Genomic DNA, 41,146 nt, shown 5'->3' with positions numbered 1-41,146 from the left:
CAGCCCGGTCGGCAGGACCAGCCCGGTCGGCAGGACCAGCCCGGTCGGCAGGACCAGCCCGGTCGGCAGGACCAGCCCGGTCGGCAGGACCGACCCGGTCGGCAGGACCGGCCCGGTGGGTAGGACCGGTGCGAAGCGGGTAGTGGCCGGGAGCGATGCCCGCGCGGCTGGACGCCTACCGTCGCAAGCGCGACCTCGACGCGACGCCCGAGCCGGACGCCGCGCAGACCCCCGCGGACGGGTCCGGGAACGCGACCGGCGGCCGCTTCGTCGTGCACGAGCACCACGCCCGCCGCCTCCACTGGGACCTGCGGCTGGAGCACGACGGGGTGCTCGCGTCGTGGGCGATCCCCAACGGGATCCCCGAGGACCCGTCCCACAACCGCAAGGCGATCCACGTCGAGGACCACCCGCTCGCCTACCTCGACTTCACCGGGACGATCCCCGCGGGCAGCTACGGCGCGGGCGAGATCCTGGTCTGGGACCACGGCACCTACACCCACGAGAAGTGGCGCGACGACGAGCTGATCGTCGTCTTCGCCGGCGAGCGGCTGAACGGCCGCTACGCGTTGTTCCAGACCGGCGACGACGACCGCGACTGGATGATCCACCGGATGGATCCGCCGCTCGACCCGGACGCCGAGGACCCGCCGGAACGGATCCCGCCGATGCTGGCGACGCCGGGACGACTGCCCCGCAACGAGGACCGCTGGGGCTTCGAGGTCAAGTGGGACGGGGTCCGGGCGATCGCCCGCTCGCAGCCCGGGCGCCTGCAGCTCCGCTCCCGCAGCGACCGCGACATCACCCACGACTACCCCGAGCTGCGGGGGCTGAACACCGCGCTCGGCTCGCACTCGGCGATCCTCGACGGCGAGATCATCGCCTTCGACGGGGCGGGACGGCCGAGCTTCCAGGCGCTCCAGCCACGGATCCACGCCCGCCGCTCGAGCGCCCGCCGGCTCGCCGCGGAGACCCCGGTCACCTACATGCTCTTCGACCTGCTCTGGCTCGACGGGCACGCCCTGGTCGAGCTCCCGTACGAGCAGCGGCGCGAGCGGCTCGAGGCGCTGGAACTCGACGGCGACCACTGGCAGACGCCACCGTTCCACCGCGGCGAGGGCCGGGCGATGCTCCACGCGACGGCCGACCAGCAGCTGGAGGGCGTCGTCGCCAAGCGGCTCGACGCGCCCTACCGGCCGGGGCAGCGGTCGAGCGACTGGGTCAAGGTCAAGCACGAGCAGCGGCAGGAGTTCGTCGTCGGCGGCTACACCCCGGGCAACGGCGCGCGGGCGAGCAGCTTCGGGGCGCTCCAGCTCGGGGTCCACGACGACCAGGGCCGGCTCATCCACGTCGGCGGGGTCGGCAGCGGGTTCCGCGACGACGACCTCGAGCGGCTGAGCAGGGCGCTCGGCGGACGGGAGCGCCAGACGTCGCCGTTCGCGCTCGGCGACCCCCCGCGCAGCACCGTCTTCGTGAGCCCGGAGCTGGTGGTCGAGGTCAGCTTCGGCCAGTGGACGAGCGACGACCAGCTCCGCCACGCCGTCTTCCGCGGCCTCCGCGACGACCGCGAACCGACGACCATCGTGCGTGAGGTCCCGCGCGGCGCGGACGCTGACGAGCTGGTGATCCCCACGCGAGGCGACCACCAGCTCGACGTCGACGGCCGGACGCTCCGCCTGACCAACCTCGACAAGCTCCTCTACCCCGCCGCCGGCACGACCAAGGCGGCGGTGATCGACTACTACGCCCGGATCGCCCCGCTGCTCCTGCCCCACCTCCGCGATCGGCCGGTCACGTTGAAGCGCTACCCGGACGGCGTCGACGGCAAGGCGTTCTACGAGAAGCACGCCAACCGCCACCGGCCCGCGTGGGTGGCGACCGTGGAGATCCCCAGCCGCACCGACGACGGCGAGCCGATCGACTACGTCCTGATCCAGGACCTGCCGACCCTGCTGTGGGCGGCCAACCTCGCGGCGCTGGAGCTGCACCCGTCGCTGTCGCGGGCCGACCCGCCCCCGCTCGGTCCCCCGACCGCGCTGGTCTTCGACCTCGACCCCGGCGCCCCCGCGACGATCGTGGAGTGCTGCCGGGTCGCGCTCGAGATCCGCGCGCTGCTCGGAGACCTCGACCTCCGCGCCTTCCCCAAGACCTCGGGCTCGAAGGGGCTCCAGCTCTACGTCCCACTCGCCACCGAGGTCGGCTACGAGCGCAGCGGCGCGTTCGCGCACGCGGTCGCCTCGCTGCTGGAGCAGCGCTTCCCGGAGCGGGTCGTCTCGCGGATGGCCAAGCGGCTGCGGCCCGGCAAGGTCCTGATCGACTGGAGCCAGAACGATCCGCACAAGACCACGGTCAGCGTCTACTCGCTGCGGGCCCGCGAACGGCCGACCGTCTCGACCCCGGTCGACTGGGACGAGGTCGCCGCCTGCGCCGAGGCCGACGATCCCGCGCGGCTCGTCTTCACCGCCGACGACGTGCTCGGTCGCGTCGCCGCCGACGGCGACCGCTTCGCGGGCGTGCTGCAACTCGACCAGCGACTGCCGGAGCTGACGGCATGAGCGCGCGCTCGATCTGGAACGGCACGCTCACCTTCGGCAGCGTCGTCGTCCCGGTCAAGCTGTTCTCGGCGACCGAGGACCGGGCGCTGCGGTTCCGCGAGGTCCGCGCCAGCGACGGGGTGCGGATCGCCCACCGCCGGGTCGGCGCGGAGTCGGGCGAGGAGATCGCCTACGACCGGATCGAGAAGGCCTACGACAGCGGCGGCAAGCGGGTCGTCCTGACCAAGCAGGAGATCTCCGCCGCCGACGGCCCGCGGCCGAAGGTGATCGAGATCGAGCAGTTCGCCCGCGCCGCCGAGATCGACCCCGTCTTCTACGACAAGCCGTACCACCTCGGTGCACAGGAGGGTGGCGAGCACGCCTACCGGGTGCTGCTCGCCGCGCTCGAACGGAGCGAGCGGGTCGGGATCGGCCGCTTCGTGCTCCGGACCCGCGAGCAGCTGGTGGCGGTGCGGCCGTTGCAGGGGGCGCTCGGTCTCCAGACGATGCGGTTCGACGACGAGCTGGTCGACCCGAAGGACCTCGAGCTGCCCGCGCTCCGCAAGAAGCCCAGCGAGCGCGAGGTCGGCATGGCCGGCAAGCTGGTCGAGATGCTCGCCGGCGAGTGGGAGCCGGACGACTACGAGGACGGCTACCGCGAGGCGGTCCTGCGGCTGATCGAGGACAAGCGCGAGGGCCGCAAGATCAAGCAGGCGCGGCGCCCGAAGGCGACCGGCGACGACCTCGTCGCCGCGCTGGAGGCGAGCCTCGAGGGCAAGCCGAGGAAGGCCCGGAAGGCGAGGAAGCAGGCCGGGACCACGGAGCGGTCCGAGGCCAAGGCCGGGAAGGGCGGCGACTGATGGCTCGGCGCTCGATGTGGACCGGGTCGCTGAGCTTCGGGCTGGTCAACGTGCCGGTCGAGCTGGTCAGCGCGGTCCGCAACCGCGACGTCCGCTTCCACCAGGTCGAGCGCGAGAGCGGCGAGCGGATCGAGCTGCGGCGGGTCGCCTCGACCGACGGCAAGCCGGTTCCGTGGGACCAGATCGCCCACGGCTGGGAGGAGGACGACGGCGAGATGGTCGTCCTGACCGACGCCGAGCTGGCCTCGGCCGCGCCCGAGAAGACGCGAACGGTCGACATCGACCTGTTCGTCGAGCTCGAGGCGATCGACCCGATCTACTTCGCCCATCCCTACTGGCTGCTGCCGGTCGGCAAGGGCGAGGGCCCGGCCCGCGCCTACCGGCTGCTGCGCGACGTGATGCAGGACAGCGGCCGGGTCGCGATCGGCCGGATCGTGCTGCGGGCCCGCGAGTACCTGGTCGCGGTCCGCGAGCAGGACGGGCTGCTGTCGCTGACGACGATGCGGTTCGCCGCCGAGATCCGCGACCCCCACGACACCGGCGCGGTCCCGACCGGCGAGACCGGCGAGCCGACCAAGCGCGAGGTCGAGGACGCGGTCGCCCTGATCGAGGAGATGACCGACGAGTTCCGGCCGGCCCGCTACGAGGACTGTCACCGGGCGCGGCTGCTGGCGCTGATCGCGGAGAAGCGCAAGGGCCACGAGATCGAGCTGCCCGAGCCCGAGCCCGAGCCGGCACCGCAGAAGGCCCCGGCCGACCTGATCGCCGCGCTCGAGGACAGCCTCCGCAAGGCGCGCGGCGGCGGTGCCTCCCGGAAGCCCGCGAAGCAGCCCGCCAAGACGGGCGCGCGGAGCGAGAAGAGGACCGCCGCCCGCTGAGCGGCGGCGCCGCGAACCCGGGCGGGTCCGCGGCGGCGGCGATCAGCGCGGCTTGCGCTTGCGCTTCTGCGGCAGGTCGGTGATCGTGCCCTCGGCGATCTCCGCCGCCAGCCCGATCGACTCCGACAGCGTCGGGTGCGCGTGGACGGTCAGGGCGACGTCCTCCGCGTTCGCGCCCAGCTCCAGCGCGAGCCCGGGCTCGGCGATCAGCTCGCCGGCGTTGAGGCCGACGATCCCCGCCCCCAGCACCCGCCGGGACTCGGGATCGAGCAGCAGCTTCGTCTGCCCGTTCGCCGCGTCGCTGGCCAGCGCCCGGCCGGAGGCGACCCAGGGGAAGACCGCGACCTCGTAGGCCGTGTCGTCCTGCTTGGCCTGCGTCTCGGTCAGCCCGACCCAGGCGATCTCCGGGTCGGTGTAGGCGACCGACGGGATCCCGCGGACGTCGAACGTGACGTCGTGCCCGGCGATCACCTCGGCCGCGACGTGGGCCTCGTGGGTCGCCTTGTGGGCGAGCATCGGCTGGCCGACGACGTCACCGATCGCGTAGACGTGGGCGAGCCCCGTCCGCTGCTGCTCGTCGACCGGCACGAAGCCGCGCTCGTCGACGGTCACGCCGATCGCCTCGAGGCCGAGGTCCTTGCCGTTCGGCACCCGGCCGACGGCGACCAGGACCCGGTCGAAGACCTGCGGATCCGGTGCCTTGCCGCCCTCCGCGCTCGCGCCGAAGGTCGCCTTCAGCCCCTCGTCGGTCGCCTCGACCGACTCGACCTTCGTCTGCAGGTGGACCGCCGCGTAGCGCCCGCCGATCCGCTTGGCCAGCGGCTTGACGAGGTCCTTGTCGGCCCCCGGGATCAGCTGGTCGGCCAGCTCGACGACGGTCACCGCGCTCCCAAGCGCGTCGTAGACGGTCGCCATCTCGAGCCCGATGATCCCGCCGCCGACCACGAGCAGCCGCTCGGGGACGTCGACCAGCTCGAGCGCGCCGGTCGAGTCGATCACGCGCTCGTCGTCGTGCGGGAAGCCCGGCAGCTCGACCGAGCGCGAGCCGGTCGCGACGATCGCCGAGTCGAAGGTCACGAGCTTCCTGGCGTCGCCGTCGGTGACCTCGAGCTCGTGCTCGCCGACGAACCGGCCCTCGCCCTTGACGACCTCGACCTTGCGCTGCTTGGCCATCGAACCGACGCCGCCGCTGAGCTTGCCGACGACCTCGTCCTTCCAGCCGCGGAGCTGGTCGAGGTCGATCTCCGGCTTGGCGAACGCGATCCCGTGGGCGCTGGCGCCCTCGGCGTCGACGATCACCTTGGCCGCGTGCAGCAGCGCCTTGGAGGGGATGCAGCCGACGTTCAGGCAGACCCCGCCGAGGACCGGATCGCGCTCGACGAGCACGACGCTCAGGCCGAGGTCGGCGGCCCGGAAGGCGGCCGAGTAGCCGCCGGGCCCCGAACCGAGCACGACGACCTGGGCGTGGACGTCGCCCTTCGCCTTGACCTCGTCGCTGGCCGTCGACGGCGCAGCCGCCGCGGCGGCTGCGGGCGTTCCGGCGGTCGTGGACGATCCGTCGGCCGCATCGGTGACCGGCTCGGCCCCTTCAGCACCAGCAGATGCCTGTGCCTCGGCATCGCCGCTCGGCGCGGCGTCGTCGGCCGAGGCCGATTCCGCCAGCTCGAGCGTCAGCAGGACGGCGCCTTCCGAGACCATGTCGCCGACGGCGACCTTGATCGCGCCGACGGTCCCCGCCTGTGGGCTGGGGACCTCCATCGTCGCCTTCTCCGACTCGAGCGCGACGAGCGGATCCTCGACCGCGACCTCGTCGCCGACGGCGACCAGGATCTCGACCACCGGCACGCCCTCGAAGTCGCCGATGTCCGGGACCTTGACCTCGACCGTGCTCACAGCAGGATCCTCCGGAAGTCGGCCAGCACGCCGGCCAGGTGGGCGGTGAATCGCGCCGCCATCGCGCCGTCGACGACGCGGTGGTCGTAGGACAGCGACAGCGGCAGGATCAGGCGCGGGACGAACTCCGACCCGTTCCAGACCGGCCGCATCGCCGAGCGGGTGACGCCGAGGATCGCGACCTCGGGGGCGTTGATGATCGGCGTGAACGAGGTCCCGCCGATCCCGCCGAGGCTGGAGAGCGAGAACGTCCCGCCGCTCATCTCGGCCGGGCCGAGCTTGCCGGCGCGGGCCTTGCCCGAGAGCGCGGTCAGCTCCGCCGCCACCGCGTAGATCCCCTTCTGGTCGACGTCGCGGATGACCGGGACGAGCAGGCCGTTGGGGGTGTCGGTCGCGAAGCCGAGGTGGTGGTACTTGCGCAGCACCAGCTCGTCCCCGTCGAGCGACGAGTTCAGGGTCGGGAACTGCTTGAGCGTCGCCGAGATCGCCTTCAGGAGCAGGGCGACCATCGTCACCTTGACGTCCTTCTGCTCCGCGTTGAGCTGCTTGCGGAACGCCTCCAGCTCGGTGATGTCGGCGTCGTCGTTGTGGGTGACGTGCGGGATCCGGACCCAGTTGCGGGCCAGGTTCGCCCCGGACAGCTTCTGGATCCGCGAGAGCGGGACGCGCTCGATCCCGCCGAACTTCTCGAAGTTGACCTTCGGCCAGGGGGCCAGGCCGAGGCCGCCGTCGCCGGTCGCCTCGCCCGCGGAGACAGGCGCCTTGGCCGGGGCCTCCTTGGCCCGCTGGACGTCCTCCGGCACGATCCGGCCCTTGCGGCCGGTGCCGGTGACGGTGGTCAGGTCGACGCCCAGCTCGCGGGCCAGACGGCGCACGCTCGGGCTGGCGTAGACCGGGCCGTCGTTCGCCGCCGCCGGAGCAGCTCCGCCGGCCTGCGCAGCCGGGGCCGCGCTGGCCGCCGGAGCCGGAACCGCAACGCCGGCCGAAGCCGTCGCCGGGGTGCTCGCCGCGGCCGCCGGAGCCGCCGCCTCGGTCTTCGGGGCCTCCGCCTTCGGGGCCTCGGCCGGAGCCTCGCCCGCCGCGGCGATCTTCAGCAGGACCTTGCCCTCGGAGACGGTGTCCCCGACGGCGACCAGGATCTCCTTGATCTCACCGGCGACCGGCGACGGGACCTCCATCGTCGCCTTCTCGGACTCCAGGGCCACGAGCGGATCCTCGACCGCGACGGTGTCCCCGACCGCGACGAGGATCTCGACTACCGGTACGTCGTCGAAGTCCCCGATGTCGGGAACCTGCACCTCGGTCAGCGCGCCCACGGGGCCCCCTCATCGGTCGTGATCTCGTACTGCTCGATCGTCTCGCCGAGCAGCTTGCGCTCGACGGTCCCCTCGTCGGCCAGGGCGCCGAGCGCCGCCAGCAGCACGTGGTGGCGGTCGACCTCGAAGAACGCGCGCAGCGCCTTGCGGTAGTCGCTGCGGCCGAAGCCGTCGGTGCCGAGCACGGTGTAGGGCGCCGTGATCCAGGGCCGGACGCCGTCCGGCAGCTGGCGGATGTAGTCGGTCGCCGCGATCACGGGCACCTCGCCCGGGAGCTGCTCGGACACGTACGGGACCTGCTGCTCCGCGTCGGGGTGGAGCCGGTTGTGGCGCTCGACGTCCATCCCGTTGCGGCGCAGCTCGGTGAAGCTGGTGACGCTCCAGACCTCGGCCCGGATCCCCTGCTCGGCGAGCAGGTCGGCCGCGGCCAGGACCTCGCGCAGGATCGTGCCGGAGCCGAGCAGGCGGACCTGGACCTCGCCCGCGTCGGCATCGACCGTGCGGACGCGGTGCATCCCGCGCAGGATCCCCTCCTCCGAGCCCTCGGGCAGCGCCGGCTGCTCGTAGTTCTCGTTCATCACCGTCAGGTAGTAGAAGACGTCCTCCTGCTCGGCGAACATCCGCCGCAGGCCGTCGTGGACGATGACCGCCAGCTCGTAGCCGTAGGCCGGGTCGTAGCTGACGCAGTTGGGGATCAGCGAGGCCTGGATCAGGCTGTGGCCGTCCTCGTGCTGGAGGCCCTCGCCGTTGAGCGTGGTCCGCCCGGCGGTGCCGCCGACCAGGAAGCCGCGGGCACGGCTGTCGCCGGCCGCCCAGGCGAGGTCGCCGACCCGCTGGAACCCGAACATCGAGTAGTAGATGTAGAACGGGATCATCGGCGTGTCGTGGTTGCTGTACGACGTCGCCGCGGCGATCCACGAGGAGAAGGCGCCGGGCTCGTTGATCCCCTCCTGGAGGATCTGGCCCTGCCGGTCCTCGCGGTAGAACATCAGCTGCTCGGAGTCCTCCGGCTGGTACAGCTGCCCGACCTGGGAGTAGATCCCGAGCTGGCGGAACATCCCCTCCATGCCGAACGTGCGCGACTCGTCGGGGACGATCGGCACGATGTGCTTCTTGATGTTGCGGTCGCGCAGCAGCGCGGCCAGCAGCCGGACGAAGACCATCGTGGTCGAGATCTCGCGGTCGCCGCTGCCGTCGAGCACGGCCTGGAAGGCGGACAGCTCGGGGATCTCGAGCGAGGCCGACTTCTCGCGGCGGGCCGGCAGGCTGCCGCCGAGCGCCTCGCGCCGCTCCCGCAGGAACGTGATCTCGGGGCTGTCGTCGGCCGGCTTGTGGAACGCCGCCCCGTGGACCTCCTCGTCGGTCAGCTCGAGGCCGAACCGCTCGCGGAAGGTCAGCAGGACCTTGTCCGTCATCTTCTTCTGCTGGTGCGTGATGTTCTGCCCCTCGCCGGAGGCACCCATCCCGTAGCCCTTGATCGTCTTGGCGAGGATCACCGTCGGCTGGCCCTTGTGGGCACGGGCGGCGGCGTAGGCCGCGTAGACCTTGGCCGGATCGTGGCCGCCGCGGTTGAGCGCCCAGATCTCCTCGTCGGTCCAGTCCGCGACCATCTTCGCGGTCTCGGGGTGCTTGCCGAAGAAGTGCTCGCGGACGTAGGCCCCGTCGCGGGACTTGAGCGCCTGGTACTCGCCGTCGACGGTCTCCTCCATCACCCGCAGCAGGTGCCCGTCGCGGTCGGCGGCCAGCAGCTCGTCCCAGCGGGAGCCCCAGACGACCTTGATCACGTTCCAGCCGGCGCCGCGGAACTCGGCCTCCAGCTCCTGGATGATCTTGCCGTTGCCGCGGACCGGGCCGTCGAGCCGCTGGAGGTTGCAGTTGACGACGAAGGTCAGGTTGTCGAGCTTCTCGCGCCCGGCCATCCCGATCGCGCCCATCGACTCGGGCTCGTCCATCTCGCCGTCGCCGCAGAAGACCCAGACGTCGCGCTCCTTGGTGTCGCTCATGCCGCGGCCGTCGAGGTACTTCATGAAGCGGGCCTGGTAGATCGCCATCAGCGGGCCGAGGCCCATCGAGACGGTCGGGAACTGCCAGAAGTCCGGCATCAGCCAGGGGTGCGGGTACGACGAGAGCCCGTCGCGCTTCGCGCTCGACTCCTGCCGGAAGTTCCGCATCTGCTCTTCGCTCAGGCGGCCTTCGAGGAAGGCGCGGGAGTAGATCCCCGGCGAGGAGTGCCCCTGGATGTAGACCAGGTCGCCGCCGTGCTGCTCGCTGGCGGCGCGCCAGAAGTGGTTGAAGCCGACCTCGTAGAGGGTCGCGGCCGACTGGAACGAGGCGATGTGGCCGCCCAGCTCGGACGACTCCTTGTTCGCCTGGAGCACGGTCGCCAGCGCGTTCCAGCGGACCAGCGAGCGGACCCGGCGCTCGATCGCCTGATCGGTGTCGGGCGCCGTCTGGTTCTCCGGCGCGATCGTGTTGACGTATGGCGTGTTGGGGTGCAGCGACGCCGTCACTCCACGCGAGCGGGCGCGAGTGACGAGCTGCTCCAGCAGCTCCTCAGCCCGCCCGCGGCCGTCGTGATCGAGGACGGCATCGAGCGCTTCCAGCCACTCCTGGGTCTCGGCGGGATCGGGATCAGCGTCTACGGCAGGCATAGGCTCGACGGTTTCGGGGGTCTACGAACGCTTCGGGCCGAGGATACCCTCCGCCCGGGACCGCCACACTAGTATACAAGCGGCCTCCGGGGCAATCCCTGCTTCCAACCACCCGGTTGGTCGGCCCCGGAAGGCGCTCGTCGAGGACCCCGGGAGCCCTAGTCCTTGGCCCCGTGACCATCCCGGCGGCCGTCGGCGATCGGCGCCGACGGCACCACCATCACCGCGCGGTCGGCGTTCTGGAGGACCGCGTGCGAGACGCTGCCCAGCAACAGCGAACGGACGCCGGTCAGACCACGGGTGCCGAGCACGATCGCGTCGGCGTCGAGCTCACGGGCGATGGCGATGATCGCCGGAGCGATCCCGTCGCGGTTGGAGGCGATCCGCGCGCTCGCGTCGAGCCCCTGCTCGCGGGCGTAGGCGGCGCCCTCGTCGGCCCGTTCCTCGGCGGCCTTGCGACTCGCCTCGTCGATGTCGTCGTTGCCCGAGTAGACGCCGCCGCTCAGCCCGAGCACGCCGTTGCGCGCCATCACGTTGAGCAGCGACTCCCAGACCGTCACGACCGTCGCCCTCCCTCCGGGCATCAGCGTGGCCGCGCGCTCGATGGCGACGCGGGCGTCGTCGGAACCGTCGTAGGACAGCAGGATCATGCTCGTCTCCTTGGTTGCTGGTCCCCCGACGCTATCCCGTGGACACGCGTACCCCGTCGGGCCGGGCGGTTCCGGCCGGCCGCCGGTCGCCGGCCCGGCCGAAAAGACCAGGGAGGCTCCCCGTCGCGCCGCGCCCGCCCACGGCGGACCCTGTGCCGTGGCTCGCGGTGCCGGAGGGCGCCGCGGTCCCACCGCCCCGACCCCAGGAGTCCGCATGCGCCCCCGTCTTCCCGACCCACCGCGTCGCCGGCGCCGGTCCGCCACGCTGGCCGCCGCCACGCTCGGCCTACTCGCCGCCCCCGCCGCCGCGACCGCGGCGACCCCGTTCCAGATCGCCCCCGCCGGCAGCGGCCAGTCGGTGCTCCGGGATGCCGCCGGCACCACCTACGTCGCCTACATCCGTCCCGCATCGTCCGGGGGCGGCAAGTCGGTCGGCTACTGCCGGATCCCGGCCGGCGGCAGCGGCTGCGCGACCAGCCTCGAGCTGGCCTTCCCGGGGCCCGGGGCCGGGGGTCCGCAAGCGGCCGGCCGCACCGCCCTGACCTTCTTCCCCGGAGGCCCGATCCGGGTCTGGGCCACCTGCTACAACTGCGCCAACGACTTCAGCGGCGCGCCCGACTACTCGTTCCGCTGGACGGCCAGCACGAACGCGAACAGCTCCTTCCCCAGCGGCGTGCCCGTCGGCAAGGACAGCGGGACCGGCGACGGCACCGCCGCCCCGTTCGAGACGATCGCCGACTACGGCCTTGTCGCGGCCAGCGCCTCTGGCCAGATCCAGCTGCGCGAGTACGCCGGGACCTACCCGACCGGCTTCGCGACGCTCTCGCCGATCTCCCCCAACTACCACCCGAGCGTGGTCGCCGCTCCCGACGGACGGCTCGTCTACGCCACCGACAACGGCGATCGGATCGTCTCCTCGACCTACAAGAAGCTGACGCCCGGGTTCCCGACCCCGGCGCTGGTCAACGACGGCAGCAACTGGTCGCCGGCCGCCGCGCCCGAGGCCGACGACGGCAACACGAGCAGCATCGACGGGATGGCGCTGGCCAGCGGTCCGAGCGGCACCTACCTCGGCTACTCGTACTTCGTGCCGCTCGACGAGCGCCTGCGCCTGCGCCGGTTCGACACCACCAGCAAGCGCTTCGGGCCGGCCGTCGAGATCCAGGGCGACTCCCCGCTCGACGACTCCGTCTCCGACAGCACGATCGCCGAGGACGCCACCGGGCGGGTGCACGCCGTCTGGGAGTCGCTCGGGAGCGACCTCGAACGGCTCCGCTACGCCCGCACCGACGCCAACGGCAACGGCTCCTCGGTGCTCGGCACGCTCGCGCGCGGCGAGCGCTTCATCGATCCACGGATGGCCGTCGGCCCTGGCGACCAGGGTCTCGTCGTCTGGCACGGCAACGGCAGCATCGACGCGCCGCTGCGCGCGGTCGCGCTCGACCCGGTCGACGAGCAGCCGCCGGGCCCGGGCGGCGACGGTGGCTCCGGGGGCGGCGGGGCGGTCACGCCACCGGTCGCCGTGCCACCGACCAGCCCGCCCGCCGTCGCGCCGGTCGCGACGTCGCCGACCAAGAGCACCAAGGTCAGCGTCCCCGGCGGCACGCTCAGCTTCACCACGCCGCGGACCTGCGTGCCCCGTGGCGGCAGGATCAGCGTCCGGATGGCCTTCCAGGCCAAGCGTCGCAAGCGGGCCGCCAGCGGTCTCGGCAACGTCGTCGTGAAGGTCCGCCGGGCCGACTTCTACGTCGGCAGCAAGCGGGTCAAGCGCGACACCAAGGCGCCGTTCGTGCAGCGGATCACCGTCAGCGCCAAGAGCCGGCCCGGCAGCACCGTCACGCTGCGGGCCGTGGCGAGCCTGAAGGTGAAGCAGACGAGCCGGCCGCGCTCGAGGTCGCTGCGGGCGACGATCCAGATCTGCCGATGATCGTCGCCAGCTCGCCGCGACCGGCGACGTCGAGCTTGCGGTAGACGTGCGACAGGTGCATCTCGATCGTCTTGCGCGAGAGCACCAGCGTCCGCGCGATCGCCGGGTTGTCGAGGCCGTCGGCGGCGAGCTCGGCGACCCGGCGCTCCGACGGCGTCAGCGCGTCGGGCCCGCTGGCCGCCGCCCGCCGGGGTCGGGCCCCGGACGCGAGCAGCTCCTCGTGCGCCCGGCGGTCGAGCGCCAGCGCACCGCAACGGGCCGCGATGTCCCGTGCCTCCAACAGCGGCTCGCGGGCGGCGCGGCGCTGGCCGGCACGGCGCAGCAGCGCGCCGAGCTCGACCCGGACCCGGATCTGCTCGAGCCGGGCCGGGCTGCCGATCAGCAGCCAGACCGCCTCACGTAGGCGCTCGATCCCGAGCGCGCCGCCGGTGACGGTCCCCGACACCCGCAGCGCCGCCGCCGTCGCCTCCCGCAGACCAAGCGCACGGGCCGCGACGAGCGCCGCGTCGGCGGCCGCTCGCGCCTCGTCGAGGCGCCCGGCATCGCGCAGCGCGAGCGGCAGCAGCTCGGCGTGCCCCGGCCAGCTCGGCGTCCGCACCCCCCAGTTCCGCGCCCACACGGCGAGCTCCTCCAGCAGCGCCAGCGCGCGAGCGTGCTGGCCGTCCGCCATCAGCACCCGGGCGTGGACGGCGACCAGGCCCTTGGCCAGCGACGACGAGCCGATCGGCAGCTGCGCCAGGCGATCGACCACGCCACTCGCCTCGAGTGCCTCGTCGATCCGGTCGGTCTCCAGCAGGACGGTGGCCAGCGACGCGTAGGTGCACCCGTCGGCGACGCTCGGGGCGTCGGCCGGCAGCGTCGCCAGTCCGGCCCGCACGTCGACCTCGGCCGCGGCCAGATCGCCGAGCACCGTTCGCACCCGTGCCCGCCCGGCCAGCGCCTCCGCGAGATCGACCCGCGAGCCGGTCCGGGCCGCCGCCTCGATCGTCCGGTCGTAGGCCACGAGCGCTTCGCGATGCCGTTCGCAGAGCGAGAGCGTGACCGCCGCCAGCGAGCGCGGACCGCCGAGCCCGAGGGCCGGTTCGGTGCCCGCCAGGGCCGCATCGGCGAACCGGAGTGCCTGCTCGACCGGACCCTGCTGCGCGAACTCGAGGGCGACCGCCGCCTGCAGGGCCGGATGCTCGACGCCTCCGGCGGCCGCCCGTCGGCAGGCGTCGTGGAGCGCCTCGCGCAGCGCGTCCCGCAGCGCGAGCGTGCTGTGCGCCAGCAGGCAGCGGAAGGCCTCCAGCTGCTCGCGGACGTCGGGATGCTCCTCCCCGAGGCCGACGATCGCGGCCGACAGCTGGTCGCCGATCGTCGTCGCGTCGCCGTGGAGCATCGTGGCGCGGCCGAACTGGAGGGCGATCCGCGCACGGGTCGCGGTGTCGTCGGTCTCGTCCTGGGCGACCAGCAGCAAGCGGGCCCCCTCCGGGTCGCCGGTGCAGGCGAGGGCCTGCCCGAGCGACAGCAGCAGCTCGACCCGCTCGGTCCCGATCGCGGGCTCCGCCAGCGCCCGCCGCCAGGACCGGATCGCCGCGTCGACCGCCCCCTCCGCAAGCGCCCGCTGGCCCGCGCGACGCAACAGCTCGATCGCCCACGGGTCGCTGCCCGGCGCCGTCTGCTGGAGGTGGCCGGCGGCCCGCGCCAGCCCGTCGTGGTCGTCGGCGACCAGCCGGGCGGCGAGCCGGTGGGCCTCGCTGCGGGCCCCGGCCGGCAGTCCCTCGTGAACCGCCGCCCGGACCAGCGGGTGCACGAACCCGGACCGGTCGGGCGCGAACAGGCCGTTGCCCCGGAGGGCGTCGCCCGCGGCGATCGCGCCGCCGCGATCGACCCTCGCGAGCCGTTCGACCCGGTCGAGCGGGGCGTCGTCCCCGAGCACCGCGACCGCGCGGGCGACCGCCACCGCGTCGCTCCCGAGCGCCTCGATCCGCTGCCCGACCCAGTCCGCCAGGTCGGGGACATGGCGGCCGTGGACCGCGTCGACGGCGGTCGCGACCGGCGCGATCCCGTCCTCGGTCAGCGACCGCAGGAGCGCGCTGGCCAGCAGCGGGTTGCCTCCGGCGACCTCGTGGCAGGCCGCGACGAACCGCTCGTCGACGGCCACGCCGAAGGCCGCCTCCGCCAGCTCGCCCGTCCCGCCGACCGTCAGCGGACCCAGCCGCAGCTCGCTGCCGCCGGCCGTCGTCCCCCGCAGGGACCGCCAACGCTGCTCGCCGGCCGCGTCGGGGTCCCGGATCCCGACCGCCAGCAGGACCGGCAGCTCCGCGATCCGGCGGGCGAGGAAGGCCAGGAACCGGACCGAGTCCTCGTCCGCCCACTGGACGTCGTCGACGAGCAGGACCAGCGGTGCGTCGACGGACGCCGCCCGCACCAGCGCGAGCAGCGCGTTGAGCACGGCCCCCGCATCCGGGGCCGGGGCGGCTGGCGAGCTGGTTCCCTCGAAGACCGGGACGACCAGACCGCGGGCCGCCGGCGGCAGCTCGTCGCCGACGGTGGCCACCAGCGGCGCCAGCAGCGCCCGCACGACCCCGAAGGTGATGTCGCGCTCGTACTCGCCGCCGGCCGCGCCGCGGACGGTCGCGCGGCGGGCGTGGCGCGGGTCGCGGGCGTCGTCGGCCGCCGCCTGCAGCAGCCGCGTCTTGCCGATCCCGGGAGCGCCGACGACCCGGACGAAGCCCCCACGGCCCTCGCCCGCGCGAGCGACCGCCGCGGCCAGCGCCGCCCGCTCTGGTTGCCGCTCGACGAACGGGATCGCGCTGCGCAGCGACGGCATCGCCAGGCAGAGTACCCCGCACGCAGGCTCCCGCCCGTGCTCGCCCGCACGAGGGCCTCCGCGCGCTCCCCGGATGGCTCCCGTCTTGGTCCTCACGACGGACGGCCGCGACCGCCGCGCGCGCTTCCTACACTCCCCGCAACCCCGAGAAGGCAGCCCATGACCGAGACCAGCACGCCCGCCCCCACCGCCACCGACGGCCGCGTCGACTACGCGTTCCGCGACGGGATCGCCCGGATCAGCTTCGTCCGCGCCGGCGCCCACAACGCGCTCGACGCGGCGTTCATCACCGCGCTCTCGGGCGTGATCGACCAGCTCGAGGCCGCCGAGGGGCTGCGCGCGGTCCTGATCAGCGCCGAGGGCCGCTCGTTCACCGTCGGCGGCGACGTCCGCGAGTTCGCCGCCTCCGACGACCTCCCCGGCCTGCTCGAGCCGATGGTCGGCCGCCACAACCAGAACATCGAGCGGCTGTCGCGGATCGACGCGCCGGTCGTCGCCGCGATGCAGGGCGGGGCCGGCGGCGGCGGGCTCGGTCTGGCGTGGGTCGCCGACGTCGTGATCGCCGCCGACGACCTGCGGATGGCGACCGGCTTCGACAAGCTCGGGCTCAGTGGCGACGGCGGCAACTCGTGGTTCCTGCCGCGGCTGATCGGCCTCCGCCGGGCCCAGGAGCTGCTGATCGAGGGGCGCGCGCTGAACGCGGCCGAGGCCTTCGAGTGGGGCCTGGTGACGCGGGTCGTGCCGCGCGACGAGCTGGCCGCCGAGGCCGACCGGACCGTCGCCCGGCTCGCCGCCGGGCCGACCCGCGCCTACGCCCGGATCCGGACGCTGCTGCGTGAGTCCTCGCGGCTCTCGCTCGCCGACCACCTGCAGGCCGAGCACGAGGGGATGGTCGCGCTCGCCGCCACCGACGACTGCCGCGAGGGCGTCGCCGCCTTCGTCGCCAAGCGGGCTCCGGAGTTCGGCGGCCGCTAGCACCAGGAGCCGCAACCCCCCGTCGCGCCGGGGTTCCGGAGACGGCCTGCCAGCATGCGAGAGGTGAGCGATGTAGCCCTGTCCGTCCTCGATCTCGCCCCCGTCGTCGCCGGCTCGACGCCCGGCGAGGCCCTCAGCCGGTCGACCGATCTCGCGCAGCACGTCGAGCGGCTCGGCTACTCGCGGGTGTGGGTCGCCGAGCACCACAACATGCCGGGGATCGCCAGCTCCTCGCCGCCGGTCCTGATCGCGCACCTCGCTGCGGCGACCGAGCGGATCCGGCTCGGCTCCGGCGGCGTGATGCTGCCCAACCACGCACCGCTGGTCGTCGCCGAGCAGTTCGGGATGCTCGAGGCCCTCCACCCCGGCCGGATCGACCTCGGCCTCGGCCGCGCCCCGGGGACCGACCAACTGACCGCCGCTGCGCTCCGTCGCTCGGCCGATCCGGTCGCCGCCGAGGACGACTTCCCCGACCAGCTCGCCGAGCTGCGCGGCTTCCTCCGCGGCGACCTCCCCCGCGAGCACCCGCTGCACCGGATCCGGGCCGTCCCCAACAACGGCCACGAGATGCCGATCTGGCTGCTCGGGTCGTCGGGCTATAGCGCCCAGCTGGCGGGCGAGCTCGGACTGCCGTTCTCGTTCGCCCACCACTTCAGCGCCCGCAACACCGAGCCGGCGGTCCGGCTCTACCGCGCCGGGTTCAAGCCGTCCGAGGCGCTGGCCCGACCGTACGTGATGCTCGGCGTGGCGATCGTCTGCGCCGAGGACGACGAGCGCGCGCACTACCTGAACGGCCCCAGCGGCCTCCAGTTCCTGCGCCTGCGCCAGGGCAATCCGGGCCTGCTGCCGACGCCGGAGGAGGCCGCGATCGCGCTCGAGGACCCGTCCGCCCAGACCTTCCTCGAGTCGCGGGCCGCGTCCCAGATCGTCGGCGGGCCGGACACCGTCCGGCGCGGGATCGAGGAGCTGCTCGCCCGCACCAACGCCGACGAGCTGATGATCACGACGATGGTCCACGACCACGCCGACCGCCGCCGCTCCTACGAGCTGGTCGCCGAGATCATGGACCTGCCGGTGCGCGAGGCCGCCTCGACGGCCTAGCATCCGGGACCGATCGCCACTTCCGGGCGGCCCCGTCCGCGCGTAGGCTGGCTTGCATGCGCAGTGCAGATATCCGCCTGGCGGGCCTGACCAAGTCGTTCCGGACGCCGCAGGGCCCCGTCCACGCCGTCCGCGGCGTCGACATCGCGATCGCTCCCGGGGAGACGGTCGCCCTGCTCGGCCCCAACGGCGCCGGCAAGTCGACCACGATCGAGATGCTGCTCGGCCTGACCGAGCCCGACCGGGGCACCGCGTCGGTCTTCGGCCGAACCCCGACCGCGGCGATCGACGCCGGCCTGGTCGGCGCGATGCTCCAGACCGGGGCGCTCTTGCGGAACGTCCACGTCCGCGAGCTGGTCGCGGTGGTCGCCTCGCTCTACCCCGCGCCGCTGGACGTCGACGAGGTCCTCGCCCTGACCGGGCTGAGCGAGATCGCCCAGCACTGGACGCACAAGCTCTCCGGCGGGCAGGTCCAGCGGGTCCGGTTCGCGATCGCGCTGGTCAGCAACCCCGACCTGCTGGTCCTCGACGAGCCGACGGTCGCGATGGACGTCGAGGGCCGCCGTGCCTTCTGGACGACGATGCGCGCGTTCGCCGCCCGCGGCAAGACGATCGTCTTCGCCACCCACTACCTCGAGGAGGCGGACGAGTTCGCCGACCGGGTCGTGCTGATGGCCCGCGGCCAGATCGTCGCCGACGGACCGACCACCCAGGTCAAGGCGATGGTCGGCTCGCGCACGATCCGCACCACGCTGCCCGACGTGGACCTCGACCCGCTCGGCGGGCTCGCCGGGGTCGTCGCCGCCGACCGCCACGGCGACGCCGTGATCCTGACCTGCTCCGACTCCGACGCCACGATCCGCGCGCTGCTCGCGGCCTACCCGGACGCCCGTGACATCGAGATCAACGCCGCCGGCCTCGAGCAGGCCTTCCTCCAGCTGACCGGCGACCCTGACCTCGACCTCGGTCCCGGAGCCGGTCCGCCCGACGGTGCCCGGCCCGCACCTGCCTCGCTGCCGCCCGGCCGTCCCCCCGCCACCGACGCCACCCGCCCGACCATCTCCGAGGAGTCCCGATGAGCTCGTTCGCCTACACCCGCTTCGAGGTCGTCCGCACGATCCGCAACAAGCGCTTCCTGTTCTTCGCCCTCGGCTTCCCGCTCATCTTCTACTTCCTGATCGCCGGGGCCAACCAGGACGAGGCGAACTTCGGGGACAGCGGTCTCTCGGCGCCGCTCTACTACATGGTCGGCATGGCGGCCTTCGGGACGATGATGGCGATGGTCTCGTCCGGAGCCCGGATCGCCGCCGAGCGGGCCGTCGGCTGGAACCGCCAGCTGCGGATCACCCCGCTGAAGGCGAGCACCTACCTGCGCTCGAAGGTCGCGACCGGCTACATGATGGCGCTGCTGACGATCGTCGTGCTCTACCTCGCGGGCACGAGCCTCGGCGTCCGGCTGCCCGCCGACCGCTGGCTGGCGATGACCGGTCTGCTCCTCGTCGGCCTGATCCCGTTCGCCGCCCTGGGGATCCTCGTCGGGCACCTCCTGACCCCCGACTCGATCGGCCCGGCGATGGGCGGCGGGATCTCGCTGCTCGCCTTCCTCGGGGGCGTCTGGTTCCCGCTCGGCAACAGCGGTCTGCTCTACGAGGTCGGCCGCGAGCTGCCCTCCTACTGGCTCGTCCAGGCCGGCCACATCGGCATCGGCGGCGACGCCTGGGGCGTCCACGGCTGGATCGTCATGGGCGCCTGGACCGTGATCCTGTCCGTCCTCGCGGCGCGCGCCTACCGGCAGGACACCGACCGCCCGTAGCGGTCGCCCCTCCGGCGCACGACGCTAGATCGGGGCCTGGAGGACCGGGTTGCGGGTCGGGGCCGGAGAGCCCCCGGCCGGCTCGGAGGTCACCAGCACGTTGTCGACCTTGTCCAGCGCCTGCGGGATCTCGGCGCTCGCGTTACCGCTCGCGTCGACGTCGAACAGGACCTTGGTCGGACGCGGCGCGCCCGTGCCGGTCTGGAGCCAGACCTGGTACTGACGGCCGGCACCGGCCGCGGGGAAGCCCGAGACCTCGAGCGTCGCTCCCGGCTTGCCGGCGGTCATGACCATCTCCGCCGTTCCCTTGGGCGCGGCCGAGCGCACGACCTGCGCCTGGACGGTGGTCCGGTCCGGCGACGAGGAACCGCCGTCGCCAAGCACGCTGATCCCGACCACGACGGCCACGATCACCGCGGCCAGCGCAGCGATCCGGGCGGGGTGGCGGAAGGCGGAGGCGAACGCGCTCCGGCGGGCCTCCTCCGGCGGAGCCGGAGGCAGGTCGGCCTCGGCCGGCGACGAGGTCGGCTGGGCGGCAGCGAACAGCGACGCCTCCTCCCGCACGCGGGCCATGATCGCGTCCTTCATCACCGGGCCGGGGCGGGCCGCCGGCGGAGCGTCCAGCAGCGCCACCCGGACCGGGGCCAGCGACTCGAACTCCTGGCGGCAGCTCTCGCAGGCCACCAGGTGCGCCTGGACGGCCTGCTCCTCCGCAGGCACGCAGGAGCCGAGCACGTAGGGGCCGAGCAGGCTCCCGAGCTCCGGGTCACGGCAGGTCATGACGTTCCTCCGGCCGACAGCACGCCTCGCATCTTCGCCAGCCCCCGGTTCATTCGCGCCTTCACGGTGCCCAACGGCAGCGCGAGCATCTCGGCGATCTCGCTGTGGGAGTAGCCGGAGTAGAAGGACAACTCGATCACCCGTCGCTGGTCGTCCGAGAGCTCGTCGAGCAGCAGCCGGGTCTCGCCCGCTGCCGTCTGCCGCAGCGCGGCCGTCTCGGTGTTGTCGCTCGCCGGAGCCGGATGGCGTTCGGCGAGCGCCTCGTCCTGGACCTCACGCTGCTTCGTCCGCGTCGCCCGCCGGAGGTGGTCGATCGCGCGGTTGCGGACGACCGCGAGCAGCCACGAGCGGGCGTTGCCCAGCTTCTGGTCGTAGCGGCCCGCGGAGCGCCAGATCGCGAGGAACGCCTCCTGGCAGACGTCGTCGGCCGGCTGCCGGCTCCCGACGATCCGGTACGCCAGCGCGTACGCCGAAGACACGTGCCGGTCGTAGAAGGCCTCGAACGCATCCGGGTCCATCCCCGCGATGAGCTCCATCAGGGCGGCGTCCGGCAGCGTGACCAAGTGGTCGGAGGGCGGCGCCATCGTGTACCGCACCCTACCCGCCGTCTGGGTCCCGGAATCCCCGGACGGACCTCGATGCTGTCGCTGGGTCCCCGGATCGCCCTCGGCCACGACGATCGCGCCGCGCACCGGAACCAGGGACGCACGTGATCCGTGGCGTGCGAACCCGGAAGACCGGTCGGAAGACGTCCTCACGGTGCTGCTCCCTCGGTGGTTGCCGCTCACCCCCTAGAACGGCGGCGGCCACCGAACGGATGCACCGTTCCCGCGCGGCGGGACTACGGCTGGAGCCGCTCCAGCTCCCAGCCGGCGTCCTGACGGCGGTACGCGAACCGGTCGTGGAGGCGGTCGGGTCGTCCCTGCCACAGCTCGACCTCGTCGGGGACCAGGCGGTAGCCGCCCCAGTGCGGCGGCAGCGGAACGTCGTCGCCGAACTGCTCCTGGGCCCGGGCCATCCGCGCCTCGAGCGCGGCGCGGTTCTCGATCGGCGAGCTCTGGTGCGAGGCCCAGGCCCCGTGACGGCTGCCGAGCGGACGGGTCGCGAAGTACGCCTCGCTCTCGGCGCGGTGGATCTCCTCACAGCGCCCGACGAACCGGATCTGGCGGTGGATCGGCAGCCAGTTGAGGCAGACCGCCGCGTGTGGGTTCTGCCGCAGCTCGTGGGCCTTGCGCGAACCGAGGTTGGTGAAGAAGGTGAGGCCGCGGGGGTCGAGGTCCTTGAGCAGGACCATCCGGACCGACGGGTGCCCGTGCTCGTCGGCCGTCGCCAGCGCCATCGCGTTGACCTCGGTCTCGCCCTCGAGCGCGTCACGGGCCTCGGCGACCCAGAGCGCGGCCTGGACCAGCGGATCGGGATCGAGGTCGTCCCGGTCGAGCGGCGTTCCGTCGTAGCTGCGGCGCAGATCCCCCAGTCCCATCGGCGGATCGTCGCAGGTCGGCCCGGGAACGCCGCTCGTCGGCGCTCACCGTCGGCGCGGGCCGGCCGAGGCCGAGCCGATCGCGCCGAGCTCCCCGACCGCGAGCCCCGGGGCGAGCAGCGCCCGCGCGCAGCCCGTTTTGACGCCGACGTGACGGGCGGCTGACGGCGGCGGGGCAGGCTCCCCGCTATGTCTACCACCGCTGACTCCACCCCTGTCGATCCTGAGCGCCTGGAGGCGTTCATGGGCCAGTTCGTCGCCGACATGGGCGCGACCGCGGCCGGTGCCAGCGTGATCGTGGGCGATCGCCTCGGCCTCTACCGGGCGCTCGCCGACGTCGGGCCGGCGACCGCCAAGCGGGTCGCGAACCAGGCCGGCTGCGACCCCCGCTACGTCCGCGAATGGCTGTCCGGCCAGGCCGCCGGCGGCTACGTGACCTACGACCCCGCCGCCGGCACCTTCTCCCTCACCCCGGAGCAGGCCGCCTGCCTGGTCGACGAGGACAGCCCGACGAACATCCTCGGCGGCTACGAGATCGCCGGGGCCCTATACCGGGACATCGACCGGATCGTCGACGCGTTCCGGACCGGCGACGGCGTCGGCTGGCACGAGCACGACCACGCGCTCTTCCACGGCACCGAGCGGTTCTTCCGCGCGTCGTACCTCGGCAGCCTGGTGACCGAGTGGATCCCGGCGCTCGAAGGCGTCGAGCAGAAGCTGCGCGCCGGCGCCTCCGTCGCCGACGTCGGCTGCGGCCACGGGGCCTCGACGATCCTGCTGGCCCGCGCGTTCCCGAAGTCGACCTTCGTCGGCTTCGACTACCACCAGGCCTCGATCGAGGCTGCCACCGCGGCCGCCAAGCGGGCCGGAGTCGACGATCGCGTCCGCTTCGAGGCCGCCTCGGCGTCCGCCTTCCCCGGCACGGGCTATGACCTCGTCGCGATGTTCGACTGCCTGCACGACATGGGCGACCCGGTCGGCGCCGCCCGCCACGTCCGCGAGACGATCGACGACGACGGCACCTGGATGGTCGTCGAGCCGATGGCCGGCGACCACCTCGAGGACAACCTCAACCCGGTCGGGCGGATCTACTACAGCGCCTCGACCTTCGTCTGCACCCCCGCCTCGCGCGCGCAGGAGGTCGGCCTCGCGCTCGGCGCCCAGGCCGGTCCCGCGCGGATGCTCGGGGTCCTGACCGAGGGCGGCTTCAGCCGGGTCCGGCAGGCGACGGAGACCCCGTTCAACATGGTCCTGGAGGCCCGGCCGTAGCGACGCCCGAGAAGGCCGTGGTCCGGCGCGATCGGGAACGTCCCACGGGGTGCCGCCGGCGGTCAGCCGGCCGCCGTCAGCCCGGATCGCCCGGACCGGCCCCGGCCAGCTCGAGCTCGGCCAGCGCCCGCCGGGTCGCCTCGTGGGCGACGCCCGGCATCCAGATCGGCCCGGAGTGCCACTCGGCGTAGCGGAGGTGCGCGTGGGCGACGGCCACGTGGTCGCCGCTCGCCAGCAACCGGCGGAGGACGGGCTCGAACAGCTCGGCCGTCCGCTGGTGGCGCCCCGCGCAGGCCTCGACCTCGGCCCGGGTCAACCCCAGCTCCGGATCGTCGGGCCGCAACGCGATCGCCTCCTCCAGGTAGCCCGCCGCGGCGTCGAGCGCGCCCAGCGCGCGAGCGTCGCCAGCGGCGCGGACGAGCGCGGCCACGGCCGCTGACTCGCCGGCATGGCGGAGCCGGTGGGCCGTCTCCGCCGTTCGCTCGGGATCCGAGCCGGGACCGTCGGCGAGCTCTCCGTCGCCGGTCCGCAGCTCGTTGGCCAACCGCCGCGTCAGGCCCGACGGCAACGTCCGCAGCTCGTGCGACAGCCGTTCCCGGAACCGCTCGTAGGCCGCCAGCGCACCGACCCGATCGCCCCCGTCCGCGAGCCGCCGCATCAGCAGCCGGAGCGCGTCCTCGCTGAACGACTCGGCGGCCAGCGCCCGGCGCGCCCACTCGATCGCCCGCTCGTGATCCCCGGCGACGGCCGCCCGGTCGGACAGCAGCCGCAGCTGCGCGCCGAGCCGGGTGGCGTGGGCGTCCCGCGCCTCGATCGCCCAGTCGTCCTCGATCCCGGCCAGCAGGTCCCCGCGGCAGAGCGCCACCGCCTGCTCCGGCCGCCCGGCGGCGACGGCCGCGTCGAAGGCGGCGACGTCGACCCAGACCTCGGCGGCGGGATCGAGCCCGAGCTGGTCGCGGGTGGCGACCAGCACGTCGCCGCCTTGCCCGAGCGCCCGCCTCAGGGCCCACAGCGCGCTGCGCATGCTCGCGCGGGCACTGTGATCGAGCACGTCGGGCCAGAACCGTGCCGCGACCTCACCGCGCGGATGCGGTCCCGGGTGCAGCGCCAGGAAGCCGAGCAGTGCCCAGGCTCGCCGGCTGACCGGCGGCGACACCTGACGGCCGTCCAGCTCGGCCGCGAGCTGACCAAGCACCCGGACGCGGAGCACGCACCGAGCGTACGCCCGGGCCGTACGCCCGCCCCGGTTGACGGGCGAGTGACGGTCGCTTGACGGGCCTCGTCGATGCTTCGGACGAACGAACGACCCTGGGGAGGAACCCACATGAGCACCACGACCGGATTCGGACTGCCGGCGTTCGTCGCCGCGGTCGAGGCCCGTGACGCGGACGCGCAGATCGCCCTGTTCGCCGACGACGCCGAGATCTCCAGCGCCGACCACGAGCATCCGCCCAGCTCCCCGCAGGTCATGCGCGGGCGCCAGGAGATCGCGAGCTTCGTGCGCGACGTCTGCGAGCGCGACATGACCCACCACGTGACCGATGCCCTCCTCACCAACGACCGGCTGGCGTACGAGCTGGACTGCGCCTACCCCGACGGCACCCACGTCAAGTGCCAGGCGATCGCCCGGCTGAAGGACGGACAGATCACCTCCGAGAGCATCGTCCAGACCTGGGACCACTGACGGACCCAGCACCGACCCGATCCGGACCGCCCAGCGCAGGGCGAGGCGGCCCCGGGGCGGTGTCGCGGCCCTCCGGACGAACCCTGGCCCGGAGGGCCGCCCCTCAGCCGGCGTCCGTCTCGCCCGGGCGCACGATCCCGTGCTCGTAGGCCCAGACCACGGCCTGGACCCGGTCGCGGACGCCGAGCTTGCGCAGCACGTTGGAGACGTGCGTCTTGACCGTCGCCTCGGTCAGGACCAGGCGCTCGGCGATCTCGAGGTTCGAGAGCGCCGCCGCGATCAGCCGCAGGACCTCCCGCTCGCGCTGGGTCAGGGTGGCCGCGACGGCGCCGTCGGTGACCGTCGCGGGCGCAAGGTCGCCCCCGAAGCGGGCCAGCAGCCGGCGCGTGATCCGCGGGGCCAGCAGCGCGTCCCCGCCGGCCACCACGCGGACCGCGTCGACGAGGTCGGCCGGCCGCGTGTCCTTGAGCAGGAAGCCCGACGCCCCTGCCCGCAGCGCCGCGTAGACGTACTCGTCGAGGTCGAAGGTCGTCAGCACCACGACCTTGCCGGCGTCGGCCGCGACGATCCGGCGCGTCGCCTCGATCCCGTCGACCTCGCCCATCCGGATGTCCATCAGGACCACGTCGGGGCGCTTCAGGCGCGCGGCCTCGGCTCCCTCGGCGCCGTCGCTCGCCTCGCCGACGACCTCGATGTCGCCGGCCGCTTCGAGGATCATCCGGAACCCGGAGCGCAGCAGCTCCTGGTCGTCGACGAGCAGCACGCGAATCGCCATCAGCGACCATCGTGACGGGTCAGCGGTACGTGCACCGCCACGACCGTACCGCCGACCGGCCCCGGATCGACGGCGATCGTGCCGCCGAGCGCCGCGACCCGCTCGCGCATCCCGACCAGGCCGTGCCCGCCGCGCCGGGTCGGGTCGAGCGGATCGCCGACGTCGCGCGAGCCCTCGAGGCCGACGCCGTCGTCGCTGACGCGCAGCTCGACCACCTGCTCCGCGACGAGCACCGAGACCTCGACCGCGGTCGCCTGCGCATGGCGCAGCACGTTGGTGATCGCCTCCTGCGCGACCCGCAGCAGCGAGACGTCGATCAGCGGCGGGATCGTGTCGAGGTCGCCCTCGACCACCAGCCGGCCGTCGATCCCGGCCGCGCGGACCTGCTCCAGCACGGCGGGCAGCCGGCCCAGTCCCCGCTGGGCCTGGCGGTCGGCGCCCGCGACCTCGTCGTCGCGTCCCCGCATCGCCTGCAGCATCACCCGCAGCTCCCCCATCGCCGAGCGGCCGGTCTCCTCGACCGCCCGCAGCGCCTCGCGGGCGCGGCCCGGATCGGCCTCCCAGATCGCGTCCGCGGCCGCCGCCTGGACGACCATCACCGCGACGTTGTGGCTGACCAGGTCGTGGAGGTCGCGGGCGATCCGGGTCCGCTCCTCGGCGACCGCCCGGTCCGCTTCGACGTCGCGCTCGTGCTCGAGCCGGCGCGCGCGCTCGACGAGCGCGTCGGCGTACTGCCGGCGGACGAGCAGCGCGTAGCCGATCAGCCACGCGGCGACGACCGTGATCGCCGGCAGCCCGACGCCGAGGACGACGGACTGGGTCCGGTTCGTCGCGAAGACGTCGCCGATCAGGAGCTCGACCAGCACCAGCAGCGCGATCACGGCGACCGCCGCCAGGCCCGAGTCGCGCGGACGTGCGGTCGCCGCGACCGCCGCCAGCGGCAGCAGCGGCACCCCGATCAGCAGCAGGAAGATCGCGCCCTCGTCCTGCAGCGGACCGCTGAGGACGACCGCCGCCGACGCCAGCAGCGTGACCCAGGGCCACCGGAACCGCAGGCCGATCGCCGCCGTCGTCGTGACGCCGGCGAAGAGCCACCAGACCGCCGAGCCGTCACCGGCCGAGGCGGCCCCGAGCACGCCGAGCAGGGCCGCGAACGCGGCCGGGGCCCAGGTCCAGAGCGCGACCAGCCAGCGCGGCGACGCCGGAGGGGCGGGTGCTGGATCCGGCTGGCTCGCGGTCGGCGGCTCCCCGGCCGCCACCGTCGCCGCGGTCGCCGCAGCCGTCGGTGGCGCGGTCGCCGGTCGCGCAGCCGTCGGTCGCGCGCCGGCCGCGGCCTGCTCGTGGGCCTCAGGCAGCCGCACGCGAGGCGGCCACCGGCAGGCCGTACGAGACGCCGGTCAGCTCCTCCGAGACGTCCCACAGCCGGCGGGCGACGTCGGCGTCCTGGCCCGCGCGGGAGGAGGAGACGACGCCGACCGGGCCGCGCGTCTGCTGCAGGCGGGTCGGCCCGACGAACGCCCCGCCGGGAACCTCGGGAGCGGTCGCGGCGTACAGCGACGGCAGCGCACCGAACGAGTCCTTGGTCGCGATCAGGAGGTTGCCGAGCTGGCCCCCGAGCGCGTTGAGCTTGGCGCCGATGCCGCCGCCGAGGCTGGGGCCGGCGGTCTGGAGGTGCGTCGACGAGTAGCCGGGGTGAGCGGCGATGCTGCGCAGCGGCAGCCCGGCGGCGTCGGCCCGGCGCTGGAGCTCGCGGGCGAACAGCAGGTTCGCCAGCTTCGCCTGGCCGTAGGCGGACCAGGGGCCGTAGCGGCGGGTCCGCTGGAGGTCGTCGAAGTCGATCTTGCCGATCCGGTGCGCCACGCTGCTGACGGTCACGACCCGCGGGGCGGGCGCGGCCTTGAGCCGGTCCAGCAGCAGGCCCGTCAGCGCGAAGTGGCCGAGGTGGTTGGTGCCGAACTGCAGCTCGAAGCCGTCGGCGGTCAGCCGCGGCGGGGTCGCCATCACACCGGCGTTGTTGATCAGCAGGTCGAGCGGCTGCCCGTCCTCCTCGATGCCCTCCGCGAAGGCCCGGACCGAGGCCAGGTCGGCGAGGTCGAGCGCGCGCACCTCCAGCTCGGCGCCGGGAGCCTCGGCCGTGATCGTGCGGACCGCCTCCGCCCCGCGCCCGGCGTCGCGGCAGGCGAGGGTCACCCGGGCGCCGGCGCGAGCCAGGCCGAGGGCGGTCTGCAGACCGAGCCCGCTGTTGGCGCCGGTGACGACCGCGCGCCGGCCACTCAGGTTGGGCATGTCGTTCGTGCTCCAGGCCATGCGGGCAGCCTAGACGGTCGTTTCCCTGCAATCGGTGATCTCGCCCCCAGGCTGCCGGCCTGCTACTCGCCGGTACGCCTCGACCCGCTGCGCCCCCGCCCGACGGCGAGCAGCGGGACGGCGAGCCTGCGGACGGCGCCGCGCAGGCGCCACCAGCCGCCGGCGTAGATCGTGTGGAGCATCGCGCGGTGACGCTCCGCCTCCGCGGCGACCTCGACGAGCCGGCGGGCATCGGTCTCCGACCGGGAACGCTGCTCGGCGAGCTGGCCGTGCAGATCGTCGAGCTGGCCCCGAAGCGCGACGTTCTCGGCGCGCACGGCCTCCACCTGTGCTTCGAGGTGCTCCACGTTCCACGCCTGCTGCTCCAGCAGCAGCGCGTCCCGAACGCCGCGCGTGCGCCGCAGCTCACGGCGCAGCGACGGCAGCTCCTCCGCGTCGCCGATCCGCTCGAGCCACGCTGCGTTCTGCAGCACGCGCAGCGGCCACGCCTGCGTTCGCCCCGTGGCGCGGAAGTGGAGAACCGTCGGCTCGTCGACCATCGCCGGGCGGGCGCCGGCGTGGAGCGCCCGCTTCCACAGGTCCCAGTCGGCGGCCCGCTCGATCGCGTCGTCCCAGCCGCCCACGGCACGCAGCAGCTCGGTGCGGACCGCGACCGACGCCATCACGTTCGTGTTGCTCCGTTGGAGCCCGCTCCGGAAGTAGGGCACGCTCCAGTCGCTGCCGAACCACTCGAGGCGATCGTCGGGTGCGACGATCACCGCCGCGGTCGTCACCACGTCGACGTCGCCGAGCTCCCACCGCTCCTCGAGCCGCTGGACGTGGTCGGGCAGCAGCAGGTCGTCGTCGGCGAGCCACGCGATCACGTCGCCCGTGGCATGGGCCAGAGCGACGTTGCGATGCCCGTAGGCGTAGCCGGTCCCCTTCTCCAGCTCCACGACCATGATCCGGTCGTCGCCGAGGGCGCGCAGCGCGTCCGCCGTGCCGTCGGTGCAGCCGTCGCAGGTGACGACGATCTGCTCCGGCACCCGCGTCTGCCCCAGGACGCTCTGGACCGCGAGGACGACCGTCTCCCGCCGGTCGTGGGTCGGGATCGCGATGGTGAAGGTCGGCATCGCAACGCACGCTACTGTGCGTCGATGCCGCGACTACAGGACACGCAGACCGTCGATCCGGCCACGGGCCAGCCGATCCGGGCCCTTCCCCACGGCATGGTCGTTCGGCCCCTGGTGACGCATGCGGACGAGCGCGGCACCGTGACCGAGCTCTACGACCCCCGTTGGGGCGTGAACCCCGACCCGATGGTCTTCTCGTACATGTTCACGATCCGTCCCGGAGCCGCGAAGGGCTGGGGCGTCCACCGCCTCCACGAAGACCGCTACGCGTTCCTCAGCGGCACCCTGGAACTGGCGTTCTACGACGAGCGGGAGGACTCGCCGACCCACGGCCAGGAATCGCGGCTGTTCCTCCACGAGCACGAGCGGTCGCTGCTCGTGATCCCGCGGGGCGTGTGGCACGCCGAGCGCAACGTGGGCAACGTCGACGTCGCCGTCGTGAACTTCCCGACCATCCAGTACCAGCACGAGCAGCCGGACAAGTACCGCCTGCCGCTCGACACCGACGAGATCCCGGTGACGCTCGGACCGGGCTGGGCGGGCTGGTAGCCGCTCGGGTCCCGCAGCACTTGCGGTGATGGGCCGCTCGGGTGTGGGCCGCTCGAGCGATGGGCCGCTCGGAGGTGGGCCGCTCGGAGGTGGGCCGCTCGGAGGTGGGCCGCTCGGAGGTGGGCCCTGCTTCGGCGCCGCAGGGGGCGCGCCATCGGCGTGGCGGCCCGTCGGCCCCTGACCGTTGGCCCGCCCGTCAGGAGGGCAGGAGGCTCGACTCGGCGGGCATGATCACGATCTCGTCCTCCACCTCCGGCCAGCAGGCGGCGAGCTCGCGGACGACCCGTGCGGCGTCGTCGAAGCTCGTGCTGCGGACCAGCGGTCGCCCGGACACGAGGTCCTCGACCGCGTAGCGGGGGCTCGTCGAACGGTCTCCCTGTTCCATCTCTGCACCCTATGCCCGTCCCCCGGGGGTGCCGCAAGGCCCGCGGCGCGTGCGCCCACCGGTCGGGTGGGGCGTTCGGGGGTGGTGCGGGGTTCGCAGGGGGCCGTTCGCGGGGTGCGGGGCCTCGGGGTGCGGGGCGCTCGCGAGGGGGGCGAGACGGCCGCGACTGATGCAGATTGACGTTCACGGGCAACGCCAATCCGCAACAGGCCCCTCCCCTAGCGGACTGATGCGGGTTGACCGCCGTATAGGCGACAAATCCGCATCAGTCGCCGGCAGGCCCACGCCCACCGCGGCTCAGCGGCGGCGGGGCTGCGCGCCGCGTCCGCCGACGGCCTGGAGCAGCAGCAGGAGGAGGACCGCGCCGAGCACGGCGATCGCCCAGGTCCCGAGGTCGAAGAAGGTGCCGAGCTCACCGACACCGGCGGCGGAGGCGATCGCACCGCCGATCAGCGCGCCGAGGATCCCCACCGCCGTCGTGGCCAGGCACCCGAGCCCGGCGCCTCCGGGCACGATCGCCCGGGCGATCCCTCCGGCCAGCAACCCCAAGACGATCCACGCGACGATGCCCATGGGCTTACGTTATCGCCCCGGTCTCGCTATTCTCTCCAACCGCGCCGCCATAGCTCAGCTGGTAGAGCACGTCCTTCGTAAGGATGGGGTCATCGGTTCGAGTCCGATTGGCGGCTTTGGGTAGTCCCCAACAGGGGATTCGCGGTTCAGGCGTCTCGGCCTCCGGGGCGCCTGAACTCGTTTTTGGGGCGTTCTCGGGGCGATGTGCTTCAAACGTTCTGGTGGTCACCCCCAGGTCCGCGAACGGGGTGAAGCCGCCGAGGCCCCGATACGGTCGAACGATCGTCCACTCCGAGGCTCGCGCGGCGGCGAGCAGGGCAACGCCGTCGGCGGCCGCACGCCACGTGAGCCCCGACTCGGGATCGCTCGTGGCCGCGCCGAGAGTCAGAGCGTTGGGGCAGCTCGAACGATCTCAGCGGTCGTGCGAGCAGGACGGTGCGGCCCCGATCGCGTCGAGCTCGACCCAGCTGCTCGCCCCGGCGATCGTCAGGGTTCTCGGGAACGACCGGCGGTGTGGGGGAAGGGCGCGGTGCGTACGGACCCGGGCCCCGGACCGGCCCGACGAGGTTTCCCCCGCCGGGCCGATGCGGCGGTTCGGGCTCAGCCCACCACGCCGCCGGCGCGCGAGGGCGCCTGCCGGATCCGGATCGACCTCGAGGCCGCCACCGAATCGGCGCCGTTCGCCGTGCCCGACGTGCGCAGCACGGCCGTACCCGGCCGGTTCAGCGCCCGCGCGACGTAGGAGCGCGTCAGTGACTGCCCCGGCCGCAGGGTCGCGACCGTCCAGCACCGCTGCCCGCGGGACAGCGTCGCCCGCGGCGTCGCCGACACGAAGCGCAGTCCCGCCGGCACCCGCTCGCAGACGCGCACGTCGTGCAGCGTCGCCGTCCCGCGGTTCGCGATCGTCAACCGGACCACCGTCGACTGCCCGGGCCGCAGGCGCGGGCGAACGACCTGCTTGGTGACGCGCAGGCGTCCCTCTCCAACCGGCGCGGGCGCGGGCGGAAGCAGCCGCGGGGCCGGGAGCGGCAGCACCGTCGGCGGAAGCAGCTCCCCGACCGGCGGCACGCTCGGCTCGACCCGTGGGCTGCTGACCGTCAGCCGCCCGACTCCCTCGCTCGTCTGTCCGAGCGCATCGGCGTAGCGGGCACGGACGGGGTGGTCGCCGGCGGGCAGCGCGCCCGGCGCCGCCTCGCAACGGAAGCCGCTCGCCGCGTCGCCGACGATCGTGGTCGGCAGCTCGCGCCAGACCCCGTCGACCTGCACGCTGATCACGCAGGCCTCCGGCCCCGCGCCGGGGTCCGTGACCACGAACGACAGCAGCGCGGCGTCGCGGGCCGGCGGCACCAGCTCGGTCGTCGGCCGACTGACGACCTCGTAGCTGCGGGTGACGCTGGTCGTCCCGCCGAGATCGTCGACCGCGGTGGTGGTGATCGTGTAGACGCCCGGAACGGTCGTCGGCAGGTCACCGCCGTCGAGCAGCGGAACGGTCGACCCGTCCGGCAGCTCGACCGTCGTGGTGCACGAGGCGAGGCCGGCCGGCGCATCGCAGGCGAAGCTCCCGGGAACCGGCTGGTCGATGGTCAGGCGGTCCGGAACCGGCTCGATCGTCGCGGTCGGCGGCGCGAGCACCTCGTAGGTGCGCGTGACCGTCTGCTCCTGCCCGGCCGCGTCGACCACCTTCGCGGTGACCGTGTAGACGCCCGGAGCGGCCGTCGGCAGATCGGCGCCGTCGGCGATCGTGACCGTCGTCCCACCCGGTCCCTCGACCGTCGCGGTGCAGGTCAGCGGCGTCGCCGTCCCGGTGCACCCGAAGTCGATCGCGCTCGTCGCGCCGACCGTCAGCTCGGTCGCCGCTGCCGGCCCCGTGAGCGAGACCGCCGGCGGGTCGTGGAAGCTCACCGTCGCGTCCGCGGTCGGCCGCTCGATGCGGATCGCCCCGACGTTGTCGCGGCCGTTGGCGTAGCTGCCCGTGGTGCTGCTCGTGACGTCGACCGCCACGGTGCAGGCGGTGCCGGCGGCGACGTCGCCGGTGACCCCGACGGTCTCGCCGCCGGCGGTCGCGCTGACCTCCGCCGCCGCCCCCGGGCCGGTGCCCGCGCAGGTCGTGGCGGCGTTCGGCGTCGCCGCGATCCGGAGCCCCACCGGCAGGTCGTCGGTGAACGTCCAGCCGTTGTCGTCGTTGACGGCGTCCCGGCTCGTGACCGTCAGCGTCAGGCGGGAGATCCCACCGACCGGTCGCGCCGGCGGCGAGAACGCCTTGCTCAGCTGGGGGAAGAGCCCGGTGACGAGCCGCAGGTCGATGTTGTCGATGTAGCCGTCGTTGGCCGTCCCGCTGGTCCGGGTACCGGTCAGGCGGATGACCACCTGGGTCGCCGCTGCCGGGATCGGCTGGGTGTCGCCCCGCGGCAGGAAGCCGCTGCGGCCGCGTCGCTCGACGTTGGTGACCGGGTCGAGGACCTGGGTCAGGACCGCGTCCCCGGACGCGTTCCGCCACTCCGCCTCCAGGCCGAGGTGGTCGCCCTGCCCGGCGTAGCCGCCGATGAACGCGCTCAGCAGCGAGGTCGCCGAGCCGCCGGCGACCGCCGACAGGTCGGCGGGCCCGAGCACGATCGTCTGCTCCGTCACCATCGACGCGGTGTTGCCGCCGTAGAACAGCGCGGTCCCGCCGGCGAAGGTCCCGCCACCGATGATGTCGCTGGCCGGGTAGCCCCCGGCCCCGTGCGTCGCCCGGGCGGGCGGCGTCGGCGTCGACCACTCACCGCCGACGGCCGTCTCGGCATCGCCGTTGACGACCAGGTTCGGCCCGATCGACGCGGCGGTCGCCGAGCCGGCAGCGAGGGACAGGCCGACGGCCAGCGCCGCCGCGCCACCCGCGAGCCCCCGGGCGAGGCGTGCATGCCGGCGGCCACGGCCGCCGGCGGAAGTTGGAGTGCGCAAACGCAGATTCCGTTCTGGAACGTTGAAAGGGGGACGTCCCGACGGAGCGCCGGGACGAGCGCCCCCGCGCCTGCGCGCGGGGCCACTCCCCTACCGTCTCCGCGGGCGCCTCCGAGCCCCCCCCCCGCAATTCCCCGTGCACCCCGTCCCCACCCGGCCCTAGCGTGCCCGGGCGATGCTGCGTGAAGTCAAGAGCGTGCGGTTCGAGCGGCGGACGACGCTGCTCGGTCGCCGCTATGCCCTGGTCGACGGCCACGCGACCGCGACCGCCGTCTGGAGCGCCCGCCGGTTCCGGCTCCTCCAGGCCGAGCAGCACAAGCGGCCGGTGCCGCTGCTGCACGAGGCCCCGCGGACCTGGTGGCTGTTCGAGGACCGCGTGTACTGGGAGGACGACGAGCTCGACGACGCCGACGTGCTCGCCCTGATCCGCGAGCGGGAGCGACGTCAGCAGCGCAAGCTCGAGCGGGCTCACGCCGCGCTCGCCGCGACCGACGCACGCCTGAGGGCCGACGGTCGCGGCCCCCGCAGCGCGGCGGGGGGACGGACCGGACGGACGCCGATCCCGCGTGAGGTCCGCCAGGCGGTCTGGGAGCGTGATGGCGGGCGCTGCGTCGACTGCGACGCGAGCTTCGACCTCCAGTACGACCACGTGATCCCGCACGCGCTCGGGGGCGCCGACACCGTCGAGAACCTCCAGATCCTCTGCGCCCCCTGCAACCAGGCCAAGGGCGCGTCGCTCGGCTGACCACGGCGGACCCGGGCGCGCGGTCCGCGGCCGCCGCCTGAGCCCGACCGGCAGCGCCCGACGGACGACGGAGCGGCGGTCCCGCCGGTGCGCCCCACGCCGACGCAGTCGCAAGCACGCTCGGGGACGGCCCCGCCCTGACGGCCCGCCCCGGCCGCCCGAGGACGAACGACCGATCCCCGCCGCGCCCCGGACCTGGCACCATCGGGCGATGGCCGAGCCCGACGAGCGCATGCGCGTGGACGCCTGGATCTGGGTCGTCCGCCTGGTCAAGACCCGTTCGATGGCGGCCGACGCGGCCAAGGGCGGCCGGGTCAGCGTCAACGGCCAGAAGGTCAAGCCGAGCCGCGAGATCCGCCCCGGCGACAAGGTCGAGCTGACCGTCGGCCCGGTCCACTTCATCGTCACCGTCCGCGGGCTCGCGAAGCGCCGGGTCTCGGCCTCGGAGGCGGCGCTGCTCTACGAGGAGACGGCCGAGAGCCGTGCCGAGCGCGAGCGGGTCGCGACCGAGGCCCGGATCCAGCGGCTCGCCGCCCCCTCCTACGAGGACCGCAGCGCCCGCCCGACCAAGCGCGACCGGCGGCGCTTCGAGGCCGCCCGGCGCGAGCAGCGCGGCGACTGACCGCGGACGAGGCGGGTCGCCCGCGCCGCACGTGCTCCCGGCGACCGAACCACGACCGGACGGCGCGGGTGCCGCGGGAGGCCGCGGGCTACCGCTCCCCGACCGCGATCCCCCGCCACAGCAGGTCGATCGCCTCGTCGGCCCACCGCTCCGGATCCAGCTGCCGGCCCCCGACATGGCGGGCGAAGAACGATCCGACGAGCAGCTCCAGCGCCAGCGCCGGATCGAAGTCGGTGCGGACCTCGCCCCGCTCCTGGGCCGCCCGCACCAGCGCGCTCATCCGCTCGCGGTGCGGCCCGACGACCCGCGCCCGGTGCAGCTCGAGCAGCTCGCTGTCGGCGGGCTCGCTGAGCATCGTCCCGAGCACGTCGAGCCCGGCCCGCTCGAACTTGGTCGCGAAGGCGACGAGGAACATCCGCAGCTGGGCGCGCAGGCCGTCGGGCAGGACGACCCCCTCCAGCTCGTCGCCGGAGTGGGCCAGGGCGGCCGTCGCCAGGTCGGCGCTGTTGCGGTAGCGGCGGTAGATCGTCGTCTTCGCGACCCCGGCGCGGGCGGCGACCGCCTCGACGGTCAGCGCCCGCACGCCGCGCTCCCCGAGCAGCTCGTAGGCGGCGCCGAGGATCCGGCCGTCGATCGCGTCGACCTCGCTCACGCCGAGCCGGCGATCACGCCGACGTCCTCGTCCTCGGCCGGGCCGCCCGGCCCGCTGGCGACGAAGTCCTGCTTGCGGACCAGCACGAGCGCACCGATCGCGCCGACCGCCGCGACGATCCCGGTGATGATCAGCAGGGGGTTCATCCCGCCGATGAACGCCTCGTGCGCGACCAGCCGCAGCTGCTCGATCTGGGCCGGCGAGGCGTCGCTCGCCGTCCCGATCACGCCCAGCGCCCGCTCGGTCTGCCCGCCGGTGACCGCCGCCGCCAGCTGATCGGCGTGGGCGGCGGCCGGCGTGCCCGCCACGCCCTGGTCGATCAGGACGCCAACCCGGTGCTGGAAGACGGCCCCGAGCGCGGCGATCCCGCCCGCGATCCCGACCTGGCGGAACGTCGAGTTGATGCCCGACGCCATCCCGCTGCGCTGCGGCTCGACGACGCCGATCGCGGTCGAGGCCAGCGGCGGGTTGACGAAGCCACTGCCGATGCCGGCGACCACGAAGCCGACGATCAGGACCGTCCAGCTGTCGCCCGGCTCGACCCCGTGCATCAGGAACAGCCCGGCGGAGACCAGCCCGAGCCCGCCGCCGAGCAGCAGCCGGATCGGGACCTTGGTCGTCAGGCGGCCGGCGATCGGCCCGACCACCAGCATCAGCGCCGTGATCGGCAGGAACCGCAGGCCGGCCTCCAACGGGCGGTAGCCGAGCACGCCACCCTGGAGGTAGAGCGTCAGGTAGAGGAACATCGCGAACAGCGAGGCCGACATGCAGAAGGCCACCAGCGAGGCGCCGACGAAGGTCGGCTTGCGCAGCAGACGGAGGTCGAAGAGCGGGTTCTGCTTGCGCAGCTCGACGACGACGAAGACCGCCAGCAGCACGACCGACCCGATCAGGCAGCCGAGGATCTGGGCGCTGCCCCAGCCTTCCTTGTTGGCGTCGACGAGCCCGAAGACCAGCAGGAAGAGCGCTGCCGTGAAGAGCGCGGCGCCGAGCCAGTCGACGCCGGCCGGGTGCGGGTCACGCGACTCGGCGACCTTGTCGAGGGTCAGGACGACGGCGAACACGCCGATCGGGATGTTGACGAGGAAGATCGCCTGCCAACCGAAGGCGTCGGTCAGGATCCCGCCGAGCAGCGGCCCGATCGCCACCGCCGCGCCGGTCACCGCGCCCATCACGCCGAAGGCGACGCCGCGGTCCGGCCCGTGGAACGCCTGGGCGATGATCGCCAGCGAGGTCGCGAACATCATCCCGCCGCCGACCCCCTGGACCCCGCGGAGCAGGTTGAGCATCAGCGGGCTCCCGGAGAGGCCGCAGCCGAGCGAGGCGAGCGAGAACAGCACGAGCCCGGCGACGAAGATCCGGCGGCGACCGAACATGTCGGCCAGCGAGCCCGAGACGAGCAGCGACGAGGCCAGCGTCAGCGTGTAGGCGTTGACCACCCACTCGAGGTTCGAGAACGAGGCGTTCAGGTCGGTGGCGATGTCGGGGATCGCCACGTTCACGATCGTCACGTCGATCAGCAACATGAACACCCCCGTCGCGACCGCGATCAGGGTCCACCACTTCCGATCCATGACCGGCCTTCCGTCGGGAAACGCTACGTAGCGTAGCGCTCTGCGGACGCCGTACAAGCAAGCTGGCGCACCGCCGCTCGCGGCCTTCGCCGGACCACCACGCGAGCGACGCCAGCCCGGGTCCGCACGCCCCGAGGGCCGCCCGTCGTCTACCCCGCGTCGCCCTCCAGCAGCACCGTGTCGGCGTCGGAGTACGGCGGCGCGCAGCAGCAGAGGACCGCCAGCTCCTCGTCCGCGGAGTCGTTGAAGAGCTTGTGGTGGGCGCCCGGCGGGATCACCACGCAGTCGCCGACCCGCAGCGCGCGCTCCGCGCCGTCGATCCGGATCCGGCCCGTGCCGCGGGTGACGAAGTAGAGCTCCTCCGAGACCCGGTGGAAGTGCTCGGTGGTCGCCGAGGCGGGCGGGACCGTCGCCTCGGCGAGTGACTGGTTGGTCGTCGGCAGCGAGACCGGACCGGCGACCTCGCGGATCGTCGAGCCGTCCATCGTGGTGAACGGCGTGGCGTCAGCGAGGTTGCCCAGGTGCATGGGGCGGCAAGCTAGCAGCGGCCGGCGCGCCGGCGGCTGCCCCGATCGCCCGACGACAGAAGGCGGTCAGCGCGATCACCACGGCATCGGCGTCCGCGAGCCGCCCGTTCAGCGGCGAGACCGGCCCGATCAGCGCCTCGCCCCCGGCCCCGACGAGTGCGGCCGCGGTCAGGTCGACGTCCTGCCCGGGGATCTCCCCCGCGTCGATCGCCTGCCGCAGCGGCACGGCCAGCAGTGCCCGGTAGGTCCGGCGGTACTCGAGGCGGACCTCGTCGACCAGCGGGTCGACCGGCTCCGCCAGCAGCGCCCAGGCGAGCGTGCGATTGGCCAGCGCACGACGGGCGAAGGTGCTGAGCGCGGCGAGCACCGCCTCGACCGGGCCGTCGGCGGCCGCGGCCGCGTGCTCCATCGCGGTCACCTCGCGCCCGCAGACGTCGCGGAAGACCTCGACGAACAGGTCCGCCTTCGAGGGGAAGTGGCGGTAGAGCGTGCCGTTGGCGACGCCGGTCCGGGCCGCGATCGCCGCCACCGAGGCGCCGCCGTAGCCGTGCTCCTCGACGACCCCGCGGGCGGCCAGCAGCAGCCGTTCCCGCATCGGGCGGGCGCCGGGGCCGGTCTCGGGCAGGGGGTTCACGGGATCGTCGGGGTCGCTCGACCGCCGTGAGCGGACCACGGGTGCCACCGGGGGCACCCGCAGACCGCGGCCGATCGGGGAAATCGGGTCGCGGCGCACGATTCAGCCCTTGAAGGTCGAGGCGCCAGCGTCGCCGAACGGCTCGTCGCGCTCGCGGACCGCCTGCCGAAAGCCGGCCTCCGCCGCCCGCTGCTGGAAGCCGTAGCCCTCGCGCGTGTGGCGGGTGATCCCGTCGAAGACGGTCCCCAGCACCTGCGTCGCCTGGATCCCCTGGCCGTACAGCTCCTGGTTGACGAGCAGCTTCATCATCATCAACTGGTTGATCGGCAGCCGCGCGATCCGCTCGACCAGGATCTCCGTCCGCTCGTCCAACCGGTCGGGCGCCGGGGCCTCGATCGCCAGCCCCCACTCGACCGCCTCGCGACCCGACAGCGAGTCGCCGGTGAAGAGCAGCCGCTTGGCCCGCTGCGCGCCGAGCCGGTGGGCCCAGAGCGAGGTCGTCGGCGAGCCCCAGACCCGCGCCGGCGGGTAGCCAATCTTGGCGTCGTCGGCGATCACCAGCAGGTCCGAGCAGAGCGCCATGTCGGTCCCGCCGGCGACGCAGAAGCCGTGGACCTTGCAGACGACCGGCTTGTTCGCGTGGAACAGCGACATGAACCCGCGGACGTTGCGGGCCATCATCGCGTAGTCGACCATCGGGTCCCAGACCCCGCCGGGGTCGTGGTTGACGGCCATCGTCCAGGGGTGGGTCGGCGCCCCCTCGCGGGGCGGGGCCCCGAACGCGCCGGGGTCGAAGTCGTCGGCGGACGTCGCCGCGCCACTCCCGCCGGCGTCGCCCTTGCGGGGAGACCGGCTCTGATCCTGCGACGACCCGGACGCCGACCGATCGGACGGGGCTCGATCCGGTGCCTCGCCCTCCCCCGCATCCCCGACCGTCCCGTCGCCCATCCCCTCGGCGCTGGCGACCAGGTCGTAGCCACCGCAGAAGCCCTTGCCGTTGCCGGCGAGCACGATCACGTGGACCTCGGGGTCGAGGTCCGCCCGCTCGACGCAGGCGACCAGCTCGGCGATCAGCCGCGGGACGATCCCGTTGCCGCGCTCGGGCCGGTCGAGCGTGATCCGGGCCACGCGGTCGGCGACCGCGTAGGTCATGGTCCGGAGGCCGCTCACCGGCAGCCCCCGTCCCCGGTTCGCCCGACGGCCACCGCGATCATGCCGGCAGCGCCCGATCCACGATCGCCCGCGCGTCGACCCCGACCGGCAGCGTGCCGTAGGCGCGACCGCCCTCGCCACCGAGCCGGGCGGCGCAGAAGGCGTCGGCGACGGCCGGGGTCGAGTGGCGCAGCAGCAGGCTCGCCTGGAGCGCGACGCCGAGGTCCTCGACGATCCGCCGGGCCTGGAACTGGGCCTCGCCGAGCTGCTGCTCGACGCTGCGCCCGTCCTGGGCGAAGAGCCCGGAGACCCGCTCGCGGGTGGCCGTGAGGTGCGCGTCGAAACGCCGGTCGGCCCCCTGCGCCTGCTCGCACTCGGCCAGGAACGCCGGCAGGCCCTCCGGCTCCTTGCCCAGCGCCCGCAGGACGTCGAGCGCGGCGACGTTGCCCGAGCCCTCCCAGATCGACATCAGCGGGGCGTCGCGGTAGAGCAGCGGCATCCCCGACTCCTCGACGAAGCCGTTGCCGCCGAAGCACTCGAGCGCCTCGTTGGCGTGGCCGGCCGCCCGCTTGCAGACCCAGTACTTCTCGACCGCGGTCGCGAAGCGGCGGAACGGGGCGTCGTCCTCGTCGTAGGCCCGGGCCAGCCGCAGCGCCGTCGCGGTCGCGGCCTCGGACTCGATCGCGAGGTCGGCCAGGACGTTGCTCATCGCCGGCTGGTCGACGAGCAGCGCCCCGAACGCACGCCGCTCGCGGGCGTGGTGGATCGCCTCGACGGTCCCGCGCCGGATCGAGCTGGTCGAGCCGATCAGGCAGTCGAGCCGGGTGTGGTTGACCATCCGGATGATCGCCTTGACCCCACCGCCCTCCTCACCGACGAGCCGCCCGCGAATCCCGCGGAACTCGACCTCGGACGACGGCAGCGAGCGGCTGCCGAGCTTCTCCTTCAACCGCTGGAACTCCATCCCCGGGCCGCGCTCGACGAAGAAGCACGAGAGTCCGGCGGGAGCCTGGGCGAGGACCAGGAAGACGTCGCAGGGCGGGTAGGAGCAGAACCACTTGTGGCCCCACAGCTCGTACTCGTCGCCACCGACGTGGGTGGCGGTGGTGATGTTGGCGCGCACGTCCGAGCCGCCCTGGCGCTCGGTCATCGCCATCCCGGCGAGCGCCCCGGTCTCGTAGTCGGGGCGGGTCAGCCGCGGCTCCCACTCGGCGGCGATCTCGGGCGCGCCGTCGCGGAGCGCCGGGACCACGGCGTAGGTCATCGAGACCGGGCACATCACGCCGCCGTTGGTGTTGGACCAGAGCCCGAACGTCGCCGCCCGCACGACGTGGGCGCCGGGCCGCTGCTCGCGCCACGGCAGCCCGTGGAGGTCGCGCTCGATCGCGCCCCGCAGCAGCCAGTGCCACGAGGGATCGAGGTCGACCTGGTCGACGCGGTTGCCGTAGCGGTCGTGGGTGACCAGTCGCGGCTCGTTGCGCTCGGCCCGGAGGCCGTGGTCGCGGGCCTCGACGCTGCCGGCGACGGCGCCGGTCTCGCGCGCACGGTCGACGCCCCAGCCGCCACCCTCGCGCTCGAGCGCCTCCTGGAGCGCGAGGTCGTCGTCGAAGAAGTTGGTCGGCTGGAGCGGCGTGGACTGGTTGAGGACCTGGCGCGTCGGCCCGCTGCGGTCGCTGCGGTTCGGGGCGGATTCGGTGGTGGTCATCGCGTGGTCCTCGTCGGTTGCGTCGCCGGGCGCCCGGCGCGTGCCGGCGGGACGGCCCCGCGCGGCGCTGGTGAATCGTGATTCACAGTCTCGTGAACGGGGATTCACCTGTCAAGGGCGCGCGTTCTCGCCTACGGTGTCGGGCATGACGCGCTCCCCCCTCCGGTCCGGCTTCACCGGTGAGCTGTGGCAGGCCGCGGCCCCGATCGAGGCCCGGATCCTCGCCCACCCGTTCCTGCTCGGCCTGACCGACGGCAGCCTGCCGGAGCCG

Annotated in this window: 36 protein-coding genes and 1 tRNA gene (1 of these 37 running past the window's edge); 15 read left to right on the top strand and 22 right to left on the bottom strand. The window is 73.8% G+C overall.

Annotated features, from left to right (window positions below):
• Positions 1-155: 155 nt before the first annotated feature.
• From ligD to ku (ACVUH9_RS12420), 3 genes are read left to right on the top strand one after another with little or no spacing between them, the layout of a single operon-like run.
• Complete coding sequence (ligD, locus tag ACVUH9_RS12430; protein WP_475757328.1) at positions 156-2,555, top strand: DNA ligase D; 2,400 nt, start codon at positions 156-158, stop codon at positions 2,553-2,555.
• Positions 2,552-3,394 carry a non-homologous end joining protein Ku gene (ku, locus tag ACVUH9_RS12425; RefSeq protein ID WP_475757326.1) on the top strand — a complete coding sequence of 281 codons (843 nt, stop codon included), beginning with the start codon at positions 2,552-2,554 and terminating at the stop codon, positions 3,392-3,394. Before ligD ends, ku (ACVUH9_RS12425) begins: the two co-directional genes overlap by 4 nt.
• On the top strand, positions 3,394-4,272 hold the full coding sequence (gene ku / locus ACVUH9_RS12420) for a non-homologous end joining protein Ku (protein WP_475757324.1): 879 nt from the start codon (positions 3,394-3,396) through the stop codon (positions 4,270-4,272). The genes ku (ACVUH9_RS12425) and ku (ACVUH9_RS12420) overlap by 1 nt, the downstream gene beginning before the upstream one ends.
• Before the next feature lie 42 nt (positions 4,273-4,314).
• Here the strand turns inward: ku (ACVUH9_RS12420) and lpdA are convergent, their stop codons facing one another.
• From lpdA to ACVUH9_RS12400, 4 genes are all read right to left on the bottom strand, one after another.
• On the bottom strand, positions 4,315-6,165 hold the full coding sequence (lpdA, locus tag ACVUH9_RS12415) for a dihydrolipoyl dehydrogenase (protein ID WP_475757322.1): 1,851 nt from the start codon (positions 6,163-6,165) through the stop codon (positions 4,315-4,317).
• Positions 6,162-7,481 carry a dihydrolipoyllysine-residue acetyltransferase gene (aceF, locus tag ACVUH9_RS12410; protein WP_475757321.1) on the bottom strand — a complete coding sequence of 440 codons (1,320 nt, stop codon included), beginning with the start codon at positions 7,479-7,481 and terminating at the stop codon, positions 6,162-6,164. The genes lpdA and aceF overlap by 4 nt, the downstream gene beginning before the upstream one ends.
• On the bottom strand, positions 7,469-10,132 hold the full coding sequence (aceE, locus tag ACVUH9_RS12405) for a pyruvate dehydrogenase (acetyl-transferring), homodimeric type (protein WP_475757319.1): 2,664 nt from the start codon (positions 10,130-10,132) through the stop codon (positions 7,469-7,471). The genes aceF and aceE overlap by 13 nt, the downstream gene beginning before the upstream one ends.
• A gap of 158 nt (positions 10,133-10,290) precedes the next feature.
• On the bottom strand, positions 10,291-10,782 hold the full coding sequence (locus ACVUH9_RS12400; RefSeq protein ID WP_475757318.1) for a universal stress protein: 492 nt from the start codon (positions 10,780-10,782) through the stop codon (positions 10,291-10,293).
• 214 nt (positions 10,783-10,996) lie between these two features.
• On the opposite strand from ACVUH9_RS12400, the gene ACVUH9_RS12395 reads away from it, so the two are divergent.
• On the top strand, positions 10,997-12,709 hold the full coding sequence (locus tag ACVUH9_RS12395) for a hypothetical protein (protein WP_475757317.1): 1,713 nt from the start codon (positions 10,997-10,999) through the stop codon (positions 12,707-12,709).
• Here the strand turns inward: ACVUH9_RS12395 and ACVUH9_RS12390 are convergent.
• Positions 12,618-15,521 carry an ATP-binding protein gene (locus tag ACVUH9_RS12390; RefSeq protein WP_475757316.1) on the bottom strand — a complete coding sequence of 968 codons (2,904 nt, stop codon included), beginning with the start codon at positions 15,519-15,521 and terminating at the stop codon, positions 12,618-12,620. The genes ACVUH9_RS12395 and ACVUH9_RS12390 overlap by 92 nt on opposite strands.
• A gap of 159 nt (positions 15,522-15,680) precedes the next feature.
• On the opposite strand from ACVUH9_RS12390, the gene ACVUH9_RS12385 reads away from it, so the two are divergent.
• The 4 genes from ACVUH9_RS12385 to ACVUH9_RS12370 are packed head-to-tail and all read left to right on the top strand — an operon-like array spanning position 15,681 to position 19,410.
• Positions 15,681-16,496, top strand: coding sequence for an enoyl-CoA hydratase/isomerase family protein (locus ACVUH9_RS12385; RefSeq protein WP_475757314.1), 816 nt, complete (start codon positions 15,681-15,683; stop codon positions 16,494-16,496).
• A 54-nt stretch (positions 16,497-16,550) separates the two neighbouring features.
• The gene (locus ACVUH9_RS12380) at positions 16,551-17,597 is read left to right on the top strand and encodes an LLM class flavin-dependent oxidoreductase (RefSeq protein ID WP_475757312.1); all 1,047 of its coding nucleotides are present in this window, start codon (positions 16,551-16,553) and stop codon (positions 17,595-17,597) included.
• A 56-nt stretch (positions 17,598-17,653) separates the two neighbouring features.
• Complete coding sequence (locus ACVUH9_RS12375) at positions 17,654-18,676, top strand: ABC transporter ATP-binding protein (protein WP_475757310.1); 1,023 nt, start codon at positions 17,654-17,656, stop codon at positions 18,674-18,676.
• The gene (locus ACVUH9_RS12370; RefSeq protein WP_475757308.1) at positions 18,673-19,410 is read left to right on the top strand and encodes an ABC transporter permease; all 738 of its coding nucleotides are present in this window, start codon (positions 18,673-18,675) and stop codon (positions 19,408-19,410) included. The genes ACVUH9_RS12375 and ACVUH9_RS12370 overlap by 4 nt, the downstream gene beginning before the upstream one ends.
• Positions 19,411-19,434: 24 nt before the next feature.
• Here ACVUH9_RS12370 and ACVUH9_RS12365 read toward each other — a convergent pair whose 3' ends face one another.
• The 3 genes from ACVUH9_RS12365 to pdxH form a co-directional block, all read right to left on the bottom strand.
• Positions 19,435-20,190 carry an anti-sigma factor gene (locus ACVUH9_RS12365; RefSeq protein ID WP_475757306.1) on the bottom strand — a complete coding sequence of 252 codons (756 nt, stop codon included), beginning with the start codon at positions 20,188-20,190 and terminating at the stop codon, positions 19,435-19,437.
• The gene (locus tag ACVUH9_RS12360; RefSeq protein ID WP_475757305.1) at positions 20,187-20,774 is read right to left on the bottom strand and encodes an RNA polymerase sigma factor; all 588 of its coding nucleotides are present in this window, start codon (positions 20,772-20,774) and stop codon (positions 20,187-20,189) included. Before ACVUH9_RS12360 ends, ACVUH9_RS12365 begins: the two co-directional genes overlap by 4 nt.
• A 257-nt stretch (positions 20,775-21,031) precedes the next feature.
• Entirely contained in the window at positions 21,032-21,670 is a 639-nt protein-coding gene (gene pdxH, locus ACVUH9_RS12355; RefSeq protein ID WP_475757303.1) for a pyridoxamine 5'-phosphate oxidase, read from the bottom strand.
• A 189-nt stretch (positions 21,671-21,859) separates the two neighbouring features.
• Here pdxH and ACVUH9_RS12350 point away from each other — a divergent pair, with 189 nt between their 5' ends.
• Entirely contained in the window at positions 21,860-22,939 is a 1,080-nt protein-coding gene (locus ACVUH9_RS12350; protein WP_475757301.1) for a class I SAM-dependent methyltransferase, read from the top strand.
• A gap of 76 nt (positions 22,940-23,015) precedes the next feature.
• Here the strand turns inward: ACVUH9_RS12350 and ACVUH9_RS12345 are convergent, their stop codons facing one another.
• Positions 23,016-24,149 (bottom strand): AfsR/SARP family transcriptional regulator, encoded by a 1,134-nt coding sequence (locus ACVUH9_RS12345; RefSeq protein WP_475757299.1) that lies wholly within the window; start codon positions 24,147-24,149, stop codon positions 23,016-23,018.
• A gap of 114 nt (positions 24,150-24,263) precedes the next feature.
• Here ACVUH9_RS12345 and ACVUH9_RS12340 point away from each other — a divergent pair, with 114 nt between their 5' ends.
• Complete coding sequence (locus tag ACVUH9_RS12340; RefSeq protein ID WP_475757297.1) at positions 24,264-24,623, top strand: nuclear transport factor 2 family protein; 360 nt, start codon at positions 24,264-24,266, stop codon at positions 24,621-24,623.
• A 103-nt stretch (positions 24,624-24,726) separates the two neighbouring features.
• Here ACVUH9_RS12340 and ACVUH9_RS12335 read toward each other — a convergent pair whose 3' ends face one another.
• The 4 genes from ACVUH9_RS12335 to ACVUH9_RS12320 form a co-directional block, all read right to left on the bottom strand.
• Positions 24,727-25,398, bottom strand: coding sequence for a response regulator (locus ACVUH9_RS12335; RefSeq protein ID WP_475757295.1), 672 nt, complete (start codon positions 25,396-25,398; stop codon positions 24,727-24,729).
• Entirely contained in the window at positions 25,398-26,759 is a 1,362-nt protein-coding gene (locus tag ACVUH9_RS12330) for a sensor histidine kinase (protein ID WP_475757293.1), read from the bottom strand. The genes ACVUH9_RS12335 and ACVUH9_RS12330 overlap by 1 nt, the downstream gene beginning before the upstream one ends.
• A complete protein-coding gene (locus ACVUH9_RS12325) occupies positions 26,746-27,705 on the bottom strand; it encodes an oxidoreductase (protein ID WP_475757291.1) in 960 nt (319 codons plus the stop codon). The genes ACVUH9_RS12330 and ACVUH9_RS12325 overlap by 14 nt, the downstream gene beginning before the upstream one ends.
• 62 nt (positions 27,706-27,767) lie before the next feature.
• Positions 27,768-28,817 carry a glycosyltransferase family 2 protein gene (locus ACVUH9_RS12320; protein WP_475757289.1) on the bottom strand — a complete coding sequence of 350 codons (1,050 nt, stop codon included), beginning with the start codon at positions 28,815-28,817 and terminating at the stop codon, positions 27,768-27,770.
• Between the two features lie 24 nt (positions 28,818-28,841).
• Between ACVUH9_RS12320 and ACVUH9_RS12315 the strand changes: the two genes are divergently transcribed.
• Complete coding sequence (locus ACVUH9_RS12315; protein WP_475757287.1) at positions 28,842-29,366, top strand: dTDP-4-dehydrorhamnose 3,5-epimerase family protein; 525 nt, start codon at positions 28,842-28,844, stop codon at positions 29,364-29,366.
• Between the two features lie 196 nt (positions 29,367-29,562).
• On the opposite strand, the gene ACVUH9_RS12310 is transcribed toward ACVUH9_RS12315, so the two are convergent.
• A complete protein-coding gene (locus ACVUH9_RS12310; protein ID WP_475757286.1) occupies positions 29,563-29,751 on the bottom strand; it encodes a hypothetical protein in 189 nt (62 codons plus the stop codon).
• Positions 29,752-30,048: 297 nt separating this feature from the next.
• Positions 30,049-30,324 carry a GlsB/YeaQ/YmgE family stress response membrane protein gene (locus ACVUH9_RS12305; RefSeq protein ID WP_475757284.1) on the bottom strand — a complete coding sequence of 92 codons (276 nt, stop codon included), beginning with the start codon at positions 30,322-30,324 and terminating at the stop codon, positions 30,049-30,051.
• Between the two features lie 43 nt (positions 30,325-30,367).
• Between ACVUH9_RS12305 and ACVUH9_RS12300 the strand changes: the two genes are divergently transcribed.
• Positions 30,368-30,440, top strand: a tRNA-Thr gene (locus tag ACVUH9_RS12300).
• Between the two features lie 484 nt (positions 30,441-30,924).
• On the opposite strand, the gene ACVUH9_RS12295 is transcribed toward ACVUH9_RS12300, so the two are convergent.
• Positions 30,925-33,264, bottom strand: a complete 2,340-nt coding sequence (locus tag ACVUH9_RS12295; RefSeq protein ID WP_475757282.1) for a DUF7933 domain-containing protein — start codon at positions 33,262-33,264, stop codon at positions 30,925-30,927.
• A 175-nt stretch (positions 33,265-33,439) separates the two neighbouring features.
• Between ACVUH9_RS12295 and ACVUH9_RS12290 the strand changes: the two genes are divergently transcribed.
• Complete coding sequence (locus ACVUH9_RS12290) at positions 33,440-34,009, top strand: HNH endonuclease (protein WP_475757280.1); 570 nt, start codon at positions 33,440-33,442, stop codon at positions 34,007-34,009.
• Positions 34,010-34,220: 211 nt separating this feature from the next.
• The gene (locus ACVUH9_RS12285) at positions 34,221-34,631 is read left to right on the top strand and encodes an RNA-binding S4 domain-containing protein (protein WP_475757278.1); all 411 of its coding nucleotides are present in this window, start codon (positions 34,221-34,223) and stop codon (positions 34,629-34,631) included.
• An 88-nt stretch (positions 34,632-34,719) separates the two neighbouring features.
• Here ACVUH9_RS12285 and ACVUH9_RS12280 read toward each other — a convergent pair whose 3' ends face one another.
• The 6 genes from ACVUH9_RS12280 to ACVUH9_RS12255 form a co-directional block, all read right to left on the bottom strand.
• Complete coding sequence (locus tag ACVUH9_RS12280) at positions 34,720-35,283, bottom strand: TetR/AcrR family transcriptional regulator (RefSeq protein ID WP_475757277.1); 564 nt, start codon at positions 35,281-35,283, stop codon at positions 34,720-34,722.
• Positions 35,280-36,857, bottom strand: coding sequence for an MFS transporter (locus tag ACVUH9_RS12275; RefSeq protein WP_475757275.1), 1,578 nt, complete (start codon positions 36,855-36,857; stop codon positions 35,280-35,282). Before ACVUH9_RS12275 ends, ACVUH9_RS12280 begins: the two co-directional genes overlap by 4 nt.
• Positions 36,858-37,006: 149 nt before the next feature.
• Positions 37,007-37,384 carry a cupin domain-containing protein gene (locus ACVUH9_RS12270; RefSeq protein ID WP_475757274.1) on the bottom strand — a complete coding sequence of 126 codons (378 nt, stop codon included), beginning with the start codon at positions 37,382-37,384 and terminating at the stop codon, positions 37,007-37,009.
• Positions 37,362-38,018: a TetR/AcrR family transcriptional regulator gene (locus ACVUH9_RS12265; protein WP_475757272.1), complete on the bottom strand. Its 657-nt coding sequence runs from the start codon at positions 38,016-38,018 to the stop codon at positions 37,362-37,364. Before ACVUH9_RS12265 ends, ACVUH9_RS12270 begins: the two co-directional genes overlap by 23 nt.
• Positions 38,019-38,120: 102 nt before the next feature.
• Entirely contained in the window at positions 38,121-39,188 is a 1,068-nt protein-coding gene (locus tag ACVUH9_RS12260) for a crotonase/enoyl-CoA hydratase family protein (RefSeq protein WP_475757270.1), read from the bottom strand.
• A gap of 40 nt (positions 39,189-39,228) precedes the next feature.
• Positions 39,229-40,875, bottom strand: a complete 1,647-nt coding sequence (locus ACVUH9_RS12255) for an acyl-CoA dehydrogenase family protein (RefSeq protein WP_475757268.1) — start codon at positions 40,873-40,875, stop codon at positions 39,229-39,231.
• A gap of 145 nt (positions 40,876-41,020) precedes the next feature.
• Here ACVUH9_RS12255 and tenA point away from each other — a divergent pair, with 145 nt between their 5' ends.
• Positions 41,021-41,146, top strand: partial view of a thiaminase II gene (tenA, locus tag ACVUH9_RS12250; RefSeq protein ID WP_475757267.1) — the start only. The gene runs 558 nt beyond the window's last position; only the first 126 of its 684 coding nucleotides appear in the window; the start codon lies at positions 41,021-41,023; the stop codon falls past the right edge of the window.

This window comes from Patulibacter ginsengiterrae (assembly GCF_056269115.1).
Note: the sequence above shows the minus strand (reverse complement) of the source record. Positions and strands in the feature narration are given on the sequence as shown.

Excerpts from the sequence above, each read along its gene's own strand:
- ligD (WP_475757328.1), top strand. The coding sequence starts at position 156 with ATGCCCGCGCGGCTGGACGCCTACCGTCGCAAGCGCGACCTCGACGCG.
- ku (WP_475757326.1), top strand. The coding sequence starts at position 2,552 with ATGAGCGCGCGCTCGATCTGGAACGGCACGCTCACCTTCGGCAGCGTC.
- ku (WP_475757324.1), top strand. The coding sequence starts at position 3,394 with ATGGCTCGGCGCTCGATGTGGACCGGGTCGCTGAGCTTCGGGCTGGTC.
- aceE (WP_475757319.1), bottom strand. The coding sequence starts at position 10,132 with ATGCCTGCCGTAGACGCTGATCCCGATCCCGCCGAGACCCAGGAGTGG.
- ACVUH9_RS12400 (WP_475757318.1), bottom strand. The coding sequence starts at position 10,782 with ATGATCCTGCTGTCCTACGACGGTTCCGACGACGCCCGCGTCGCCATC.
- ACVUH9_RS12395 (WP_475757317.1), top strand. The coding sequence starts at position 10,997 with ATGCGCCCCCGTCTTCCCGACCCACCGCGTCGCCGGCGCCGGTCCGCC.
- ACVUH9_RS12390 (WP_475757316.1), bottom strand. The coding sequence starts at position 15,521 with ATGCCGTCGCTGCGCAGCGCGATCCCGTTCGTCGAGCGGCAACCAGAG.
- ACVUH9_RS12385 (WP_475757314.1), top strand. The coding sequence starts at position 15,681 with ATGACCGAGACCAGCACGCCCGCCCCCACCGCCACCGACGGCCGCGTC.
- ACVUH9_RS12380 (WP_475757312.1), top strand. The coding sequence starts at position 16,551 with ATGCGAGAGGTGAGCGATGTAGCCCTGTCCGTCCTCGATCTCGCCCCC.
- ACVUH9_RS12375 (WP_475757310.1), top strand. The coding sequence starts at position 17,654 with ATGCGCAGTGCAGATATCCGCCTGGCGGGCCTGACCAAGTCGTTCCGG.
- ACVUH9_RS12370 (WP_475757308.1), top strand. The coding sequence starts at position 18,673 with ATGAGCTCGTTCGCCTACACCCGCTTCGAGGTCGTCCGCACGATCCGC.
- ACVUH9_RS12365 (WP_475757306.1), bottom strand. The coding sequence starts at position 20,190 with ATGACCTGCCGTGACCCGGAGCTCGGGAGCCTGCTCGGCCCCTACGTG.
- ACVUH9_RS12360 (WP_475757305.1), bottom strand. The coding sequence starts at position 20,774 with ATGGCGCCGCCCTCCGACCACTTGGTCACGCTGCCGGACGCCGCCCTG.
- pdxH (WP_475757303.1), bottom strand. The coding sequence starts at position 21,670 with ATGGGACTGGGGGATCTGCGCCGCAGCTACGACGGAACGCCGCTCGAC.
- ACVUH9_RS12350 (WP_475757301.1), top strand. The coding sequence starts at position 21,860 with ATGTCTACCACCGCTGACTCCACCCCTGTCGATCCTGAGCGCCTGGAG.
- ACVUH9_RS12340 (WP_475757297.1), top strand. The coding sequence starts at position 24,264 with ATGAGCACCACGACCGGATTCGGACTGCCGGCGTTCGTCGCCGCGGTC.
- ACVUH9_RS12335 (WP_475757295.1), bottom strand. The coding sequence starts at position 25,398 with ATGGCGATTCGCGTGCTGCTCGTCGACGACCAGGAGCTGCTGCGCTCC.
- ACVUH9_RS12325 (WP_475757291.1), bottom strand. The coding sequence starts at position 27,705 with ATGGCCTGGAGCACGAACGACATGCCCAACCTGAGTGGCCGGCGCGCG.
- ACVUH9_RS12320 (WP_475757289.1), bottom strand. The coding sequence starts at position 28,817 with ATGCCGACCTTCACCATCGCGATCCCGACCCACGACCGGCGGGAGACG.
- ACVUH9_RS12315 (WP_475757287.1), top strand. The coding sequence starts at position 28,842 with ATGCCGCGACTACAGGACACGCAGACCGTCGATCCGGCCACGGGCCAG.
- ACVUH9_RS12310 (WP_475757286.1), bottom strand. The coding sequence starts at position 29,751 with ATGGAACAGGGAGACCGTTCGACGAGCCCCCGCTACGCGGTCGAGGAC.
- ACVUH9_RS12305 (WP_475757284.1), bottom strand. The coding sequence starts at position 30,324 with ATGGGCATCGTCGCGTGGATCGTCTTGGGGTTGCTGGCCGGAGGGATC.
- ACVUH9_RS12290 (WP_475757280.1), top strand. The coding sequence starts at position 33,440 with ATGCTGCGTGAAGTCAAGAGCGTGCGGTTCGAGCGGCGGACGACGCTG.
- ACVUH9_RS12285 (WP_475757278.1), top strand. The coding sequence starts at position 34,221 with ATGGCCGAGCCCGACGAGCGCATGCGCGTGGACGCCTGGATCTGGGTC.
- ACVUH9_RS12275 (WP_475757275.1), bottom strand. The coding sequence starts at position 36,857 with ATGGATCGGAAGTGGTGGACCCTGATCGCGGTCGCGACGGGGGTGTTC.
- ACVUH9_RS12270 (WP_475757274.1), bottom strand. The coding sequence starts at position 37,384 with ATGCACCTGGGCAACCTCGCTGACGCCACGCCGTTCACCACGATGGAC.
- ACVUH9_RS12255 (WP_475757268.1), bottom strand. The coding sequence starts at position 40,875 with ATGACCACCACCGAATCCGCCCCGAACCGCAGCGACCGCAGCGGGCCG.